Source organism: Pseudomonas sp. I2 (assembly GCF_040984075.1).
Taxonomy (GTDB): domain Bacteria; phylum Pseudomonadota; class Gammaproteobacteria; order Pseudomonadales; family Pseudomonadaceae; genus Aquipseudomonas; species Aquipseudomonas guariconensis_B.
In genome coordinates this window covers 1-42,287 of sequence record NZ_JBCGFQ010000046.1, presented here as the reverse complement: position 1 = coordinate 42,287, position 42,287 = coordinate 1, and the positions used below count along the sequence as shown (strand labels likewise).

Here is a 42,287-nt window from a genome sequence, read left to right as displayed (position 1 = left end):
TAGGCCGAAACGGACAAGCTCAGGTCCAGGGTCATGCCTTCGGCATCGCTCAGCGCCACCACCGCCGGGATTTTCGGCTGGGTGCTGGGGTAGTGCCGGGCCATGGCGCAGAGGCTGCCGATGGGCAGGCGGGCCTGTGGCGACTCGTCGAGGTTGGTGTAGATGGCTCCGGCTTGACGCTCGCCAACGGCAGTGTGCAGGCCTGCACGGCCAAGACGGCAACGCCCAAGGCCGAGTCGGCACCCCTGGTCGATGCCTTCGCTCCGACCAAGACCAGCATCTCCCTGGGCAACGAGCGCGAGACGCGCCGAGCCGTGTTGAGCATGGCCGAGTTCATCAACCAGCAAGACCCATACGACCCCACCGGCTACCAACTGCGCCGTTTCGGTTTGTGGGCCCATATCCAGGCGGCGCCGATGGCCAGGCACGAGCACCGCACGGAGCTGATGGCGGTGCCGGCGGATATCGCCCTGGGCTACGAAGAGGCGATTACCGGCACGGCGATCGACCCCGCCTTGCTGCTGCGCATCGAAAAGAGCGTGACCGCCTCGCCGTACTGGATTCGCGGCAGCTTCCTGGCGGCAACCGTCGCTACCCGTTTGGCGATGGGCGAGGTGGCCGAAGCCATTCGTAGTACCTGCGCCCGGTTCGTGCAGCGCTTGCCCGCGCTGCAGCAGTTGCGCTTCAGCGATGGCATGGCCTTCGTCGATGACCAAAGCCTTGCGTGGCTCGCAGGTGGGCAGGCCCAGGCTGGCCAAGGGGCGCCTTCGCACGCGTTCGGCGGCCTGCGCGAGGAACTGTTCAGCCAGCTGGAATCTGGCGGTGTGGAACCCGTGCTGCTGCGGCTACAGGGCATGCAAGCGGACTTTCGCGCGCCTCGCGAGCGCTGCCACAGCACGGTGATCGCCGCCGACCTGCTCGCCGCGCGGGGCCTCTCGTGGCTCGCCCAGGACCTGTGCGCCAGCGTTGCCCGGACCATGCAGCAAACGACCGCCGATGCGTGGGAGCCGGAGGTCTTCCAACGGCTCCAGCAATACAGCGCCGCTTCGGTGTTGATCGATCAGGACAAGGACTAGGAGCCCTCATGAATCGACTCTGGACATCATTCAAACGTTGGGGCTTGCCGCTGGCCACGCGCATCGGCGTGGCGATGCCGCTGCTGCTCGGGGTGGGGGCCTTGCTGATGCTGGTCGCCATCTGGTGGCTTGGCCCGCACTGGACCTGGCGTGGGCAACAGCTACTGGCGAACGTGGCGCAGCGCAGCGTGGCCAGCCTGGTGCTCGTCCTGGTACCGCTGCTGTGCTGGTCGCTCGTTCTGCGCGTGCGGTTTCGTCGGCTGCAAGCGGAGCGTCGGCAGGCGCTCGCGGCCGAGGCCGATCCTTGCCTGCCGTTCGTCATGGCCCAGGAGCAGGCACTGAACCGGGGGCTGGCGAACTACCTCGAGCATGCGGGTGGGCGTCGGGCGCTGTATCGGCTGCCTTGGTACCTGCTGCTGGGCGAAGAGCAGGCCGGCAAGAGCCGTTTCATCGAGCACTCGAACCAGTGTTTTTCCCTGACCCGTATCGACCAGGCCCAGGCCCGTGGCCGCCACGCCGAAGACGTCCCCTATCCGGTGCAGTGGTGGATCGGCAATGAGGCCGTCATTCTCGACCCGCCAGGCGAATTCCTCACCCAGGCCTCCTTGGGGAATCACGTGCCCGGTGGGGCAGGCGACACACAACCTGCAGTGCCAGCCGCTACTCCATCCAAGCTCTGGAACCACTTGCTGGGCTGGTTGGTGCGCAACCGAAGCCGCAGGGCCCTCAATGGCCTGCTGCTGGTCGTCGATCTGTCATCGCTGTTGCACGCCACGCCCGCCCAACGCACCGCGCTCGCCCATGTGCTGCGCACGCGCTTGCATGAAGTGAGCAGCCAGCTGGGTTCACGCCTGCCGCTTTACGTGGTGATGAGCAAGGTCGACTTGCTGGACGGTTTCGAGCCGTTCTTCGCTCGCCTTTCGGACTCGCAACGCGAGCAAATGCTGGGGTTCACCTTCAAGCTGGAGACCATTGGCACGTTCGACGCCTGGTTGGACGAGTTCGCCGATCATTACGATCAACTGATCGTCCGGCTGTATGAGCAGATGCTGGAGCACCTGTGTGTGTTGGGCTGCCCGCGACAGCGCGAGGGCCTCACGTCGTTGCACGCGCAGTTGATGGGCCTGCGCCCGACCTTGCTGAACTTTCTGCGCGAGGTGCTGGCGAGCGACCGCTTCACCACGCCGGCATTGGTGCGAGGGGTGTACTGGTCCTCGGTGCTTCAGCAAGGCGAAACGCGCAATGCGTTCGTCCGCGAGGCGGCACAGCCCTACGTGGCCGAGCCCCCCCTGCGCGAAGGCAAGCCGCAGGACAAGGCATCGGTCTATTTCACCCAGCAGGTCTTCCAGCGCGTCATCTATCAAGAAGCGGGCCTTGCCGGCGACAACGTGAAAGTGGCACGCCACAAGCGCCACCTGTTGTGGGTAGGTTCGGGGGTAGGCGCCCTGGCGATCGCCATTGCCGTCGCCAACTGGCAGCGCTACTTCGATATCAACGGGGCCAAGGCGACCAGCGTGCTGGCCAAGAGCCAGGCATTCAGCCTCCAGCATGTGGACCAGCAGGTGGACCCGACCGGGCGGAACCTGTTGGCGCCGTTGGATCAGATTCGCGATGCGGTTTCCGTATTCGGTGACTACCGTTCGGCATGGCCGGGCGTGGCCGATTTCGGCCTTTATCAAGGGCGTGACATTGGGCCAAGGGTCGATGAGGCTTACCTGAGCCTGTTGTCGCGACGCTTCCTGCCGGCCATTGCCAGTGGTGTCGTCGATGCCATGAGTGCCGCCCCCGAGGGCAGCGAACGACAGATGGCTGCGCTCAGGGTCTATCGAATGATCGAGGAGCGCCAGAACCGTCGCCCTGGCTGGGTGGAGGACTGGATGGCCCGGCAGTGGCAGCTCGCGTTCCCTGGGCAAGGGCAACTGCAGCGAGACTTGATGCGCCACCTGGAGTACGCCTTGGCCTATGCCGATACCGACTTGTCGCAGTATCGCCAGCGCGTCAGTGAAACCCAGCAATCGCTGCGCAAGGTCCCGCTGCCGCAGCGCGTGTACGCCAGCCTCAAGCAGCAGGCGCGAGAGCGGTTGCACACTGGCCTGGACCTGCGCAACCAGGTCGGGCCGGCATTCGATATCGTCTACCAGCCGGCCGCCGGTGCCGCGCACGGGTACGACGGCATCCGGCTGGCCCCGCTGCTGACGGCCAAAGGCTTGAAGGACTACTTCGAGCCACGCAGCCAACAGCTCACCGAGATGGCGATGATCGACCAGTGGGCGTTGGGTGAGCGCGACCAGGCGCACTACACCGATGCCGACCGCGAAGCCTTGACCGAACGCATTGGCAACCTGTACAGCAGCGACTACATCGACAGCTGGCGGCGGGCCTTGAATGCCTTCGCGGTGGCCGACTTCCATGACCTGAACCATGGCGTCTCGATACTCGAACAACTGACGGGGCCTGCGGCGCCGTTGCAGCGGCTGCTGGAAACCGTGCGGGACAATACCGTCCTGTCCTCGGCGCCGGCTGCAGCAGAGCAGGGCGAGGCCGCCGTGCTCAAGCGTGTCGGTGGTGCATTCGAGCAACAGCAGGCCATGGGGATTCAGCGGGCGTTCGCGGGCTTGAATGCCCTGTTGCAGCCAAAAGGAGAGAGCCCGAGCTACTACGATGAAACGCTCGACGCCATCATCGCTGTCCACGGCTACGCGAAAGCGGTGCAGGACAGCCCGGACCGAGGCAAGGCCGCATTGCACGCGGTACTCCAGCGCTTCTCGATGACGGCGCCCGACCCGATCGGCAACCTGCAACGCATCGCCACCGGGCTGCCCGAGCCCATCAAGCAACAGGTCAGGAAAGTCGCCGAGCAAACCGCCTACGTACTGAATGTCGAGGCACTGCGCGAGTTGGAACGGCGTTGGGATGCCGAGGTGTACAGCTTCTTCCAGCAGCGGCTGGCGGGGCGCTATCCCTTCGTCGTTCGGGCGCCCGATGCTTCGCTGGATGACTTCGAGGCGTTCTTCGGGCCCAAGGGGCGCTTGCAGCAGTTCCAGGACCAGTACCTCAAGGTCTTCCTGAAGGACAATCTCGAGGCGCTGCAGCCCGGCCAGCACGGTGAGTCGCTGATCCGTAGCGACCTGATCGAGCAGTTGGCAGCGGCAGACCGCATCCGCGAGACCTTCTTCGATCAACGCGGCAACCTCAGCGTGCAGTTCAGCATCGAGCCGCTGGGGCTCAGCGCGAACCAGCGCACCAGCCTGCTGGACCTGGATGGCCAATTGATTTCCTACACCCACGGCCCGAGCCAGATCACGGGTGTGGTTTGGCCCAATACCCTGGGGCAGCAGGTGCGCAGCAACCTCACATTGCTCAGGCGCAATGGCAACAGCAGCAGCCTGGAGTATCGCGGCCCCTGGTCGATGTTCCGCCTGCTCAGCCGGGGTGCGCTCAATGGCCGGACCGCGACCAGCGTGGACCTCGGTTTCAAAACGGGGGATGGCGTGATGCGCTATCGGCTGAGCGCCGAAAAAGCGTTCAACCCCATTACCCAGCAGCCCTTCAAGGGCTTCAGGCTGCCGCGTACCCTGCTTGGGCAGGTCCATCCCTGAGGGTGATGAAGCCCGCTTGATGAGTCGATCGTACCGGCCCCTTGGCGGCGAACCGCGCGAAGGGGCCGGTACAGGCTACCAACGCATCCTGACCCCGAGGCTGCCGATCAGCCCATTGAGGTCATTGTCATCCACATCGCTGCTGTAGTCGGCACTGACGAACAACGCCACCTTGGGCGTGACTCGCGCCACCAGCCCCAACCCCAGCTCGACGGTGGTGGAATTGCGCGAGCTGGAGATCTTGTCCACCTGGTCCAGCTTCACCGGCTCGGCATTGTTGAAGTCATACCAGACGTTGGTCCGCACATAGGGCTCGATGGGCATGCCGCGCACTTCGTAGCGCCCCGACAGCCTGGCGCCGACCCGGCCGCTCCAGCTCGGTTGGCTGTCGAAGGCCTGCAGGGTTTCTTCCTGTACCTGGTTGCCAGGGAAGAACTGCTGGTTGATCAACTGTGCCTGGGGCTCGATCACCCAGCCGCCACCCAGGCCGATGGGGTAGCCGCCTTCTACCGAGAAGGTCATCGCATGGCCGCTGTCGTTCAGGCGCTGGCCGCTCTCGCCGCGGCCATTGACGTCGATGCGCGTGCCCATGGCCACGGCATCGAGGTGCCAGCCTTGCTCGTGGGTCATGCTCCAGTACACCCCCAGGCTCTCGCCGCTGAGGTTGACGGCGTTCTTCTGCTTGTCGCCCAGCAGCCTGCGCGTGCCGTTTAAGCTGCTTTGCAGGTTGTTATGGCCGACGAATATCCCCGCGCGATGGACATTGCCACTGGCGGTTTCACGCACGAACAGGTCCGGGCCGATCATCAGTTGCTGGCTGGGCGCCTCCAGTTGCTCCGGCGCCTGCGCGCCGAGGCGTGGGCTGCCGGGGAAGAACTGCGCCCATTGGCTGGTGACCAGGTCCGGGGCTGCCTGCCCGTGGCGCTCGACCATCTGCTCGGAGAAGGCGTGCAAAGCGCTCAGGCCCAGGCCGCTGGCGCTGACCGGGTCCAGGGACAGTTGCGGCATCGTCGGCTGCTGCAGCAGGGCGGCGAAGGGCGCCTCCTCCTCCTGCAGGTCGAGCGCGAAGGTTTCCACCGGGGTTGCCAGGAGCAGCGACGTGGAAACCGCGCAGAAAATGCAGTCGAAACGCACAGGATTCGAGGTTCTTTTCATGGCGGATCTCCTCTGTTGTGTGTACAGCCCAAGGACCTGGCCTGATGTCACGAGCTGTACGACCGAACAGAGGGCGACTCAAACCAGCACGCAAGCCGGCCCGAGCGCGCACGAAAGGCGCGAGCTAGAGGCCCGGCGCGAGTTTTTCACGACTGGTGATAACGTTCAGCTAAGGAGAGGTCGGCGCCTGCGTCAAGAAAACGTGGAAACGCCGACAAGGTGGCAGGACAAGGTGCAACTCATTGAATACATGAGTAAACGATGCGCCTATAGCGAGGAAGGTTCTTTGCCGCTGCCCGGCTATGCCGAATCATTGCTAGAGCCGGACTTCCACCGCCAGCGGCAGGTGATCGGAGAGGTGTGTCCAGGGCCTGTGGCCGAGGATCTTCGGGGCGTGGCTCTCGGCGTTGCGCAGGTAGACGCGGTCCAGGCGCAGCAGCGGCAGGCGCGCCGGGTAGGTGCGGGCGAGCAGGCCATGGTGGCGTTCGAAGACCTCGTGCAGGCCTCGCTCGCGGCCCAGGGTGCGGTTGCCGCGCAACTGCCAGTCGTTGAAGTCGCCGGCGATGATCACCGGGGCATCCGCCGGCAAGGCGTCGAGCAGCTTGCGCAGCAGGCGCAGCTGCTTCTGCCGGTGACGCTCGAGCAATGACAGGTGCACGCAGATCGCATGCACCTGGCGCTGCCCAGGCACATCGAGGATGCAGTGCAACAGGCCACGGCGCTCGGGGCCTGTGATCGACACGTCGAGGTTGCGGTGCTCGATGATCGGGTATTTCGACAGCAGGGCGTTGCCGTGGTGGCCATCGGGGTAGACGGCGTTGCGCCCGTAGGCGAAGTCGCTCCACATGCTGTCGGCGAGGAACTCGTACTGGGAGGTCTGCGGCCAGCCGGGGTAGCGTGCGGCGTGGCGGTCGTGGCTGCCGAGCACTTCCTGGAGGAAGACGATGTCGGCCTGGGTGCTGCGCACCGCTTCGCGCAGTTCCGGCAGGATGAAGCGCCGGTTGAAGGCGGTGAAACCCTTGTGCGTGTTGACCGTCAGGACCCGTACCCGGTGTACGGCCGGGGCCTGGCTGACGGTGGCGAAACCTGGACTGCCGGCTTCGAGGTTCACGGTGGCTCCTGGTATCCATCTGCGACGAGAAGCATCGCCACCCCTGTGGGCGCGGCGGCCGATCTACAGTCTAGGACCGAACCATGCCGCTCGGGTTCACTCCTCCTCGCGTTGCAACACCATCAGCAGCAGCGAGCGCCCCTTGACCTCGAACTGGGTGTCGAACGCCAGGTGCTGCGGCTTGCGCATCTGTGGCCGGTCGGTGTCGACCAGGCAGCTCCAGTAGTCGCCTTCCGGCACCGTCGGCAACTGGAAGGGCACGGTGTCGTGGTAGGCATTGACGATCAGCAGCAGGGTAGCCTCGCCCCCAGGGCGGGCGATGCCGCTGACCTGGGCACGGCCGTCCATGAGCATTCCCAGGCAGCGGCCATGGGGATCCTCCCATTGCTCCACGGTCATCTCGCTGCCATCGGGCGCCAGCCAGGTGACGTCCTTGACGCCGATCGCCTCGTTGTAGTCGCCGACCAGAAAGCGCGAGCGCCGCAGCACCGGGTAGGCCAGGCGCAGGCGGGTCAGGCGCTTGACGAAGGCCAAAAGCTCGGCGCCGTCCTGGTCCAGGTCCCAGTTGATCCAGCCGATCTCGCTGTCCTGGCAGTAGGCATTGTTGTTGCCATGCTGGGTGCGGCTGAACTCGTCGCCGGCGACGATCATCGGCGTGCCCTGGGCCAGCAGCAGGGTGGCGAAGAAGTTGCGCATCTGGCGCATGCGCAGGGCATTGACCTGTGGGTCGTCGGTGGGGCCCTCGACGCCGCAGTTCCACGACAGGTTGTTGTCGGTGCCGTCCTGGTTGTTCTCGTCGTTGTCCTCGTTGTGCTTGTCGTTGTACGAGACCAGGTCGCGCAGGGTGAAGCCATCGTGGGCGGTGACGAAGTTGACCGAACTGTAGGGGCGCCGGCCCCGGTTGTTGAACAGGTCGCCCGAGGCGGTCATGCGCGCGGCGAAGTCTGCCAGTTGGCCTTCGTCGCCTTTCCAGAACGCCCGCACGGTGTCGCGGAAACGGTCGTTCCACTCGGCCCAGCCGGGGGCGAAGTTGCCGACCTGGTAGCCGCCCGGGCCGCAGTCCCAGGGTTCGGCGATCAGTTTGACCTGGCGCAGCAGCGGGTCCTGGCGGCAGGTCACGAGGAAGCTGTGGCGCTCGCTGTAGCCGTCATGGTAGCGGCCGAGGATGGTCGCCAGGTCGAAGCGAAAGCCATCCACGTGCATCTCCCCGGCCCAGTAGCGCAGCGAGTCGGTGACCAGTTGCAGCACGCAAGGGTGGCTCAGATCGAGGGTGTTGCCGGTGCCCGAGTCGTTGATGTAGTAGCGTCGGTCGTCGGGCATCAGGCGGTAGTAGGAGGCGTTGTCGATGCCGCGCATGGACAGGGTCGGGCCCAGCTCGTTGCCCTCGGCGGTATGGTTGTAGACCACGTCGAGGATCAGTTCGAGCCCGGCGTCATGCAGGTGCGCGACCATCTCCTTGAATTCGGCGATCTTGCCACTGGCCAGGTAGCGCGGGTGCGGGGCGAAGAAGGCGATGCTGTTGTAGCCCCAGTAGTTGTTCAGGCCCTTGTCCAGCAGGTGCTGGTCGTTGACGAAGGCGTGGATCGGCAGCAGTTCGATGGACGAGACGCCCAGCTCCTTGATGTGCTTGAGCAGCTCGTCGTTGGCCAACCCGGCGAAGGTGCCGCGATGGGCTTCGGGCACCGCCGGGTGGCGCATGCTGATGCCGCGGGTGTGGGCCTCGTAGAGGATGGTGCGCTCCCAGGGGATCTGTACCCGCTGGTCACGGCCCCAGGTGAACGCCGGGTCGATCACCTTGCACTTGGGTACGAAGGGCGCGCTGTCGCGTTCGTCGAAGGAGAGGTCGCCGTCGGGGTGGCCGATGGTGTAGCCGAACAGCGCCTCGGACCATTTCAGCCCGCCCACCAGTTGCTTGGCGTAAGGGTCGATCAGCAGCTTGTTGGGGTTGAAGCGGTGGCCGTTCTCCGGCTCGTAGGGGCCGTGGACGCGGTAGCCGTAGACCAGCCCCGGGTGCGCGTCGGGCAGGTAGCCGTGGTAGATCTCGTCGGTGTATTCGGGCAGTTCGATGCGTTCGAGCTCTTGCTCGCCGCTGGAGTCGAACAGGCACAGCTCGACCTTGGTGGCGTTGGCCGAGAACAGGGCGAAGTTGACCCCCAGGCCGTCCCAGGTGGCGCCCAGGGGGAAGGGCAAGCCTTCGCGGATGCGCGAGGGGGCGACGGAGCGGGTTTTCTTCGGAGTGCGGGGGCTCATGGTAGTCCTCGTATGGCCGGGTCAAAGGGGCATGGGGGCTGCTGTGCAGCCCGTCGCCGGCAAGCCAACGCCCACGGTGTCCTTTGCATGACACCTGCTTCGGGGGCACCGCAGCCCCCTGTGGGAGCCGGCTTGCCGGCGATGGGCCGCACAGCGGCCGCAGAGGCGGCTGGACGATTACGCAGGGCCTCAGCCCGCCGTCGGCTTCTTCACCGCACGTGGCTTTTTCGCCGCCGCCGGTTTCGCCACCGGTGCGGCCACGGCCTTGGGTTCGGCCGTCGCCTTCGGCTTGGCCGGCGCCCGCTTGCGCGGGGCCGCCTTGGGAGCCAGGGCCTCGGCTTCGGCGAGCTTGCGTGCCATGTCCCAGTGACGCTCTTGCTGGCCTACGGGTTTGCCTTCCGATTCCCAGATCTGGTAGGCGAATTCGCGAATACGCTTTTCATCGACACTCATCATGACGCTCCTGATGCTCAAGATTGTTGTATCAACACGTTGACCGGAAATTGCGCCAGCACGGTGCTCAACATCAGCTCCCTTGAAGGGCTGACAGCACCGCCGGCGAAAAGTCCCGAGCACGTGGCAGGCGACAAGGCAAACGGCAGGATCAGCCGGGTATCGTCCCAGTTCTGCGCCGGGATCAGGGGTAGGGGGGCGGTGCCGAGCAATTCACTGGCCAGGCGCGGCACCACGACGATGGCGCGCGCCTGGTCGCCGAGGCGGGCGAAGGCCAGCACCTTGTCGGCATGGCGCCCCAGCACGGTCAGCGGCAGGTAGGCGCCGCGGCCGAACAGCTCCGGGTGGGCCTGGCGGCAGTCCAGCATGCGGGCGATCAGCGCCTGCTTGACGCGGCCATCGCGCCAGTGCTCCAGCAGTTCGGCCAGCGGTGCGTTGTCGTCCAGGCTGGCCCGCCTCACAGCGTAGTCCACCGGGCGGCGGTTGTCTGGGTCGACCAGGCTCAGGTCCCAGTATTCGTTGCCCTGGTACAGGTCTGGCACGCCGGGCGTGGTCATGCGCAGCAGGCACTGGACCAGGCCATTGAGCGCGCCGGGGCAGGCGATCCGTTGCGCGGCGGCGTGCAGGGAGTGGCGCAGTTGCTGGTGCTCGCGGGCCAGCAGCAGGCCGTCCACGTAGGCCGCGCAGGCCGCCTCGAACGCCTCGTTGGGCGCGCTCCAGGTACTGCGCAGCTTGGCCTCGCGCAGGGCCTTGCACTGCCATTGGCGGATGCGCCCGGCGTAGTGGCGCAGGGCCGTTTCGTCGTCCGGGTCGAGGTCCAGGGGCCAACTGCCGAGCAGGGTCTGGTACAGCAGCAGTTCGTCGCCGGGGCCAGGCGCCAGGCCGTCGTCCAGTGGCTGGCGCAGCGGTGCGGCCAGTTCGCGCCAGTGTTCGACCCGGCTGGCCAGCCAGGGGCCGCGCTCGCTGAGCACCGCCAGGCGCGCGCGGCAGTCCTCGCCACGCTTGTGGTCGTGGGTGGCGGTGGCCAGCAGGTTGTCGGGGAAGTCCCGCAGGCGGCGCTGGGCCTCGTTGTGGAAGTGCTCGGGCGGGGCGCTGAAACGCTCGGCGTCGAAGCCTACGTCGTTGCGCGACAGCAGCCGTGCCGAGCGGTAGAAGGCCGTGTCCTCGACGGCCTTGGCCGCACTCGGCGCGGTCAGTTGCTGGAAGCGCACGCAGGCGTGGCGCAGGTGCTTGCGCGGTCGCCCCGGCGGCAGCTGACGCCAGGGCTGGCCACCGAGCCAGCGCTGCAGGTGATCGAGCAGTGGCCAGTCGGCTTCGCCCAGGCGCTGCCGTGCACCGGCCAGGGCCTGCTGGAAGAACCCTTCGTCTTCGACCGGGCGGCCGCAGGCATTGATGTAGGTGCGGTACACCGGGTAGTGCTCGACCAGCGCCTGCAACGCACGGCGGATCGCACCGAGGGTCAGGTCGCGGGTCATCAGGTCGTCGCGCGCCACCTGCAGCAACGCCTGGGCCACCGACTCGCAGTCGCCGGCCAGGCTGGCGTTGAGCACCAGGTGACGGGCCTGGCACACCTCCTCGGGGAAGGGCGGGCGTTCGCTGAGGCTGCTCCACAGTTCGGTCAACGGCGCCTCGCCGGCAGGGTCGTGCTGCAGCAGCGAGACCTGGTTCATGAACTCGTAGCCGGTGGTGCCGTCGGTGAGCCAGTCGCGGTGCAGTTGCTCGCCGGCACCGAGGATCTTCTCCACGTAGATCGGGAAATGCTCGATGCCAGCCTGCAGCGGCCGCTTCGCCAGCAGGCCATCGACCCGCCTGCGCAGCTTGCGGCAGTAGCGGCGTGGGTCGGCCAGGCCGTCGATATGGTCGATGCGCAGGCCATCGACCAGGCCGCGCTCGATCAGCTCGAACAGTTTGGCGTGGGTGGCCTCGAACACCACCGCGCGCTCGACCCGCAAGCCACCGAGTTCGTTGATGTCGAAGAAGCGCCGCCAATTGATGTCGTCCGCCGCGGTGCGCCAGCTGGCCAGGCGGTAGGTCTGGCGCTCCAGCAGCAGGTGCAGGCGCTTGAAACCGGCCTCTGTGCGGCTGTCGAAGGCGGCCAGGGCCTCGTCCAGGCGGGCACCGCCCCGGGCCAGGCGTGCCAGTTCCGCGTGCAGGGGCAGGGCATCGGCCAGCGGCTCGGCAGACTCGTGCAGGGCGCTGAAGTGCTGGGCCAGGGCGCGCAGCGCCGGGTCTTCGCTCTGGCCAAGGATACGCCCGTAGTCCAGCGGGCAGATCGGGAAACGGTGTTCGTAGTGGGCGATCTGCAGCAGGCCTTGGCCTGCATCGAAGGTCAGCGGGATCTCGCCGTTGCGCAGCGCCACGCCATAGTCGTTGGCCAGGAACGGCAGCAGCAACTGGCCGGCCAGCAGCGGGTCGCTGGAATGCCACTGGATATCGAAGAACTCGGCATAGGGGCTGCGCCGCCCCCAGGCCAGCAGACTCTGCCACCAGGGGTTGTCGGCGCCGCCCACGGCCATGTGGTTGGACACGGTGTCGAGGATCAGCCCCATGCCATGCTGGCGCAGGGCAGCCACCAGGCGCTCCAGCGCCGCCTCGCCGCCCAGTTGCGGGTTGACGCAGGAAGGGTCGACCACATCGTAGCCGTGCCGCGACCCTGCGCGGGCCTTGAGAATCGGCGAGGCGTACAGGTGGCTCACCCCCAGGCGGGCGAAGTAGGGCACCAGCGGCACCGCGTCGTCGAGGGTGAAGTCACTGTGCAATTGCAGGCGCACGGTGGCGGTCAAGGGCTTCATCGATCACGCTCCCAGGCTTGTTCGCGGGCCTGGGCCAGCAGTTCCAGGCGCCGTGCGGCATCGTCGTCGTCGAGCAGTTCGCGCACCGGCCGGGCGAAGCGCCGACGCCAGTTGGGGTGGCCATCGGTGGTGCCAGGCAGGTTGGGCTGTTCGTCGCAGCCGAGCAAGTCTTCCAGGGGGATCAGCACCAGCGGCGAGCGGGTGTGGCCGACGTAGCGGATCGCCGCATCGATCAGGGCGTTGTCGTCGTGCAGCGGGCCGTAGTTGTGTTCCAGGGTGCGGCGCAGGCCTTCGCGCTCCCGCTGGCGGGTGTGCCGCCAGTGCAGCTCGGCAGCCGCGTCGATCAGCTTCAGGCGGTGGCTCCAGTCGATGTCACGGGCCTGCAGCCAGCCGGCCAGGGGCGCCAGGTCATGGGTGCCGGTGGTGGCCAGGGCGTCGTCCGGCCAGTCGAGGATCGGCTTGAAATGCCCGGGCGGGTCTTGTTCGAAGGGCAGCACGCGCATGCCCAGCACGGCCCTGTCCGCCAGGCGCTCGCGCAGGCCCTCGGGCACGGTGCCCAGGTCTTCGCCGAGGATCAGCGCCTGGTGGCGTACCGACTCCAGGGCCAGCAGGCGCAGCAGGTCTTCCAGCGGGTAGTGCAGGTAGGCGCCTTCGCTGGGCCTGGCTCCGCGCGGGATCAGCCACAGCCGGCGCAGGCCCATCACATGGTCGATGCGCAGGCCGCCGGCATGCGCCAGGTTGGCCCGCAGCATCTCGATGAAGGCGCGGTAGCCGTTGCGCCGCAGGCCCTCCGGGGAGAAGGCGCAGATACCCCAGTCTTGCCCGGAGCGGTTGAGGATGTCGGGGGGCGCGCCGACCGTGAGCTCGGCCAGCAGCTCGTCCTGGCGGCTCCAGGCCTGGCTGCCGGCACCGTCGGCGCCCACCGCCAGGTCGGCGATCAGGCCCACCGCCATGCCATTGCCGCGCGCCGCGTCCTGGACCCGTTGCAGACCGCGCTCGGTGAGCCATTGGCAGAAGGCATGGAACTCCACCTGGGCCGGGTGGGTGCTGGCGAAGGCCTCCACCTCCGGGTGGTAGGGATCGTGCCAGGCGGGCGGCCAGGTGCGCCAGTCGGCGCCCAGGCCACGGGCCATGGCCTCGGCCTGCAGTACCTGGAAGCGGCAATGGTGCTCCAGGGCCTGGCCGCCGGCCTTGCGGAAACTGTCGAAGTCCTCGCGCAGTGGGTGCTCGCCCTGGCTGAAATCGTGGTACAGGGCCTGCAGCAGCCGGTGCCGGGCATCGGCGGCACGGGGCCAGTCGACCAGGTGCAGGTGTTCCAGTTCGTCGAGGGTCGCTTGCAGGTCGCAGGCCTCGATGGCCATGCGCACCGCCCGCTCGCCGAGCACCACCGCGGGGCTGGCATACAACGTATTGAGCAGCAGCCGGCTGGAGGGCGAGTAGGGGCTGTAGTGCAACTGGTCGGCAGCGGACAGCGCGTGGATCGGGCTGATCGCCAGGGCATCGGCGCCGCGCTCGGCGGCGCTGCGTGCCAGTTGTTCCAGGGCCTGGCAGTCGCCGTAGCCGCCATCGCCCGGCCGGCGCAGGCTGTAAAGCTGCACCGCGAGGCCCCAACAGCGTGGTGGCGGTTGTTCGACGGCATCGTGCAGCGCATGGCAGCGCGGGGGCGCCACGGCGACGGTGAAGCGACGGCCGTCGATGTCCAGCCGGTGGTAGCCGATGGGCAGCTCGCCGGGCAGGCGGGCCAGCCCATCGAGGGCCAGCGACCCTTGGCTGCCGTCCTCCAGGGTGCAGTGAACAGGGCTGCCAGCGGCGAAGTAGCGCTCCAGCGCCAGGGGCTGGCCCTGGTCGGCTGTCAACAGTGGTGGCAGGTGGTCGGCGTCTTCGGCCTGGTCCAGGGCCTGCAGGCTGGCCTGGATGGCGGCATCGTCGTCGGCGGGGTGGCCCAGGCCTGCCAGCACCCGGCGCAGGACTTCGTCACTGACCTGCTGCGGGCGGGCGTTGGCGTCGATCCAGTCGCGGGCCAGCCCCACCCGGGCGGCCAGACGGTGCAAGGGCAGTTCGCTCATGGCGTCTCCTGGCCAGGGGGCAGCAGGCTGACCACGCAGCTGTACGCGGGCAGGGTGGTGGCGAGGTGCGCGGTGTCGCTGCTGTCGAACAGGCAGCGTTCGAGCGCGGGCAGTGCCACAGGTTGCGCTTCGGCGCCCAGGTTCAGGTCGATGCGCAGTTCGCTGCCATCGCCCAGGCGCCAGCGCGCGGTCAGTGCCCGCTCGCCCAGTACCTCGGCACCGAGGGCACGGCTGCCGGGCAGGTGCGGGACGACATGGCGACGGCGCAGTGCCAGCAGGCGCTGGTACAAGCCGTGCCAGCCGGCCAGCACGTCCTGGGCGTCGAGGCGTGAGGCTTCGAAGGTGTCCGCGGCGTTAGGGTCGGGAATCCGCGCGCGCTGCTGCGGGTCGGCGAAGGCGGCGAAATGGGCGAATTCGTTGCGGCGGCCTTCGCGCACGGTGTCGGCCAGCTCGTCGTGGTGGTCGGTGAAGAACAGAAAGGGCCGCCGGCTGCCTTCCTCGTCGCCCATGAACAGCAGCGGGATCATCGGTGCCAGCAGCAACAGGCCGGTGGCCGCGCACAGGGCCGGGGGCGGGCAGAGGCGGCTCAGGCGCTCGCCCAGGGCGCGGTTGCCGATCTGGTCGTGGTTCTGCAGGAACAGCACGAAGGCGCTCGGCGCCAGGTGCCCACTGGGTTCGCCCCGGGGGATGCCGTGGCGGTTGGCCTGGCCCTGGAAGGCGAAGCCCTCGGCCAGGCAACGGGCCAGCTTGGCGATCGGGCGGTCCTGGTAGTCCTGGTAATAGCCTTCGGTCTCGCCGGTCAGCAGCACGTGCAGGGCGTTGTGGCCATCGTCGTTCCACTGCGCATCGAAACCCTGTTCCAGCAACGCGGCTTGGTTGTGCTCGTTCTCCAGCACCAGCCAGACCTGGCGGCCAGGCGCCACGGCGGCGCGTACCCGCCTGGCCAGCTCGACGAGGAAGTCGGGCTGGTCGATGGCATGTACCGCGTCCAGGCGCAGGCCGTCGAAGCGGTAGTCGCACAGCCACATCAGGGCGTTCTGGATGAAGAACTCGCGCACTTCGGCGCGGCGAAAATCGATGGCGGCGCCCCAGGGGGTCTGCCGGTCTTCGCGCAAGAAGTGGCTGGCGTACTGGTGCAGGTAGTTGCCGTCGGGGCCGAAGTGGTTGTAGACCACGTCGAGCATCACCATCAGGCCGTGGCCGTGGGCCTCGTCGATCAGTTGGCAGAGCGCTTCGGGGCTGCCGTAGCTGTGTTGCGGGGCGAACGGCAGTACGCCGTCGTAGCCCCAGTTGCGCTCGCCGGGGAACTGCCCCACGGGCATCAGCTCGATGGCCGTGATGCCGAGTTCGGCCAGGCGCGGCAGCTGCCGGGCGACCCCGGCGTAACCGCCCAGCAGGCCGACGTGCAGCTCCTGGATCACCGCCTCGGGCCAGGGCCGGCCTTGCCAAGGGTGGCGCCAGGGGTAGCTGCCCAGGTCCAGCACCTGGCTGGGCCCGTGCACGCCCTCGGGCTGCAAGCGCGAGGCCGGGTCGGGCACCTCCAGTTGTTCATCGATGCGATAGCGATAGCGGTCGCCGGCCCGGCACGGGGCGATGGCGGCGAACCAGCCATCGCCCTCGGGCAACAGTTCGATCGGTGGTTGTCGTTCCAGTTGCAAGCTCACGCTGCGCGCATCCGGCGCCCAGAGGGCGAAGCGCGCCGACGTGGCGTCCAGCAGGTGTGCGCCATGCCTGTGCATCTTCGATCCCCTTGCTCAGTAGTGGCTGACGTGCGCCTGGCAGACCAGCTCCTCGTACAGCCGGGCGTAGGGTTCCACCGCCTGGCACCAGTTGAACGGCTGGGTCATGGCCAGGCAGCGCATGGCGTTGAGCAGGTCCTTCTTGCCATAGACATAGAAGGCACGACCTAGCGCCTCGCGGTAGCTGTCCACGGTCGACTCGTCGAACAGAAAGCCGGTGACGCCATTCTCGATGGTGTCCGCCAGCCCGCCGGTGTTGCGCGCCACCGGCAGCGAGCCGAAGCGCTGCGCGTACATCTGGCTCAGGCCGCAGGGCTCGTAGCGCGACGGCATGAGCAGGAAGTCGCTGCCGGCGAACATGCGCCGGGCGTCGGTCTCGTTGAAACCGATGCGCACGCCGATGCGGCCCGGGTAGCGTAGGGCCAGCTCGCGCATGGCCTGTTCTTCCTCCGGCTCGCCACGGCCGATGATGGCGATCTGGCCGCCCTGGCTGACGATGTAGTCGGCCACGCCCAGGGTCAGGTCCAGGCCCTTCTGGTAGACCAGGCGCGAGACCACGGCGAACAACGGGCCGTCGCAGGCGTCGAGCTGGAACAGCTCGCGCACCTCGTCGGCGTTGCGCGCCTTGCCATCCCAGTCATTGATGCTGAAGTTGTGGAGCAGGTGCTTGTCGGTGGCCGAGTCCCAGCTTTCATCGATGCCGTTGGGGATACCGCTGAGCAGCTCTTGTTGGGCCTTGCTGGCAAGGAAACCGTCGAGGCCGCAGCCGAATTCCGGGGTGGTGATCTCCCGGGCGTAGGTGGCGCTCACCGTGGTGATGTGGCTGGAGTAGGCAAGGCCTGCCTTGAGGAACGAGAGCTTGCCGTAGAACTCCATGCCTTCCTGCTGCAGGGCGTGGTCGGGGATCGCCAGTTCCGGGCAGCAGCCACGGCTGAACACGCCCTGGTAGGCCAGGTTGTGGATGGTGAACAGGGTCGGGGTGTTCAGCCCGCGCCAGTGCATGTAGGCCGGGGCCAGGCCAGCCGGCCAGTCATGGGCGTGGACCAGGTCCGGGCGCCAGTGGGCCATGCCTTCGCCGGCGGCGATCTCCGCGGCGGCGAGCCCCAGGCGGGCGAAGCGGATGTGGTTGTCGGGCCAGTCGCGGCCATTGTCGGCGCCGTAGGGGGTGCCGTCGCGCTGGTACAGCTGCGGGCAGATCAGCACGTAGATGACCAGGCCGTCGGCCAGGTCCATGCGGCCGATCCGGCAAGGCGGCAGGGCCGCGTGGCCACCCAGTTCGCCGACGATATGGATGGGGTTGTCGCTCTCGACCACCTGGCGGTAGCCGGGGATCAGCAGGCGCACATCGTGCAGGTGGGCCAGTGCCCGTGGCAGGGCAGCGGACACGTCACCCAGGCCGCCGGTCTTGACCAGGTCGGCGATCTCGGAGGTGACGAACAGGATCTTGCGCTTGTGCGGGTTGTGGCGGCGCTGGGCGCCGGGTGCCTTGGCTGTCGGGGCGAAGTCCGGCGAGAGCGGTTCGCGATTGTCCGGGTTGAATGCATCTACGTGAGGTTCGACAGCGGCACTGATCATACTTCTCTCCGTCCCTTGTGTCGGGTGCTTGCACCCGTTGCGTTATGTCGTGTTGGTTCTCTCTGGCTCGTTCGTATCGTGTAGTGCGGTCCATGCCCCTTGGGTCGTGCGCGCAGGCACCATGCGATCGGCATTCCGGCCGAAGGCGAATGGACTGGTTGGGGTCGGTGGGCCGAAGCTGGGAGGTCCCGTTGCACTGGCCTACTTAGTTCCTGACCTGCCGGTGTGCGGGAAAGTTTCGACTTTTTTCCGTCGCGTTTTCCGAGCGGTTCGGCGGGCAGAACCCTGAGTGTAGGAGAGCTGGCGGTGGAAATGTGACCCGCTGGTCACTTTTGTTCGGGCCGCAGATCGCGCAAACGTTGGCGGGTTGTCACAAGATGTGAAAGCTTGATTCAAGCTTCAAGCTTGCGGGGATGCTGTGGGAGCGGGCTTGCCCGCGAAGAAGGCACCGGGGTGGATGGCACGGGCTTCGCCCGTGTTCGCGGGCAAGCCCGCTCCCACAGGTTTCTCAGTGGCTCAGGGGCTTGTCGCCCGAGCGGGCCTGCTCCAGCAGCAGGTTCAGTTGCGCGACCTGCTGGCGCAGCTGGTCGCGTTCGTCCTTCAGGCGGCGCAGCTCGTCACGACGCACAGTGACATAGAGGGTCTGGGTTGGAGTGGCAGGCATCAAGGTCCCCATGAACACACCTCGCAGTTTGGGCTGGTGACAGTGGTAAGCGTAGTCGCTCGCGGCGCGCATTCTGAATTCTTTCGCCGTGCAAGGGAACTTTTTTGTTTATCGTTGTCAGCCCGTTCGTCGCTGAACCCTCGGACGACGCACTGGACTAACCTGAAAACCTGAACCGCCTTGTCATCTATTTCGTAAGGGGAGCATCGGCACATGCAACTGGGAATCGTCGGGCTGGGCCGCATGGGCGGCAACATCGCAAGACGGCTGATGCGCGCAGGGCATCGCACCGTGGTCCACGACCGCAACCGTGACGCGGTGAGCGCACTGGAAGGCGAGGGCGCCCAAGGGGCCCACGACCTCGGTGCCCTGGTCCAGAAACTCAAGGCACCGCGGGCGGTGTGGGTGATGCTGCCGGCCGGCGCACCGACCGAGCAGACCATCGCCCAGCTGGCCGAACTGCTGGAGCCGGGCGATGCGATCATCGACGGTGGCAACACCTTCTATAAGGACGACATGCGCCGCGCCGCCGAACTGGCCGGGCGCGGCCTGCACTACCTGGACGTCGGCACCTCCGGTGGCGTCTGGGGCCTGGACCGTGGCTACTGCATGATGATCGGTGGCGAGAAAGACGTGTTCGAGCGCCTGGAGCCGCTGTTCAAGGCCCTCGCCCCCGGCGTTGGCGACATCCCCCGCACCCAGGGTCGCGAGGGCGAGCATGGGCGCGCCGAGCACGGCTATATCCATGCCGGCCCCGCCGGGGCCGGGCACTACGTGAAGATGGTGCACAACGGCATCGAGTACGGCCTGATGCAAGCCTACGCCGAAGGCTTCGACCTGCTGCGCAGCAAGGGCGGTAGCGAGCTGCCCGAGGACCAGCGCTTCGACCTGGACCTGGCCGAGATCGCCGAAGTCTGGCGCCGTGGCAGCGTGGTCACCTCCTGGCTGCTGGACCTGACCGCCGACGCCCTGGTGGCCGACCCGCAACTGGCCGGCTTCAGCGGCTCGGTGTCCGACAGTGGCGAAGGGCGCTGGACCATCGACGCTGCCGTCGAGCAGGCCGTGCCGGTGCCGGTGCTGTCCAGCGCGCTGTTCGCCCGCTTCCGTTCGCGCCAGCAGCAGGGCACCTATGGCGACAAGATCCTCTCGGCCATGCGCCTGGGCTTCGGCGGCCACGTCGAGAAGCGCGAATGAACGCACACAACGGCAGCCCCGCCGCGCCGCCTTGCACGCTGTTTCTGTTCGGTGCCAACGGCGACCTGGTCAAGCGCCTGCTGATGCCGGCGCTGTACAACCTGAGCCGCGACGGCCTGCTGGACCGCAACCTGCGCATCGTTGGCGTCGACCACAACAGTGCGACCGCCGAGACATTCGCCGAGCGCCTGCATGCCTTCATGGTCGAGCGCGACAAGGGTGGCGAGGGCGTCGGCAAGTGCCTGGACGAGAAGGTCTGGGCGCGCCTGGCCAAGCGCCTGGACTACCAGACCGGCGACTTCCTGGACCCGGCCACCTATGCCGCGATCGCCCGGCGCATCGCCAAGACCAGCCACGGCAATGCCATCTTCTACCTGGCCACCTCGCCACGCTTCTTCCCTGAAGTGGCCCAGCGCCTGGGTGACGCGGGCCTGCTCGACGAGTCCCACGGCGGCTTTCGCCGGGTGGTGGTGGAAAAGCCCTTCGGCACCGACCTGGCCAGCGCCGAGGCCCTCAACGCCTGCCTGCTGGGGGTGATGAGCGAGCGGCAGATCTACCGGATCGACCACTACCTGGGCAAGGAGACGGTGCAGAACATCCTGGTCAGCCGCTTCTCCAACGGCCTGTTCGAATCGTTCTGGAACAACCACTACATCGACCATGTGCAGATCACTGCCGCCGAGACCGTCGGCGTCGAGACCCGAGGCGCCTTCTACGACCACACCGGCGCCCTGCGTGACATGGTGCCCAACCACCTGTTCCAGCTGCTGGCCATGGTCGCCATGGAGCCGCCGGCCGCCTTCGCCGCCGATGCCGTGCGCAGCGAAAAGGCCAAGGTGATCGGCGCCATCCGCCCCTGGTCGCAGAAGCTGGCCCTCAAGCACTCGGTGCGCGGCCAGTACGTGGCTGGCAAGCAGGGCCGCAAGCGCCTGCCTGGCTATCGCCAGGAGGCCAATGTCGACCCCGCGAGCCGTACCGAGACCTACGTCGCCCTCAAGGTGATGATCGACAACTGGCGTTGGGCTGGCGTGCCGTTCTACCTGCGCACCGGCAAGCGCATGAGCGTGCGCGATACCGAGATCGCCATCTGCTTCAAGCCCGCGCCCTATGCGCAGTTTCGCGAGTCCGAGCTGGAGCGGCCCAAGCCCAACTACCTGAAGATCCAGATCCAGCCCAACGAAGGCATGTGGTTCGACCTGCAGGCCAAGCGGCCCGGCCCGGAACTGGTGATGGAGAACGTCGAGCTGGGGTTCGCCTACAAGGACTTCTTCAAGATGACCCCGGCGACCGGCTACGAGACCCTGATCTACGATTGCCTTACCGGCGACCAGACCCTGTTCCAGCGCGCCGACAACATCGAGAACGGCTGGCGCGCCGTGCAGCCGTTCCTCGACGCCTGGGCCCATGGCGGGGAGGTCCACGAATACCCCGCAGGCCAGGACGGCCCCGAGGCGGGCAACGAGCTGCTGGCCCGCGACAAGCGCGAGTGGCATCCCTTGGGGTGACGCGGTGCTGGCACCGGCCATTCGCGGGCAAACCCGCGCCCAGGGGCCGAGTCGATCGCCGATGAGCCCGGGAGCGGCCTGTCATCCGCAGTGCAACAGAGGAGGCGCCATGCCAGCCCCGATCGAAGACTACGCCCTGCTGGGCAATTGCCGCAGCGCCGCCCTGGTCAGCCGCGACGGCTCCCTCGACTGGCTCTGCCTGCCACGCTTCGACGCCCCCGCCGTGTTCGCCGCCCTGCTCGGCAACGAGGAAAACGGTCGCTGGCGCCTGGCCCCCAGCGACCCTGTGGAAGCCACCCAGCGTCGCTACCTCGACGACACCCTGGTGCTCGAAACCACCTACATCACCGCCACCGGCCGCGCCCGGGTCATCGACTGCATGCCCCTGGGCGAGCACAATGCCGTGGTGCGCATCGTCGAGGGCCTGGCCGGCGAAACCGCCTTCGAGATGGACCTGGTGCTGCGCTTCGACTACGGCCGCAGCGTCCCCTGGGTGGAAAAGCTCGACCCCTTGACCCTCAGCGCGGTCGCCGGCCCCGACCGCCTGATCCTGCGCAGCACCGAGGCCGTGCACTCTCGCGATCACCACAGCGTCAGCCGCTTTCGCGTGTGCGCCGGCGAGCGCCAGGTCTTCAGCCTGCGCCACCAGCCTTCGCACCTGCCCCCGCAACCTGACTTCGACATCGACCAGGCCCTGGAGCGCAGCATCAGCCAATGGCAGGCCTTCGCCGCGCGCTGCCCGGACGTCGGCCCCTGGACGCCGCTGGTGCGCCGCTCCCTGTTGACCCTCAAGGCCCTGACCTACGCCCCCACCGGTGGCATCGTCGCCGCCGCCACCACTTCGCTGCCCGAGCGCGTCGGCGGCGAGCGCAACTGGGACTACCGCTACTGCTGGCTGCGCGACGCCACCATGACCTTGCTGGCCTTGATGAACCTGGGCTACTTCGACGAGGCCCAGGCCTGGCGCGAATGGCTGCTGCGCTCGGTGGCCGGCAACCCCGAGCAGATGCAGATCATGTATGGCTTGGCAGGCGAGCGGGACCTGCACGAGTTCACCTTGCCCTGGCTGGCCGGCTACGAGCACTCCCAGCCAGTGCGTGTCGGCAATGCCGCCGCGCAGCAGTTGCAGCTGGATATCTATGGCGAGCTGGCCGACGCCATGACCCAGGCCATCCGTGGCGGCCTGCCACGCCACCCGCGCAGCTCCGCCATCGCCCGGCTGATCCTGCCGTACCTGGAGAAGATCTGGCGCGAGCCTGACGAAGGCATCTGGGAGGTGCGCGGCGGGCGCCAGCACTTCGTGCATTCCAAGGTCATGGCCTGGGTCGCGTTCGACCGTGCGGCGAGCCTGTCGGACACCACCGAAGAAGACCGCGAGCGTGGACGGCACTATCGCCAGGTGGCGAACGAGATCCACCGGGACGTCTGCCAGCAGGGGCTGGACCCAAGCCGCCAGTGTTTCGTCCAGGCCTACGGCTCGAGCGAGGTGGATGCCAGCCTCCTGCAGATCGCCCTGACCGGTTTCCTGCCGGCCGATGACCCGCGTTTCCTGCGGACCCTCGAACAGATCGAGCGACGCCTGCTGCGCAACGGCCTGTTGCTGCGCTACGACAGCGACCGTTGCAGCGACGGGCTGACGCCTGGGGAGGGGACTTTCCTGGTCTGCTCGTTCTGGTTGGCGGACGTCTACGTGCTGCTCGGGCGGCATGCGCAGGCGCAGGCGTTGTACGAGCGGCTGACTGGGTTGTGCAATGACGTGGGCTTGCTGGCCGAGCAGTACGATCCCTTGGGCAAGCGCATGCTGGGCAACTTCCCGCAGGCGTTCAGTCACATCGGCATCATCAATACCGCGTTGAACCTGCACCGGGCGCAGTGTCCGGTGCGAGACCGGGCCAGTTGCGGTTGAGCCCGGTAATCCTCTGGGGCGCGAAGCGGCCGCAATTGGCATCACGCTTGGCTTAGCGGGACAGCATCAGGATAATGGCGGCCATTTCGTTCTGCTCGCTCTCTCTGGTGCCCCCGCATGGAAATCAAGGTCAATTTTCTCGACAACCTCCGTCTCGAAGCCAAGTTCGACGACTTCACGGTGGTTGCCGACCAACCTATCCGCTACAAGGGCGATGGTTCGGCACCAGGGCCGTTCGATTACTTCCTGGCCTCGTCGGCGTTGTGTGCCGCCTACTTCGTGAAGCTGTACTGCAACACGCGCAATATCCCCACCGACAACATCCGCCTGTCGCAGAACAACATCGTCGACCCGGAAAACCGCTACAACCAGATCTTCAAGATCCAGGTCGAGCTGCCCGCGGACATTTCCGAGAAGGACCGCCAGGGCATCCTGCGTTCGATCGACCGCTGCACGGTGAAGAAAGTGGTGCAGACCGGCCCTGAGTTCGTGATCGAGGAAGTGGAGAATCTCGACGCCGATGCCCAGGCCCTGCTGATGCCAGACGCAGACGCGCACGCCAGCACCTACATCGTCGGCAAGGACCTGCCGCTGGAGCAGACCATCGCCAACATGTCGGGCATCCTGGCGGGCCTGGGCATGAAGGTCGAGATCGCCTCGTGGCGCAACATCGTGCCCAATGTCTGGTCGCTGCACCTGCGCGATGCCCACTCGCCGATGTGCTTCACCAATGGCAAGGGCGCCACCAAGGAAAGCGCGCTGGCCTCGGCCCTGGGCGAGTTCATCGAGCGGCTGAACTGCAACTTCTTCTACAACGACCAGTTCTGGGGCGAAGACATCGCCAATGCGGCGTTCGTGCACTACCCGGACGAGCGCTGGTTCAAGCCCGGGCGCAAGGACGCTCTGCCGGCCGAGATCCTCGACGCCCATTGCCTGGCGATCTACAACCCCGACGGCGAGCTGCGTGGCTCGCACCTGTACGACACCAACTCCGGCAACGTCGAGCGTGGCATCTGCTCGCTGCCGTATGTGCGCCAGTCGGACGGTGAGGTGGTGTATTTCCCGTCCAACCTGGTCGAGAACCTGTTCCTGAGCAATGGCATGAGTGCGGGCAATACGCTGGCCGAAGCGCAGGTGCAGTGCTTGTCGGAAATCTTCGAGCGTGCGGTGAAGCGCGAAATCCTCGAAGGCGAGATCGCCCTGCCCGATGTGCCGCACGAAGTCCTGGCGAAGTACCCCGGTATCCTGGCCGGTATCCAGGGGCTGGAAGAGCAGGGTTTCCCGGTGCTGGTGAAGGATGCGTCGCTGGGCGGGGCGTTCCCGGTGATGTGCGTGACCTTGATGAACCCGCGTACCGGCGGTGTGTTCGCCTCGTTCGGCGCCCACCCGAGCTTCGAGGTGGCGCTGGAGCGCAGCCTCACGGAGCTGCTGCAGGGCCGCAGCTTCGAGGGCCTGAACGACCTGCCGCAGCCCACCTTCGAAAGCCAGGCGGTGACCGAGCCGAACAACTTCGTCGAGCACTTCATCGACTCCAGCGGCGTGGTGTCGTGGCGTTTCTTCAGCGCCAAGGCCGACTTCGAGTTCGTCGAGTGGGACTTCTCCGGCCAGGGCGACGACTCCAACGCCGAGGAAGCCGAGACCTTGTTCGGCATCCTCGAAGACATGGGCAAGGAAGTCTACATGGCGGTGTACGAGCACCTGGGGGCAACCGCCTGCCGCATCCTGGTGCCGGGCTATTCGGAAATCTACCCGGTGGACGACCTGATCTGGGACAACACCAACAAGGCGCTGCTGTTCCGTGCCGATATCCTGAACCTGCACCGCCTGGACGATGCCGCCTTGCAGGCGCTGCTCGAACGCCTGGAAGACAGCGAACAGGATGACTACACCGACATCACCACCTTGATCGGCATCGAGTTCGACGACAACACCGCCTGGGGCCAGCTGACGATCCTGGAGCTCAAGCTGCTGATCCATCTCGCCCTGCAGCAGCTCGAAGAGGCCAAGGAACTGGTGGAGGCCTTCCTGCAGTTCAACGACAACACCGTCGAGCGCGGCCTGTTCTACCAGGCCCTGAACGTGGTGCTGGAGGTCGTGCTGGACGACGAGCTGGCGTTGGAGGACTACGAGGTCAACTTCCGCCGGATGTTCGGCAACGAGCGGATGGACGCGGTGCTCGGCTCGGTGGACGGCAGCGTGCGCTTCTACGGCCTGACGCCCACCAGCATGAAGCTGGAGGGGCTCGACAGGCACCTGCGGCTGATCGACAGCTACAAGAAACTGCACGCGGCGCGGGCCCGGCTCGCCTCGTGACCGGGCCCTGCGGGGGCGGGGTGGCGGTCAGACGCTGCGGGTCAGGCCGCCATCGACGCGCAGGTTCTGCCCGGTGATGTAGGCCGCGCCCTCGCTGGCCAGGAAGGCGATGGTGGCGGCGATCTCCTCGCTCGTGCCGTAGCGCTTGAGCGGCACGCTGTCGCGGCGTTGCTCGGTGGCCGGCAGGCTGTCGATCCAGCCCGGCAGCACGTTGTTGATGCGGATGTTGTCCTTGGCGTAGGTATCGGCAAAGAGCTTGCTGAACGCCGCCAGGCCTGCGCGGAACACGGCCGAGGTGGGGAACAGCTCGCTGGGCTCGAAGGCCCAGGCCGAGGAGATGTTGATGATCACGCCGCCTTGCTGGCGCTGCATGACCGGCGTGACCAGGCGGGCAGGGCGGATCACGTTGAGCAGGTAGGTGTCCATGCCCTCGTGCCAGTCGTCGTCGCTGAGCGCCAGGATCGGCGCGCGCGGGCCGTGGCCGGCACTGTTGACCAGCACGTCGATGCGCTGCCATTGCTGCAGGGTGGCGTCGATCAGGCGTTGCAGGTCGTCGTTGGACTGGTTGCTGCCGGTCACACCGATGCCGCCCAGCTCCTTTGCCAGCGCTTCGCCTTTGCCCGAGGACGAGAGGATCGCCACCTTGAACCCCTCCGCGGCCAGGCGTCGGGCCGCCGCTGCGCCCATGCCGCTGCCGCCGGCGGTGATGATCGCTACTTTTTCTACTGACATAAGGCCTCCCTTGGGGCTGTGGTCCGGTGAATGGCCACCAGACTAGCACCGGCCAATACGTGGGCGGGAGGCAGGTGACCTTCGTTGTAACAGTAGAAAAACTACTGGGTTGTCAGCGCGCCTGGCGTAGCAGCCACTGGCGTACGGTCTCCAGCGCCGCCGGCATGCCGCCCTTGCGCGGCCATACCAGGTAGAAATGCTTGTCCAGGTGCAAGGCATGGTCGAAGACCAGGGCCAGGCGCCCGGCCTCCAGGTCGCTCTGCACGAAGAAGTGGCTCGACAGCGCCAGCCCCTGGCCGGCGATGGCCGCTTCGATGGCCAGTGAGGTCTGGTTGAAACGCACGTTCTTCGGCATGGGCTGCGCCGGTTGCCCGAACAACCCGGCGATGAATTCAGGCCAGAAATTGTGGGCGTCGTGCAGCAGCAGGAAGTGCTGTAGCTGCTCGAGGTTCTGCGGCCTGCCCCTCTGCGCCAGCAGCGTTGGGCTGGCCACCGCGACCACGCGCTGCTCCAGCAGCCGCTCGGTGTTGAGCCCAGGGCCGAACGGTGGATGGCCGTAGCGCACGGCGAGGTCCACGCCATCGGCATGGAACTGCGACAGGCGGTCGGTGGCCAGGACCCGCAGGTCGATCTCGCCATGGGCCTCGGTGAAGGACGCCAGCCGCGGGATCAGCCATTTCGAGGCGAAGGTAGGGGTGACGCTCACCGTCAGGTGGCTGTTGCCTGGGCGCAGGGCGCTGGTTGCCTCGCTGATCAGGGCGAAGGCGTTGCGCAGAGTCCTGCTGTAGCCCAGGCCCGCGTCGGTCAGCCTGAGCCCGCGCGGCAGACGCTCGAACAACTTGATGCCCAGGTTCGCTTCCAGGGCGCGGACCTGCTGGGCCACGGCAGCCTGGGTAACCCCCAGCTCCTCGGCCGCGAGGCGGAAGTTCAGGTGTCGGGAGGCGACCTCGAACACACGCAGGCCGTTGAGTGGGGGGAGGGTGGCTGGGCCGTCGGTCATGAGGGGGCGCTTGTCGACAGGGAGCGGTGAGGATAACAAAGCGCGTGGGCCGAGCCGACCACGAATGGGCTGGCTTGAGTTTTTCTCAAGCAGATGCGTTCTTTATATCGTTTGTCGGGTTTTCTCCACTTGCCGACCATTGGCCAGGACACCGTCGCCACGGTACCTGCAAATGGAGAACAGACAATGACCACCGCCCTGTGGAGCGACACCGCTCCTGCCGCGCTGCTCGCCTCGCGCCACCGCACCAGCGGTCGCCTGGCCTTTCCCCCCCTGCCCGAGCACTCCCCCCTGCATGACCAGTACGTGCAGGTACGTCTGCCCGACCAGGGCCACATCTACAGCTTCACCCTCATCCACCCGTCCCCCAAGAGCGGCCTGGCGCCCTTCGCCCTGGCCTACCTCGACGTCGAGGGCCCGGTGCGGCTGTTCGGTCGGGTCAACGGCCAGCAGCGCCCGCGCATCGGCGAGCGCTGCCGCATCGTCGCCGACGACACCTATGGCTATTCGTTCGAACCGATGGAGGCAGGGCAATGAACCAGATGCATATGATGGGCGGGGCCATGACCCGCTTCGGCAAGCACCCGGGGGTGATGGCGCCGGAGCTGGCCCAGCAGGCCATCCTCGCCGCGCTGGCCGACGCTGGCGTGGCGTTGCAGGATATCCAGGCGGTCTACTGCGCCAACGTGCTCGGTGGCATGATCCTCGGCCAGGTGATCCTGCGTGACCTGGGCTTGGAGGGTATCCCGGTCTACAACATCGAGAACGCCTGTGCCAGCGGCGCCACCGCCGTGCACCTGGCGCGCCACGCGCTGCTGGCCGAGCAATACGACACCGTGCTGGTGTTCGGCATCGAGCAGCTGACCCAGCTGGGCGGCGGCACCATCCCGATGCAACGCAACGACGAGAAGACCGACTTGTTCGCCCGCGCCGGCATGGTCCTGCCGGCGGTCTACGCCATGCGTGCCACGCGCTTCCTGCATGAGCGCGACGCCCGCCCGGAGGACTTCGCCCAGGTGGCGGTGAAGAACCGCTACCACGGCTCGCTCAACCCCTACGCCCAGCAGCAGGACGAGGTGACGCTCGAGCAGGTGCTCGCCTCGCGGATGATCGCCGACCCGCTGACCCTGTTGCAGTGCTGCCCGTCCCAGGTCGACGGTGCCGCCGCGTTGGTGCTGGGCACGCGGCCGGGGCCGCACCGGGATGTCCGTGTGCTGGGTTCGACCGTGGTGTCCGGCCTGTGCGAGGGGGCTCGCGACGACATCCTCGACGCTGAGATCACCGCCCGGGCCGCACGCCTGGCCTATGAACAGGCAGGGGTCGATCCGCGCAGCGTCGACGTGGTCGAGCTGCACGACGCCTTCACCATCGCCGAACTGCTCTATTACGAGGCCCTGGGCCTGGCCGCCGCGGGTGAGGCGGTGGGCCTGCTGCGCGCCGGCGCGACCCGCCTCGGTGGGCGAGTGCCGGTCAACCCCAGCGGCGGCTTGCTGGCCAAGGGGCACCCGCTGGGCGCCACGGGTGTGGCGCAGATGGTCGAATTGATGTGGCAGTTGCAGGGGCGTGCCGGTCGACGCCAGGTCGAGGGGGCGCGTATCGGCGTGGCCCAGTGCACCGGTGGCGGTATCGCCGGGGTCGATCATGCAGCGTCCTCCGTTCATGTGCTGGGGGTGTGAGATGAGCCTTGCAAGCAGGTTCCACGACGGCCAGGTGGCCGTCGTCACCGGTGCCGCCCGGGGCATTGGCCTGGGTATCGCCAGCCGGCTGGCCCGTGCTGGCGTCTTCACCTACCTGTTCGACCGTGACGAGGCGGCTCTGCACGAGGCGCTCGGGCAACTGCGCGGCGAAGGCCTGGGAGCGGACGGCATCGCCCTGGACCTGACCCAGGCCGAGGCGGTCGCCAGCGCCTTCGCCCAGGTCGGCCAGGCGCACGGTGCGCTGCACTTTCTGGTCAACAACGCCGGGGTGGTGCGCGACAAGCGTTTCCTGAGCATGAGCGAGGAAGACTGGGACCTGGTGGTCGATACCAACCTGCGCGCCCAGTTCCTGTGCTGCCGTGCCGCCTTGCCGCTGATGCTCGACGGCGCGTTCGGGCGCATCGTCAACCTGTCGTCGCGGGCCTGGCTCGGTGGCTTCGGCCAGGCCAACTATTCCGCTGCCAAGGGCGGCGTGGTCAGCCTGACCCGCAGCCTGGCCATCGAGTTCGCGGCCAAGGGCATTACCGTCAATGCGGTGGCGCCGGGCATCGTCGATACGCCGTTGTTCCGCAGCTTCGACGACACGGTGCAGACGCGCCTGAAGGACACGGTACCGGTCAAGCGCATCGGCACCGCCGACGACATCGCCAATGCCGTCGAATTCTTCCTCGACCCCGCCAGCAGCTACGTCACCGGCCAGACGCTCTATGTCTGTGGCGGGCGCAGCCTGTCCTCGGCCAGCGTGTAAGGAGCCTGACATGTCCGTCCTGCTGGAAATCCATGGCGCCGTGGCGCGCATCGTCCTCGATCGCCCCGAGGCGCTCAATGCCCTGGACCTCGACTCGCTCAGGGCGCTGCGCGCCAGTCTCACCGAGGTGCGCGACCGCCCTGAAGTCCGCGTGGCCATTCTCACGGGGGCCGGCGAGCGGGCCTTCTGCGTCGGTGCCGACCTCAAGGCCACCCGCAGCAGCGAGGCCTCCTACGCCCAGGGCCTATTCCTGGCCAACGAACAAGCCGCCGACGCGGGGCTGTACATCCGCCTGATGGACCTCACCGATCTGGAGTTGCGCAAGCCGCTGATCGCAGCGATCAATGGCCACTGCCTGGGGGGAGGCCTGGAACTGGCGCTGCAGTGCAGCCTGCGCCTGGCCTCGGCCAGCGCCACCTTCGGCCTGCCCGAGGCGGCGGTCGGCTCGGTGCCGGCGGTCAGCGGCCTGCATCGCCTGCTCAAGGCCGTGCCCTCGGCCCACGCCATGCAGATGGCGCTGACCGGGCTGCGCATCGACGCCCATCAGGCGCTTGGCATCGGCCTGGTCAGCGAGATGTTGGTCACCGCCGAGGCCCTGCACGCACGTGCCTTCGCCCTGGCCGAGCGCATCGCGGCGGCAGCGCCCCTGGCGGTGCAGGCATTGCAGGCGCTGTCGATGCAGACCGCGCACCTGTCCGAGCGTGACGCCCAGCGCCTCACAGAGCTGTACTGGGGCGTGCTGCGCGACACTGAGGACCGGCGCGAAGGGCGTGCGGCGTTCGCCGAAAAGCGTACGCCGCACTACCTGGGGCATTGAGGAGGAGATCGCGATCATGCTACGTGATGCCTTGAAAGGCCTGACCGTGCTGGACTTCACCCAGATCGCCGCTGGCCCGGCGTGCAGCATGTCGCTGGCCGATATGGGCGCCCGGGTGATCAAGGTCGAACCGCCCGAGGGCGAGCTGGGGCGCGGCCTCGGCCCAGCCTGGGTGGGCACCGACAGTGCCCTGTACCACGGTTTCAACCGCGGCAAGCAGGGGCTGTGCCTGGACCTCAAGCACCCCGATAGCCGCGCCATCGTCGAACGCCTGGTGGCCGAGGCGGACGTGCTGATCGAGAGCATGCGCCCCGGGGTCATGGCACGCCTTGGGCTGGGCTTCGAAGCGCTGTCGCAGCTCAACCCGGCGCTGGTGTACTGCTCGATCTCGGCCTACGGCCAACACGGGCCCTATGCCCAGCGTGCCGGGGTCGACGGCATCCTGCAGGCCGATTCGGGGTTGATGCGCCTGATCGGCCTGCCCGGGCAGCCGCCGTGCAAGGTCCAGGCCCCGGTGGTGGATGTGGTCACCGGCTACATGGCCTGCATGGCGATCCTCGCCAAGTTGCAGCAGCGTGCCCGGGATGGCCAGGGCGGGCACCTGGACGTCAGCCTGATGAACTCGGCCTTGGCCTTGCAACAGTCGTCGATCAACAGCTACCTGCATGATGGCCAGCTGCCCACCCCGATTGGCAGCGCCGCACCCTACGCTGCGCCCAACGAGGCGTTCAGCACCGCCGATGGCTGGTTGATGGTCGCTGCCTACAACGGCAACCGCTGGCTACGGCTGTGTCAGGTGTTGGGGCGCCCGGCACTGGGCGAGGATCCGCGTTTCCTGACCTCGGCGCTACGGGTGAGCAACCGGGGGCAGATGCAGGCCGAGCTCAACGCCCTGTTCGTCACCCGCAGCACGGATGAGTGGTTGCAGCGCCTGGGCGAGGCGGACATCCTCTGTGCCCGGGTCGCTGATTACGACGATGTGCTGCAGCACCCCCAGGTGGCAGCCAGCGGCATCCTGGCCAAGGTCGAGCACCCGCGTCACGGGAGCCTGCGCATGGTCGGTTTTCCGGTCAACAGCGCCGAGGCGGCGAGCGAACCCTACCGGCCCGCGCCGAGCCTGGGTGAGCACAACCATGAGGTGCTGCGCGGCCTGGGCTTCGACCAGGCGCGGATCGATGCCTGGCAGCGTACCGGCGTGCTGCGCCAGGCCGGTTGAGTTTCAGGCTTCGCCACGGGTCTGGCGCGCCTGCTCCAGCAGCCAATGGCGGAACACCTGCATGTCGGCGGACTCGGGTCTGTGCGCCGGGGTCAGCAGGTAGTAGGTGTAGGCGCCCTTGTCGACCACCTGCGGGAAGGGGCGCACCAGCGTGCCTTCCCGCAGTTCCTTTTCCACCAGGAACAACTGCGCCATGGCCACGCCCTGGCCGCCGACCGCGGCGGCATAGGCCATGGACGAACTCTGGTAGCTCATCCCCGCCCGTGCATCCACCTGCCCGATCACCCCGATTGCCTGCAACCAGCAGGCCCAATCGTCGGGGCGGGCGAGCGAGTGCAGCAGGGTATGGCGAGCCAACTGCGTGGGCGCGTCCAGGCCTGGCGGCGAGGTCAGCAGGGCAGGGGCACAGACCGGGGCCAGCAGGTTGTCGCTGAGCACGTGGCAGTTGCAGTTCGGCCAGTCGCCAGCGCCCAGGCGGATGGCCGCGTCGAGGTCGTCGCGCTGGAAGTCCACCGGGTCCAAGGAGGCGCTGAGCAGTACCTCGATCTTCGGATGGTCGTGGTGGAAGCTGGCCAGTCGCGGAATCAGCCACTGCATGGCGAAGGTGGTGTAGGCGCGCACCTTGATCTGGCGCCGCTCGGGCGGCCGCTTGAGGTTGCGGGTGGCGCTGCGCAGTTGCTCGATGATCCGTGCCACTGCCTCGAAGTACTGACGACCGGCGGGGGTGAGGGTGATCTGGCGATGGCCGCGGGTGAACAGCGGCTGCTCCATGTACTCCTCGAGGCTGCGGATCTGCCGCGACACGGCACCAGGGGTGACGTTCAGCTCATCGGCGGCGAGGGTAATGCTCGAATGCCGGGCGACGGCCTCGAAGGCGCGCACGGCATTGAGTGGGGGAAGTCTGTCCTTCATGGGATCTACTTGTAGGAGGGGAAGCGGGCGATAGCTTAGAGCATAGGCCAGGTCGGGCTGGCGCTCATTCAGGGCTGCGTCGTTGCGCAGAGCGCATTCGGGCTTGGTGGGTGAATGTTGGGGCCGCAAAGCGGCCCCAGGTTTAGCGGGAACAAGACAAGGTCGCGTCAGAGGCGGATGATCACCGACTTGAGCTGGGTGTAGTGGGACAGGGCCTCGATACCCTGTTCGCGCCCATAGCCGCTCTGCTTGAAGCCTCCGCATGGGGTCTGCACGAAGCCGCCGCTGTATTCGTTGACCACGATGCGTCCGGCTTCCAAGCCCGCGGCGACCCGGTGCACGCGGCCGATATCGCGGCTCCAGATGCCAGCGCCGAGGCCGAATTCGCTGTCGTTGGCCAGGCGCAGGGCATCGGCCTCGTCCTTGAACGGGATCACGCAGAGGATCGGCCCGAAGATCTCCTCCCGGGCCAGGGTCATGTCGTTGCGCACGCCGGTGTAGACGGTCGGCTCGATGTACCAGCCCTGGCCCAGCTGTGCGCCTTGCGCGACCTTGCCGCCGATGGCCGGCACCAGGCCTTCGTCGCGGGCGATGGCGAAGTAGCTCTGGATCTTCTTGAACTGGGCCTGGGTGGTGATCGGCCCGGACGTGCAGTCGAAGTCTGGCCCGACCTTGAGCGCCGCTACCTGCTCCAGCAGCAGCTCGACGAAGCGGTCGTGGATGCTCTGCTGTACCAGCAGGCGCGTGCCGGCGCAGCACCACTGGCCGCTGTTCCAGGTGAAGGCGCGGGTGGCGCCGTGGGCTGCGGCTGGCAGGTCGGCGTCGTCGAACACGATGTTGGCCGACTTGCCGCCCAGCTCCAGGGTCAGGGGCAGGATGCGCTGGGCGGCGATGTGGCCCAGTTGCTGGCCAGCGGTGAGGCCGCCGGTAAAGGAGATCTTGCGCATCAGCGGGTGGTTGGCCATCACCGGGCCGAGCACGCTGCCCTTGCCGACCACGACGTTGAACACGCCGGCGGGCAAGCCAGCCTCGACGGCGATCCTGGCCAGTTCTACCAGCGACGCCGAGGTGTGTTCGGAGGGCTTGGCCACCACTGTGTTGCCGGTTGCCAGGGCTGGGGCGATGGCCCGTGCGGCCTGGTGCAGGGGTGCGTTCCAGGGCAGGATCGCGCCGGTCACGCCGAACGGGTCGCGACGGGTGTAGACGTGGTAGTCCGGGCCTTGATTGATGACCTCGCCGTCCTGCACGTTGACCAGCCCTGCGTAGAATTCGAAGTACTGCGCGGTGAGGTCGACTAGGCCGGCCATCTCCTGGCCCGGCTTGCCAGTCTCGGCGCTTTCCAGCGCGCCCAGGCGCGCCTCGTTCTGACGGATTGCCCGGGCCACCTCGAGCAGCACCCGGCCGCGTTGCGCCGGGCGCAGGTCACGCCAGGCCGGGAAGGCGGCATGGGCGGTGTCGATGGCCAGGGTCACGTCCTCGGCGCTGCTGCTGGCGACTTCGCCCATCTTCTGGGCGGTGCGTGGGTCGATCTTGTCGACATAGTGCAGGCCCGTGGGGGGCAGCGAGCGGCCGCCGATGTAACTCTCTACTCTGATCACTGCCAGATTCCTCATCGTTGTTGCAGGCGCCTGCGCCCATGCGGACCGTAGGCGGTCAACCTGCATCATTCGCCCGCGCCAGGGCCCCTTCAAACGACTTTTCGGCGCCTTTCGCTTGAGTAAAACTCACGCAAGGGCGGGGGCCGTGGATTGACTTTCGCTCAACCCAGGCGCGCATAAAACTCGCTTCACGCGCCCAGGGGCCGGTGCCATCGTTCCCTGACAAAAAGAATATGCGCTCCAGGGAGCCAGACATGAACAATGACAACGACGCGGTACTTGCAAGCATGCCCCAGGCTCAGACCTCCCACGCCGCCACCGGTGGCCGCACCCTGACCCGGACCGAGCGCAAGGCGATCGTCGCCGCCACCCTCGGCACCATCGTCGAGTACACCGACTGGGTGATCTACGCGACCTTCTCCTCGATCCTCGCCCGCCAGTTCTTTCCCGCCGAAGACAAGCTCAGTGCGCTGCTGTCGGTGCTGGCGGTGTTCGCCGTGGGCTTTCTCATGCGCCCGATCGGTGGCGCGGTGCTCGGTGTATTCGCCGACCGTTATGGGCGCAAGAAGGGCCTGACCCTGTCGATCCTGATGATGTCCCTGGCCTCGCTGGTGATCGGCCTGTGCCCCAACTACGAGAGCATCGGCATCGCCGCACCGATCATCCTGGTGCTGGCGCGCCTGGCCCAGGGCTTTTCCGCAGGCGGCGAGTTCGGTTCCGCCTCGGCCTTCCTGATCGAGTCCGCGGCGCCGGAGCGGCGGGCTTTCGCCGGTTCCTGGCAGTGGTTCGCCATCAACGCCGGCACCCTGGTGTCGTTCCTGCTGGGGTTCACCCTGGCGTCCGTGGGCAGCGAAACCGCCCTTGAGACCTGGGGCTGGCGAGTGGCCTTCGTGATCGCCGCACTGCTCGGCCTGGTCACCCTGTGGATCCGCCTGTCGGTGCGCGAGACCGAGGTGTTCACCTTGCAAGTGGAGAAAAAGGCGGTGCCCAAGCGCCCGCTGCGCGAGATCTTCACCACCTACCGCAAGGACGTCCTGCGGGTCATCGGCATCGCCATGGCCGGCAACATGCTCAACTATGTGTGGATGGTCAGCTACCCCAGCCAGGTGCACCTGCTGACCGGTATGTCGATCCGCGACACCTTGCTGGCCGGCTCTGTCGCCGTGGGCGTGTCGCTGCTGCTGATGCCGCTGGTGGGCACGCTGGCTGATCGCGTCGGCCGACGCCCGGTGCTGATCGCCTTCGCCGTGGGCGCGATGCTCTGGGCCTGGCCGAGCTTCGCCCTGTTGTACCCGGGCATCGGCCTGGTACAGGTGGCATTGTTGCAGACCGTGTCGATGGTGATTCTCACCGGGTTCGGCGCTGCCTCGGCGGTGACCATGGCCGAGCAGTTCCCCACGCAAGTGCGGGTGACGGGCATCGCCTTGCCCTATGCGTTGTCGGTGACCCTGTTTGGCGGCACCTCGCCTTACATCATGACGGCCATGGCCGGGTGGGGCATCGGTCACCTGTTCTGGCTGTATATCGTGCTGATCGCGCTGGTCAGCTGCATTACCTATGTGCGCATGCCGGAGATGAAGGGGCAGCCGTTGCGCTGAGGAGGAGGCGACAGCACGGGCAGCCTCGGGCAACCCTCTCGCGCAGGGTGTTCACGAGTCCCTCGCCCTGGCTCCGCCGGCGCCTTGGCCCACCTGGTTGGACGCCTCTGGCAACGAGGTGACCTTGATCGCCCGCGCCGGCACTGCGAACTTCGCACCGACCTTGGCGAACCGCTCCAGCAACTGGAAGTTGATCGCCTGCTGGATATCCATGTAGAGGTTGTACCCCGGGTCGAGCACGATGTAGACGCACTCGAACTCCAGCGCCTCCTTGCCGAATCCGCGCAGGTGGGCGCGGTCGAAGCGTACCTGGCCCTGGGCCTTGATGGCCTCCTCGACGATACCCGGGGCCTTCTTCACCGCTTCGGTGGGCGTGTCGTAGGACAGGCCGAACTCGAAGACGATGCGCCGCTCCTGCAGGCGCTTGTAGTTCTGGATGGTGCTGCTGATCATCCCGGCGTTGGCCATGACGATCTGTTCGCCACCGAGGCTGCGGATGCGTGTGGTCTTCAGGCCGATGTGCTCCACCGTGCCGGCCAGAGGGCCGATGACGATGAAGTCACCGACTTCGAACGGCTTGTCCACGGCGATGGACAGCGACGCGAACAGGTCACCGAGCACGTTCTGCACCGCCAGGGCCACGGCGATGCCGCCCACGCCCAGGCTGGCGACGAAGGCGGTGATGTTCACGCCCAGGTTCGACAGCATGGCCAACAGCACCACCGACCACAGCAGCACCCGGGCGCCCCACAGCGACAAGGTGGCCAGGGCGCTGCCCTGGTAGGTGTTGCTGGTGGCGTGACGGGCGAAGTAGCGGGACAGGCCGAGGGCGATCGCCCGGTTGATCCACAGGCCGATTTGCAGGGCGGCGACCACGAACCACAGGCTGCCGACCCGCTCCAGCCACCGTTGCGGCAGGTCCAGCACGCTGAGCCCGACGAGCAGGGCGGCGAGCAGCAGCAGGAAATTGCTGGTGCCCTCCAGCACCTTGACCAGCACCTGGCCGAACTGTCCATCCCGGCCGGACCAGTTGCGCACCCGGCGCAGCAGGAAGCTGATGGCCCAGCGCACGACCACGAAGATGAGGATGCTCACCCCCAGGGCCAGCAGCAGGTTCAGCACCGAGATGCCGAATAGCGTGGTGGTCGTCAGCAGGTCCAGGAATCGTTCGTTCATCGTCGCTATCCCTCCAAGGCTGTTTCGACTGCAGGCCGCCCAGGCGAGCCGCGGGCCGGGTGGGCACATGGTGCTTAGAAACGGGCGGGACCTTGGGGTTGGAAGAGACTGAGGAAAACTCGACGAACGGTATGGCTGGAGGGAGAGGGCCGGGTACTGAGGCAAGCCCCAATGGCACTCAGGCAAGGCTCGCCTGCAGGGCTTCGATGAACTCACGCTCGGCACGGCTCATGCGCTGGTCGCGGTTCCACAGCAGGTGGATGTCGACGTCGGCGATCCCTTCGTGGGGCGGCAGCCGCCACAGCAGCCCGGCGTCCACGTCGGGGGCGACCACATGCTCGGGCAGGCAGCCGATGCCGAACCCCGCGATCACCAGGCGACGCACTTCCTCGAGGCTCGGCGAGGACGCGACGATGCGCCCGGAAAACCCTTGCTGGTCTCGGAAGATGGTGAGCGGCGAGAGCATGCCGCCGATCTGGTCGCTGGTGAAGCTGACGAAGTTCTCCCGTTGCAGGTCGCCCTCGGGCTTGCCGAACAGGGCGTGGTGCTTGCCGCAGAAGAACGCATAGCGCTGGCGCAGGAACAGGCGTTGCTCCAGGCGCGGCTGGGGCCGGCGATTGAGGCTCAGGCCGGCGGTGGCGGTCTTTTCCTGCAGGGCCGCGACGATGTCGGAGCTGCGCATCACATCGATCTCCAGCTCCACGCGCGGGTGCTGGCGGTGGAAGTCGGCGAGGAAGTCGTCGAAGCGTGTCGAGCAGATGCGGCTGATCATCAACAGGCGCACCTTGCCCACCAGCTCGTCGGTAGGTTGCTCCAGCAGGCCACCGATCTGCGACATTTGCCCGTACACCTCGCCAGAGAGCAGGAACAGCTGTTCGCCCACTTCGGTGAGGACGAAGCGTGGCCCGCGGCGGGCGATGAGCTGGCGGCCGAGCTGTTCCTCCAGGCGCTTGAGTGCCTGGCTCACCGCTGGCTGGGTCAGGTGCAGGCGGGCGGCGGCGCGGCTGATGGAGAGTTCCTGGCCGATGACCCGGAAGGTGCGCAGCAGGTTCCAGTCGAGGCGGTCGTTGAGCAGGCGGTCGGGCATGGCGGGCTCGATAATAATCAGGGCTAATAGTTCGAATAATAAATAGAAAATTGACTAATCATAGCCCTGAGCCGATAAATCGTAGCCAGGGCAAGGCTGTCGCAGGTTTGCCCTGATGCCAGTCAGTCCAGCCTTGCAAGCGCCCCTTCGCGGGCAAGCCCGCTCCCACAGGGGCCGAGTCGACCACGAAAGGGGCGGTTTGCAGGGGCCTTGTGGGAGCGGGCTTGCCCGCGAAGGGCGGTAAGCACCGCCTGGTTGACCGGCACAGTATTCGAGCACCACCCAACAGCTTGACCAGGCGCCGACAGAGCGCCGCCGTGAGCCCCTAATCACTCCTGCCAGAACAAAAGCAAAGGAGCCAGACCCATGAAGCCTTCCGCTTCGCCCCAGCCGCGCCGTGCCGCCGCCGCCGCGTTCATCGGCACCATGATCGAGTGGTACGACTTCTATATCTACGCCACCGCCGCCGCCCTGGTGTTCGGCGCCTTGTTCTTCCCCTCCGACAACAGCCTGTTCAGCACCATGGCCGCCTTCGGCACCTTCGCCGTGGGTTTCTTCGCCCGCCCCCTGGGAGGCCTGGTTTTCGGCCATGTCGGTGACCGCATCGGGCGCAAGAAGTCCCTGGTCATCACCTTGCTGATGATGGGCGTGGTCACCGTGGGCATCGGCCTGCTGCCGACCTATGCGCAGATCGGTGCCACCGCGCCGGTGCTGCTGGTCCTGCTGCGCATCGTCCAGGGCATCGCCGTGGGCGGTGAGTGGGGTGGGGCGGTGCTGATGGCCGGCGAGCATGCGCCCAAGGGCCGGCGCAACTTCTTCGCCTCGTTCGCCCAGCTTGGCAGCCCGGCCGGCCTGATTCTCTCGCTGCTGGCCTTCGGCGCGGTGACCCGCCTGCCCGAGGAAGAACTGATGAGCTGGGGCTGGCGTGTGCCGTTCCTGGCCAGCGCGCTGTTGCTGCTGGTGGGCCTGGCGATTCGCCTGGGGGTCAATGAGTCGCCGGAGTTCATCGCCAGCCGCGAGCAGGCCGAAAAGACCCGGCGCAAGGAACAGGCGCCAGTGCTGGAGGTGCTGCGCACGGCCTGGCGGCCATTGCTGCTGTGCATCGGTGCCAACACCCTGGGCATCGCCGGGGTCTACTTCACCAACACCTTCATGATCAGCTACACCACCCAGCAACTGCACCTGGAGCGTGCGCTGATCCTCGAGTGCCTGTTCTTCGTGGCGGTCATCCAGCTCTGCGTGCAGCCGCTGGCCGCCTGGGTGTCCGAGAAAGTGGGCGCCACCCGCTTCCTGTGCCTGGTGTCGTTGCTGGCCATGGCCTCGCCGTACCCGATGTTCGTGCTGGTGAGCTCCGGCCAGGGGCCGCTGATCGTGCTCGGCATCGCCCTGGCGGCGGCGTGCATGGCCTCGTTCTACGCGGTGATCGCCGGCTACGTCAGCGGCATGTTCGAAACCCGCGTGCGCTATACCGCGATCTCCATGGCCTACCAGGTCTGCGGCGCCATCGCCGGCGGCCTGACCCCGCTGATCGGCACCTGGCTGGCCCATACCTTCACCGGGCAGTGGTGGCCGATGGCGCTGTTCTACAGCCTGATCGCCACGATTTCCCTGATCTGCGTCCTGGCCCTGGCGCGCCAGTACGCCCGCAGCCAGCACCTCGAGCTGGCCTGATCCACACCGATTCGATTGGAGTACCCGTACATGTTGAAAAGCAATGGCGAGCGCCTGTGGGCGAGCCTGATGGCCATGGCCGAGGTCGGCGCCACCGCACGTGGTGGCAGCTGCCGTCTGGCGCTCAGCGATGAAGACAAGGCCGGCCGCGAGCTGTTCGCGGCCTGGTGCCGGGAGGCCGGGTTGAGCCTGTCGGTGGATGCCATCGGCAACCTGTTCGCCCGCCGCCCAGGCAGCGACCCGGATGCCGCGCCGGTGATGATGGGCAGCCACCTGGACACCCAGCCTGAAGGCGGCCGTTTCGATGGCGTCTATGGGGTGCTGGCGGGCCTGGAGGTGGTGCGTCGTCTCAACGACCTCGGCATCCAGACCCGCAAGCCCCTGGAGATTGCCGTGTGGACCAACGAGGAGGGCGCCCGCTTCACCCCGGCGATGTTCGGCTCGGCGGTGTTCACCGGCACCCTGGCGCTGGACGAGGCCCTGGCCATTCGCGATGCCGAGGGCGTCAGCGTGGCCGAGGCGTTGCAGCGCACCGGCTACGCGGGTTCGCGCCCATTGGGCGGCAAGGTCGATGCCTACTTCGAGGCGCACATCGAGCAGGGCCCGATCCTCGAGGACAACGCCAAGAGCATCGGCGTGGTCAGCGGCGGCCAGGCGATCCGCTGGCTGGACGTGACCGTCGAGGGCATGGCGGCCCACGCCGGCACCACGCCGATGAAGCTGCGCAAGGACGCCCTCTACGGCGCCGCGCGGATGATCCAGACGGTGGAGCAGTTGGCCGCCGACTTCGCCCCCGAGGGCCTGACCACCGTGGGCGAGCTGTCTATCGCCAAGTCCTCGCGCAACACCATCCCGGGGGTGGTGCGCTTCACCGTCGACCTGCGCCATCACCGTGACGAGGCCATCGAGGCCATGGAGCGCGACCTGGGCCGGCACCTGCAGGCCATCGCCGAGACACGCGGCTTGCAGGTGCGTATCGAGCGCCACTGGGTCAGCCCGGCCACGCCGTTCGATCCTGCATGCGTGGCGGCGGTGCAACAAGCGGTGGATGGCCTGGGCTATGCGCAGCAGCCGATCGTCAGCGGCGCCGGCCACGATGCCATCCTGCTGGCGCGCTACTGCCCGACGGCGATGGTGTTCATCCCCTGCGTCGGTGGCCTGAGCCACAACGAAGCTGAGGACGTGCTGCCCGAAGACGCCCGCCAGGGCGCGGATGTACTGCTCAACGCCGTGCTGGCCCGTGCCGGTCGTGTAGAACAAGGAGACGTCTGATGCGTTGCTACTTCCACCCCGAACAGCTGTTGCACCATCCACGCAGCTACTACTCCCGAGGCGCCATGCGCACGCCCCAGGAAGTCCCCGAGCGCGCCCAGCGCCTGCTGCAGGCGGCCAAGGACCTGGGCTTCGACATCCGCCAGCCCGACGATGCCGGCCTCGGCCCGCTCAAGGCAGTGCATGGCGAGGCCTACCTGGCCTTCCTCGAAGAGGCCCATGCACGCTGGAAGGAGGTGCCCGAGGACTGGGGCGACGAGGTCATGTCGAACATCTTCGTGCGCGAGCCCAACGCCCTGCGCGGCATCCTCGCCCAGGCCGGGCGCTACCTGGCCGACGGCAGTTGCCCGGTGGGCGAGCAGACCTGGCGTTCGGCGTACTGGTCGGCGCAGAGCGCGGTGGCGGGCGCCAAGGCCATCCTCGATGGCGAGCCCGCGGCCTATGCCCTGTGCCGCCCGCCAGGGCACCATGCGCGTTTCGATGCCGCCGGTGGCTTCTGCTACATCAACAACGCCGCCGTCGCCGCCCAGGCCCTGCGCAGCCGCTACGGCCGCGTGGCGATCCTCGATACCGACATGCACCACGGCCAGGGTATCCAGGAGATTTTCTACGAGCGCAATGACGTGCTGTATGTGTCGACCCATGGCGACCCGACCAACTTCTACCCGGGTGTCGCTGGGTTCGAGGATGAGCGTGGCAGTGGTGCGGGGGAGGGGTACAACCTCAACCTGCCGATGGCGCACGGGGCCAGTGAAGCCGACTTCATGGGGCAACTGGAGATCGCGCTGGATGCGGTGAAGGACTTCGGTGCCGAGGTGCTGGTGCTGTCGCTGGGCTTCGATATCTACGAGCTGGACCCACAGAGCAAGGTGGCGGTGACGACCGAAGGGTTTGCGGCGTTGGGTGAGCAGATTCGGGCGTTGCGTTTGCCGTGTCTGATCGTGCAGGAAGGGGGGTATCACCTGGAGAGCCTGGAGGCGAATGCGCAGGCGTTCTTTGCGGACAAGGGGGATTGGCGTTAAGCGGGCAAGGGCCGGCAGTTGCGTTGTCGCTGCTGGCCTTTTCGCGGGCAAGCCCGCTCCCACAGGGTGTCGAGTCGGTCACGAATGATGTGGTTTGCAGGGCCTTGTGGGAGGCCTTGGCGGGGCGCCGGACGAGGGTGTCAGAAATTTTGTGTTCGGGCATAACATGAGTAAGAGGTGCATGTATGCCAACCAAAAAGAAACCCTTGCGTGACTTGCCCAAAATCCCCAAAGAGCTGCTGGAGCAGTTCGGTGAGGGCCTGATGACCGCAGAAGCTATCGAGGATGCCTCTGCGGCGTTTAAGAAGGCCCTGATCGAACGCGCGCTGCATGCCGAGCTTGG

29 protein-coding genes and 2 pseudogenes are annotated in these 42,287 nt (G+C 67.1%); 16 read left to right on the top strand and 15 right to left on the bottom strand.

Features of this window, described 5'->3' with window-relative positions:
* Positions 1-125: 125 nt before the first annotated feature.
* Positions 126-1,076, top strand: a pseudogene (tssA, locus tag WCE05_RS20675) (type VI secretion system protein TssA); the annotation flags it as partial.
* A gap of 8 nt (positions 1,077-1,084) precedes the next feature.
* Positions 1,085-4,675 (top strand): type VI secretion system membrane subunit TssM, encoded by a 3,591-nt coding sequence (gene tssM, locus WCE05_RS20670; RefSeq protein ID WP_368816477.1) that lies wholly within the window; start codon positions 1,085-1,087, stop codon positions 4,673-4,675.
* Positions 4,676-4,750: 75 nt separating this feature from the next.
* Here tssM and WCE05_RS20665 read toward each other — a convergent pair whose 3' ends face one another.
* The 9 genes from WCE05_RS20665 to WCE05_RS20625 form a co-directional block, all read right to left on the bottom strand.
* On the bottom strand, positions 4,751-5,830 hold the full coding sequence (locus tag WCE05_RS20665; protein WP_253101575.1) for an autotransporter outer membrane beta-barrel domain-containing protein: 1,080 nt from the start codon (positions 5,828-5,830) through the stop codon (positions 4,751-4,753).
* A 316-nt stretch (positions 5,831-6,146) separates the two neighbouring features.
* Positions 6,147-6,941, bottom strand: coding sequence for an endonuclease/exonuclease/phosphatase family protein (locus WCE05_RS20660; protein ID WP_368816476.1), 795 nt, complete (start codon positions 6,939-6,941; stop codon positions 6,147-6,149).
* Positions 6,942-7,037: 96 nt separating this feature from the next.
* A complete protein-coding gene (gene glgX / locus WCE05_RS20655) occupies positions 7,038-9,191 on the bottom strand; it encodes a glycogen debranching protein GlgX (RefSeq protein WP_225789132.1) in 2,154 nt (717 codons plus the stop codon).
* Positions 9,192-9,380: 189 nt separating this feature from the next.
* The gene (locus tag WCE05_RS20650; protein ID WP_225789133.1) at positions 9,381-9,647 is read right to left on the bottom strand and encodes a DUF2934 domain-containing protein; all 267 of its coding nucleotides are present in this window, start codon (positions 9,645-9,647) and stop codon (positions 9,381-9,383) included.
* Positions 9,648-9,661: 14 nt separating this feature from the next.
* Positions 9,662-12,436 carry a malto-oligosyltrehalose synthase gene (locus tag WCE05_RS20645; RefSeq protein ID WP_368816475.1) on the bottom strand — a complete coding sequence of 925 codons (2,775 nt, stop codon included), beginning with the start codon at positions 12,434-12,436 and terminating at the stop codon, positions 9,662-9,664.
* Entirely contained in the window at positions 12,433-14,502 is a 2,070-nt protein-coding gene (malQ, locus tag WCE05_RS20640) for a 4-alpha-glucanotransferase (protein ID WP_368816474.1), read from the bottom strand. Before malQ ends, WCE05_RS20645 begins: the two co-directional genes overlap by 4 nt.
* Positions 14,499-16,241 carry a malto-oligosyltrehalose trehalohydrolase gene (gene treZ, locus WCE05_RS20635; RefSeq protein WP_368816473.1) on the bottom strand — a complete coding sequence of 581 codons (1,743 nt, stop codon included), beginning with the start codon at positions 16,239-16,241 and terminating at the stop codon, positions 14,499-14,501. The genes malQ and treZ overlap by 4 nt, the downstream gene beginning before the upstream one ends.
* 15 nt (positions 16,242-16,256) lie before the next feature.
* Positions 16,257-17,816 (bottom strand): glycogen synthase GlgA, encoded by a 1,560-nt coding sequence (gene glgA, locus WCE05_RS20630; protein ID WP_225789137.1) that lies wholly within the window; start codon positions 17,814-17,816, stop codon positions 16,257-16,259.
* 508 nt (positions 17,817-18,324) lie between these two features.
* On the bottom strand, positions 18,325-18,492 hold the full coding sequence (locus WCE05_RS20625) for a DUF6026 family protein (RefSeq protein WP_225789242.1): 168 nt from the start codon (positions 18,490-18,492) through the stop codon (positions 18,325-18,327).
* Positions 18,493-18,693: 201 nt separating this feature from the next.
* On the opposite strand from WCE05_RS20625, the gene gnd reads away from it, so the two are divergent.
* The 4 genes from gnd to WCE05_RS20605 all read left to right on the top strand — a co-directional run bounded on the left by gnd (position 18,694) and on the right by WCE05_RS20605 (position 25,398).
* Positions 18,694-19,674: a phosphogluconate dehydrogenase (NAD(+)-dependent, decarboxylating) gene (gene gnd, locus WCE05_RS20620; RefSeq protein WP_253081444.1), complete on the top strand. Its 981-nt coding sequence runs from the start codon at positions 18,694-18,696 to the stop codon at positions 19,672-19,674.
* Positions 19,671-21,179 (top strand): glucose-6-phosphate dehydrogenase, encoded by a 1,509-nt coding sequence (gene zwf / locus WCE05_RS20615; protein WP_253081445.1) that lies wholly within the window; start codon positions 19,671-19,673, stop codon positions 21,177-21,179. Before gnd ends, zwf begins: the two co-directional genes overlap by 4 nt.
* Positions 21,180-21,288: 109 nt before the next feature.
* On the top strand, positions 21,289-23,085 hold the full coding sequence (locus tag WCE05_RS20610; protein ID WP_253168379.1) for a glycoside hydrolase family 15 protein: 1,797 nt from the start codon (positions 21,289-21,291) through the stop codon (positions 23,083-23,085).
* A gap of 117 nt (positions 23,086-23,202) precedes the next feature.
* Positions 23,203-25,398, top strand: coding sequence for an OsmC domain/YcaO domain-containing protein (locus WCE05_RS20605; RefSeq protein ID WP_253101560.1), 2,196 nt, complete (start codon positions 23,203-23,205; stop codon positions 25,396-25,398).
* 27 nt (positions 25,399-25,425) lie between these two features.
* Here WCE05_RS20605 and WCE05_RS20600 read toward each other — a convergent pair whose 3' ends face one another.
* Complete coding sequence (locus WCE05_RS20600) at positions 25,426-26,130, bottom strand: SDR family oxidoreductase (RefSeq protein WP_225789142.1); 705 nt, start codon at positions 26,128-26,130, stop codon at positions 25,426-25,428.
* A 112-nt stretch (positions 26,131-26,242) separates the two neighbouring features.
* Positions 26,243-27,130, bottom strand: coding sequence for a LysR substrate-binding domain-containing protein (locus WCE05_RS20595; protein ID WP_368816472.1), 888 nt, complete (start codon positions 27,128-27,130; stop codon positions 26,243-26,245).
* A 186-nt stretch (positions 27,131-27,316) separates the two neighbouring features.
* Between WCE05_RS20595 and WCE05_RS20590 the strand changes: the two genes are divergently transcribed.
* From WCE05_RS20590 to WCE05_RS20570, 5 genes are read left to right on the top strand one after another with little or no spacing between them, the layout of a single operon-like run.
* A complete protein-coding gene (locus tag WCE05_RS20590) occupies positions 27,317-27,667 on the top strand; it encodes a Zn-ribbon domain-containing OB-fold protein (protein WP_368816471.1) in 351 nt (116 codons plus the stop codon).
* Positions 27,664-28,806: a thiolase family protein gene (locus WCE05_RS20585; RefSeq protein ID WP_368816470.1), complete on the top strand. Its 1,143-nt coding sequence runs from the start codon at positions 27,664-27,666 to the stop codon at positions 28,804-28,806. Before WCE05_RS20590 ends, WCE05_RS20585 begins: the two co-directional genes overlap by 4 nt.
* 1 nt (position 28,807) lies before the next feature.
* The gene (locus WCE05_RS20580) at positions 28,808-29,575 is read left to right on the top strand and encodes an SDR family NAD(P)-dependent oxidoreductase (protein WP_368816469.1); all 768 of its coding nucleotides are present in this window, start codon (positions 28,808-28,810) and stop codon (positions 29,573-29,575) included.
* Between the two features lie 10 nt (positions 29,576-29,585).
* Positions 29,586-30,392, top strand: coding sequence for an enoyl-CoA hydratase/isomerase family protein (locus WCE05_RS20575; protein ID WP_368816468.1), 807 nt, complete (start codon positions 29,586-29,588; stop codon positions 30,390-30,392).
* A 16-nt stretch (positions 30,393-30,408) separates the two neighbouring features.
* The gene (locus WCE05_RS20570) at positions 30,409-31,608 is read left to right on the top strand and encodes a CaiB/BaiF CoA transferase family protein (RefSeq protein WP_368816467.1); all 1,200 of its coding nucleotides are present in this window, start codon (positions 30,409-30,411) and stop codon (positions 31,606-31,608) included.
* Positions 31,609-31,611: 3 nt separating this feature from the next.
* On the opposite strand, the gene gcvA is transcribed toward WCE05_RS20570, so the two are convergent.
* Both gcvA and WCE05_RS20560 read right to left on the bottom strand, forming a co-directional pair.
* Entirely contained in the window at positions 31,612-32,520 is a 909-nt protein-coding gene (gcvA, locus tag WCE05_RS20565; protein ID WP_368816466.1) for a transcriptional regulator GcvA, read from the bottom strand.
* A gap of 167 nt (positions 32,521-32,687) precedes the next feature.
* The gene (locus WCE05_RS20560; protein WP_368816465.1) at positions 32,688-34,118 is read right to left on the bottom strand and encodes an aldehyde dehydrogenase; all 1,431 of its coding nucleotides are present in this window, start codon (positions 34,116-34,118) and stop codon (positions 32,688-32,690) included.
* Between the two features lie 254 nt (positions 34,119-34,372).
* Between WCE05_RS20560 and WCE05_RS20555 the strand changes: the two genes are divergently transcribed.
* Positions 34,373-35,716 carry an MFS transporter gene (locus WCE05_RS20555; RefSeq protein WP_368816464.1) on the top strand — a complete coding sequence of 448 codons (1,344 nt, stop codon included), beginning with the start codon at positions 34,373-34,375 and terminating at the stop codon, positions 35,714-35,716.
* 51 nt (positions 35,717-35,767) lie between these two features.
* On the opposite strand, the gene WCE05_RS20550 is transcribed toward WCE05_RS20555, so the two are convergent.
* Entirely contained in the window at positions 35,768-36,892 is a 1,125-nt protein-coding gene (locus WCE05_RS20550) for a mechanosensitive ion channel family protein (RefSeq protein WP_368816463.1), read from the bottom strand.
* Between the two features lie 178 nt (positions 36,893-37,070).
* Positions 37,071-37,979, bottom strand: coding sequence for a LysR family transcriptional regulator (locus WCE05_RS20545; protein WP_225789144.1), 909 nt, complete (start codon positions 37,977-37,979; stop codon positions 37,071-37,073).
* Positions 37,980-38,345: 366 nt separating this feature from the next.
* On the opposite strand from WCE05_RS20545, the gene WCE05_RS20540 reads away from it, so the two are divergent.
* From WCE05_RS20540 to WCE05_RS20525, 4 genes and pseudogenes are all read left to right on the top strand, one after another.
* Positions 38,346-39,650 carry an MFS transporter gene (locus WCE05_RS20540; RefSeq protein ID WP_368816462.1) on the top strand — a complete coding sequence of 435 codons (1,305 nt, stop codon included), beginning with the start codon at positions 38,346-38,348 and terminating at the stop codon, positions 39,648-39,650.
* Between the two features lie 30 nt (positions 39,651-39,680).
* Positions 39,681-40,922: a Zn-dependent hydrolase gene (locus WCE05_RS20535; protein WP_253081741.1), complete on the top strand. Its 1,242-nt coding sequence runs from the start codon at positions 39,681-39,683 to the stop codon at positions 40,920-40,922.
* Positions 40,922-41,944 (top strand): histone deacetylase family protein, encoded by a 1,023-nt coding sequence (locus tag WCE05_RS20530; protein ID WP_253081740.1) that lies wholly within the window; start codon positions 40,922-40,924, stop codon positions 41,942-41,944. The genes WCE05_RS20535 and WCE05_RS20530 overlap by 1 nt, the downstream gene beginning before the upstream one ends.
* A 185-nt stretch (positions 41,945-42,129) precedes the next feature.
* Positions 42,130-42,287: pseudogene (locus tag WCE05_RS20525) on the top strand (IS256 family transposase); the annotation flags it as partial.

What these genes read in the sequence shown, in the direction of transcription:
- tssM (WP_368816477.1), top strand. Translation starts at nt 1,085, where the DNA reads ATGAATCGACTCTGGACATCATTCAAACGTTGGGGCTTGCCGCTGGCC.
- WCE05_RS20665 (WP_253101575.1), bottom strand. Translation starts at nt 5,830, where the DNA reads ATGAAAAGAACCTCGAATCCTGTGCGTTTCGACTGCATTTTCTGCGCG.
- glgX (WP_225789132.1), bottom strand. Translation starts at nt 9,191, where the DNA reads ATGAGCCCCCGCACTCCGAAGAAAACCCGCTCCGTCGCCCCCTCGCGC.
- WCE05_RS20650 (WP_225789133.1), bottom strand. Translation starts at nt 9,647, where the DNA reads ATGATGAGTGTCGATGAAAAGCGTATTCGCGAATTCGCCTACCAGATC.
- WCE05_RS20645 (WP_368816475.1), bottom strand. Translation starts at nt 12,436, where the DNA reads ATGAAGCCCTTGACCGCCACCGTGCGCCTGCAATTGCACAGTGACTTC.
- malQ (WP_368816474.1), bottom strand. Translation starts at nt 14,502, where the DNA reads ATGAGCGAACTGCCCTTGCACCGTCTGGCCGCCCGGGTGGGGCTGGCC.
- treZ (WP_368816473.1), bottom strand. Translation starts at nt 16,241, where the DNA reads ATGCACAGGCATGGCGCACACCTGCTGGACGCCACGTCGGCGCGCTTC.
- glgA (WP_225789137.1), bottom strand. Translation starts at nt 17,816, where the DNA reads ATGATCAGTGCCGCTGTCGAACCTCACGTAGATGCATTCAACCCGGAC.
- WCE05_RS20625 (WP_225789242.1), bottom strand. Translation starts at nt 18,492, where the DNA reads ATGGGGACCTTGATGCCTGCCACTCCAACCCAGACCCTCTATGTCACT.
- gnd (WP_253081444.1), top strand. Translation starts at nt 18,694, where the DNA reads ATGCAACTGGGAATCGTCGGGCTGGGCCGCATGGGCGGCAACATCGCA.
- zwf (WP_253081445.1), top strand. Translation starts at nt 19,671, where the DNA reads ATGAACGCACACAACGGCAGCCCCGCCGCGCCGCCTTGCACGCTGTTT.
- WCE05_RS20610 (WP_253168379.1), top strand. Translation starts at nt 21,289, where the DNA reads ATGCCAGCCCCGATCGAAGACTACGCCCTGCTGGGCAATTGCCGCAGC.
- WCE05_RS20605 (WP_253101560.1), top strand. Translation starts at nt 23,203, where the DNA reads ATGGAAATCAAGGTCAATTTTCTCGACAACCTCCGTCTCGAAGCCAAG.
- WCE05_RS20600 (WP_225789142.1), bottom strand. Translation starts at nt 26,130, where the DNA reads ATGTCAGTAGAAAAAGTAGCGATCATCACCGCCGGCGGCAGCGGCATG.
- WCE05_RS20595 (WP_368816472.1), bottom strand. Translation starts at nt 27,130, where the DNA reads ATGACCGACGGCCCAGCCACCCTCCCCCCACTCAACGGCCTGCGTGTG.
- WCE05_RS20590 (WP_368816471.1), top strand. Translation starts at nt 27,317, where the DNA reads ATGACCACCGCCCTGTGGAGCGACACCGCTCCTGCCGCGCTGCTCGCC.
- WCE05_RS20585 (WP_368816470.1), top strand. Translation starts at nt 27,664, where the DNA reads ATGAACCAGATGCATATGATGGGCGGGGCCATGACCCGCTTCGGCAAG.
- WCE05_RS20580 (WP_368816469.1), top strand. Translation starts at nt 28,808, where the DNA reads ATGAGCCTTGCAAGCAGGTTCCACGACGGCCAGGTGGCCGTCGTCACC.
- WCE05_RS20575 (WP_368816468.1), top strand. Translation starts at nt 29,586, where the DNA reads ATGTCCGTCCTGCTGGAAATCCATGGCGCCGTGGCGCGCATCGTCCTC.
- WCE05_RS20570 (WP_368816467.1), top strand. Translation starts at nt 30,409, where the DNA reads ATGCTACGTGATGCCTTGAAAGGCCTGACCGTGCTGGACTTCACCCAG.
- gcvA (WP_368816466.1), bottom strand. Translation starts at nt 32,520, where the DNA reads ATGAAGGACAGACTTCCCCCACTCAATGCCGTGCGCGCCTTCGAGGCC.
- WCE05_RS20555 (WP_368816464.1), top strand. Translation starts at nt 34,373, where the DNA reads ATGAACAATGACAACGACGCGGTACTTGCAAGCATGCCCCAGGCTCAG.
- WCE05_RS20550 (WP_368816463.1), bottom strand. Translation starts at nt 36,892, where the DNA reads ATGAACGAACGATTCCTGGACCTGCTGACGACCACCACGCTATTCGGC.
- WCE05_RS20545 (WP_225789144.1), bottom strand. Translation starts at nt 37,979, where the DNA reads ATGCCCGACCGCCTGCTCAACGACCGCCTCGACTGGAACCTGCTGCGC.
- WCE05_RS20540 (WP_368816462.1), top strand. Translation starts at nt 38,346, where the DNA reads ATGAAGCCTTCCGCTTCGCCCCAGCCGCGCCGTGCCGCCGCCGCCGCG.
- WCE05_RS20535 (WP_253081741.1), top strand. Translation starts at nt 39,681, where the DNA reads ATGTTGAAAAGCAATGGCGAGCGCCTGTGGGCGAGCCTGATGGCCATG.
- WCE05_RS20530 (WP_253081740.1), top strand. Translation starts at nt 40,922, where the DNA reads ATGCGTTGCTACTTCCACCCCGAACAGCTGTTGCACCATCCACGCAGC.